Source organism: Mucilaginibacter sp. (assembly GCF_039925265.1).
In the GTDB taxonomy this organism is placed as follows: Bacteria; Bacteroidota; Bacteroidia; order Sphingobacteriales; family Sphingobacteriaceae; genus Mucilaginibacter.
Genome location: NZ_JBDSZG010000018.1, coordinates 288358 through 345443, shown reverse-complemented (window position 1 = coordinate 345443; position 57086 = coordinate 288358). Strand labels below are relative to the sequence as shown.

Annotated in this window: 60 protein-coding genes (2 of these 60 only partly in view); 32 read left to right on the top strand and 28 right to left on the bottom strand. The window is 45.2% G+C overall.

Annotated features, from left to right (window positions below):
- The 3 genes from ABIX36_RS10680 to ABIX36_RS10670 all read right to left on the bottom strand — a co-directional run.
- On the bottom strand, positions 1 to 676 hold the 5' portion of the coding sequence (locus ABIX36_RS10680; RefSeq protein WP_348082152.1) for an alanine dehydrogenase. The gene continues 551 nt to the left of window position 1, outside the view; the window shows 676 of its 1227 coding nt (coding positions 1–676); the start codon lies at positions 674 to 676; its stop codon lies beyond the left edge, outside the window.
- A gap of 51 nt (positions 677 to 727) precedes the next feature.
- Complete coding sequence (gene tsaE / locus ABIX36_RS10675) at positions 728 to 1144, bottom strand: tRNA (adenosine(37)-N6)-threonylcarbamoyltransferase complex ATPase subunit type 1 TsaE (protein WP_348082151.1); 417 nt, start codon at positions 1142 to 1144, stop codon at positions 728 to 730.
- Between the two features lie 122 nt (positions 1145 to 1266).
- A complete protein-coding gene (locus ABIX36_RS10670; protein WP_348082150.1) occupies positions 1267 to 2820 on the bottom strand; it encodes a bifunctional response regulator/alkaline phosphatase family protein in 1554 nt (517 codons plus the stop codon).
- Between the two features lie 139 nt (positions 2821 to 2959).
- Between ABIX36_RS10670 and ABIX36_RS10665 the strand changes: the two genes are divergently transcribed.
- The 8 genes from ABIX36_RS10665 to ABIX36_RS10630 all read left to right on the top strand — a co-directional run bounded on the left by ABIX36_RS10665 (position 2960) and on the right by ABIX36_RS10630 (position 9725).
- Positions 2960 to 4186 carry an HD domain-containing protein gene (locus ABIX36_RS10665; protein ID WP_348082149.1) on the top strand — a complete coding sequence of 409 codons (1227 nt, stop codon included), beginning with the start codon at positions 2960 to 2962 and terminating at the stop codon, positions 4184 to 4186.
- Positions 4187 to 4287: 101 nt separating this feature from the next.
- Entirely contained in the window at positions 4288 to 5328 is a 1041-nt protein-coding gene (gene lpxD, locus ABIX36_RS10660; RefSeq protein ID WP_348082148.1) for a UDP-3-O-(3-hydroxymyristoyl)glucosamine N-acyltransferase, read from the top strand.
- An 89-nt stretch (positions 5329 to 5417) separates the two neighbouring features.
- Entirely contained in the window at positions 5418 to 6815 is a 1398-nt protein-coding gene (locus tag ABIX36_RS10655) for a bifunctional UDP-3-O-[3-hydroxymyristoyl] N-acetylglucosamine deacetylase/3-hydroxyacyl-ACP dehydratase (protein WP_348082147.1), read from the top strand.
- Between the two features lie 4 nt (positions 6816 to 6819).
- On the top strand, positions 6820 to 7605 hold the full coding sequence (lpxA, locus tag ABIX36_RS10650) for an acyl-ACP--UDP-N-acetylglucosamine O-acyltransferase (protein ID WP_128533934.1): 786 nt from the start codon (positions 6820 to 6822) through the stop codon (positions 7603 to 7605).
- Between the two features lie 83 nt (positions 7606 to 7688).
- Positions 7689 to 8309 carry an ATP-binding cassette domain-containing protein gene (locus tag ABIX36_RS10645; RefSeq protein WP_348082146.1) on the top strand — a complete coding sequence of 207 codons (621 nt, stop codon included), beginning with the start codon at positions 7689 to 7691 and terminating at the stop codon, positions 8307 to 8309.
- Positions 8310 to 8453: 144 nt separating this feature from the next.
- Positions 8454 to 9017, top strand: a complete 564-nt coding sequence (gene efp / locus ABIX36_RS10640) for an elongation factor P (protein ID WP_348082145.1) — start codon at positions 8454 to 8456, stop codon at positions 9015 to 9017.
- A 94-nt stretch (positions 9018 to 9111) separates the two neighbouring features.
- Positions 9112 to 9396: a nucleotidyltransferase family protein gene (locus ABIX36_RS10635; protein WP_348082144.1), complete on the top strand. Its 285-nt coding sequence runs from the start codon at positions 9112 to 9114 to the stop codon at positions 9394 to 9396.
- Complete coding sequence (locus ABIX36_RS10630) at positions 9393 to 9725, top strand: DUF86 domain-containing protein (RefSeq protein WP_348082143.1); 333 nt, start codon at positions 9393 to 9395, stop codon at positions 9723 to 9725. The genes ABIX36_RS10635 and ABIX36_RS10630 overlap by 4 nt, the downstream gene beginning before the upstream one ends.
- Here ABIX36_RS10630 and ABIX36_RS10625 read toward each other — a convergent pair.
- From ABIX36_RS10625 to ABIX36_RS10610, 4 genes are all read right to left on the bottom strand, one after another.
- Positions 9720 to 11288: a M1 family metallopeptidase gene (locus ABIX36_RS10625; RefSeq protein WP_348082142.1), complete on the bottom strand. Its 1569-nt coding sequence runs from the start codon at positions 11286 to 11288 to the stop codon at positions 9720 to 9722. The two genes, ABIX36_RS10630 and ABIX36_RS10625, sit on opposite strands and share 6 nt — an antisense overlap.
- Before the next feature lie 177 nt (positions 11289 to 11465).
- Positions 11466 to 12233: an exodeoxyribonuclease III gene (locus tag ABIX36_RS10620; protein WP_128533939.1), complete on the bottom strand. Its 768-nt coding sequence runs from the start codon at positions 12231 to 12233 to the stop codon at positions 11466 to 11468.
- A 43-nt stretch (positions 12234 to 12276) separates the two neighbouring features.
- Entirely contained in the window at positions 12277 to 12987 is a 711-nt protein-coding gene (locus ABIX36_RS10615; RefSeq protein WP_348082141.1) for a peptidylprolyl isomerase, read from the bottom strand.
- Between the two features lie 121 nt (positions 12988 to 13108).
- On the bottom strand, positions 13109 to 13453 hold the full coding sequence (locus ABIX36_RS10610; RefSeq protein WP_348082140.1) for a hypothetical protein: 345 nt from the start codon (positions 13451 to 13453) through the stop codon (positions 13109 to 13111).
- Positions 13454 to 13592: 139 nt separating this feature from the next.
- Between ABIX36_RS10610 and ABIX36_RS10605 the strand changes: the two genes are divergently transcribed.
- Positions 13593 to 13925, top strand: coding sequence for a hypothetical protein (locus ABIX36_RS10605; protein WP_348082139.1), 333 nt, complete (start codon positions 13593 to 13595; stop codon positions 13923 to 13925).
- 59 nt (positions 13926 to 13984) lie between these two features.
- Positions 13985 to 16282, top strand: a complete 2298-nt coding sequence (locus tag ABIX36_RS10600) for a TonB-dependent receptor (RefSeq protein ID WP_348082138.1) — start codon at positions 13985 to 13987, stop codon at positions 16280 to 16282.
- Between the two features lie 185 nt (positions 16283 to 16467).
- Here ABIX36_RS10600 and ABIX36_RS10595 read toward each other — a convergent pair whose 3' ends face one another.
- From ABIX36_RS10595 to thrA, 5 genes are all read right to left on the bottom strand, one after another.
- Positions 16468 to 17073, bottom strand: coding sequence for an HAD family phosphatase (locus ABIX36_RS10595; RefSeq protein WP_348082137.1), 606 nt, complete (start codon positions 17071 to 17073; stop codon positions 16468 to 16470).
- Positions 17070 to 17450, bottom strand: a complete 381-nt coding sequence (locus ABIX36_RS10590; protein WP_128533945.1) for a hypothetical protein — start codon at positions 17448 to 17450, stop codon at positions 17070 to 17072. The genes ABIX36_RS10595 and ABIX36_RS10590 overlap by 4 nt, the downstream gene beginning before the upstream one ends.
- Before the next feature lie 2 nt (positions 17451 to 17452).
- Positions 17453 to 18763, bottom strand: coding sequence for a threonine synthase (gene thrC, locus ABIX36_RS10585; RefSeq protein ID WP_348082136.1), 1311 nt, complete (start codon positions 18761 to 18763; stop codon positions 17453 to 17455).
- Between the two features lie 117 nt (positions 18764 to 18880).
- Positions 18881 to 19867: a homoserine kinase gene (locus tag ABIX36_RS10580; protein ID WP_348082135.1), complete on the bottom strand. Its 987-nt coding sequence runs from the start codon at positions 19865 to 19867 to the stop codon at positions 18881 to 18883.
- 81 nt (positions 19868 to 19948) lie between these two features.
- Entirely contained in the window at positions 19949 to 22399 is a 2451-nt protein-coding gene (gene thrA, locus ABIX36_RS10575) for a bifunctional aspartate kinase/homoserine dehydrogenase I (RefSeq protein WP_348082134.1), read from the bottom strand.
- 248 nt (positions 22400 to 22647) lie between these two features.
- On the opposite strand from thrA, the gene rsgA reads away from it, so the two are divergent.
- The 4 genes from rsgA to ABIX36_RS10555 all read left to right on the top strand — a co-directional run bounded on the left by rsgA (position 22648) and on the right by ABIX36_RS10555 (position 25466).
- The gene (rsgA, locus tag ABIX36_RS10570; RefSeq protein WP_348082133.1) at positions 22648 to 23565 is read left to right on the top strand and encodes a ribosome small subunit-dependent GTPase A; all 918 of its coding nucleotides are present in this window, start codon (positions 22648 to 22650) and stop codon (positions 23563 to 23565) included.
- 105 nt (positions 23566 to 23670) lie between these two features.
- Complete coding sequence (gene dtd / locus ABIX36_RS10565) at positions 23671 to 24129, top strand: D-aminoacyl-tRNA deacylase (protein ID WP_348082132.1); 459 nt, start codon at positions 23671 to 23673, stop codon at positions 24127 to 24129.
- 9 nt (positions 24130 to 24138) lie between these two features.
- Positions 24139 to 24465: a nucleotide pyrophosphohydrolase gene (locus tag ABIX36_RS10560; protein WP_348082131.1), complete on the top strand. Its 327-nt coding sequence runs from the start codon at positions 24139 to 24141 to the stop codon at positions 24463 to 24465.
- A gap of 119 nt (positions 24466 to 24584) precedes the next feature.
- On the top strand, positions 24585 to 25466 hold the full coding sequence (locus ABIX36_RS10555) for a DUF4349 domain-containing protein (RefSeq protein ID WP_348082130.1): 882 nt from the start codon (positions 24585 to 24587) through the stop codon (positions 25464 to 25466).
- Here the strand turns inward: ABIX36_RS10555 and ABIX36_RS10550 are convergent.
- From ABIX36_RS10550 to ABIX36_RS10535, 4 genes are all read right to left on the bottom strand, one after another.
- The gene (locus tag ABIX36_RS10550) at positions 25463 to 26221 is read right to left on the bottom strand and encodes a 2-phosphosulfolactate phosphatase (protein ID WP_348082129.1); all 759 of its coding nucleotides are present in this window, start codon (positions 26219 to 26221) and stop codon (positions 25463 to 25465) included. The two genes, ABIX36_RS10555 and ABIX36_RS10550, sit on opposite strands and share 4 nt — an antisense overlap.
- 87 nt (positions 26222 to 26308) lie before the next feature.
- Complete coding sequence (gcvT, locus tag ABIX36_RS10545; protein WP_348082128.1) at positions 26309 to 27388, bottom strand: glycine cleavage system aminomethyltransferase GcvT; 1080 nt, start codon at positions 27386 to 27388, stop codon at positions 26309 to 26311.
- Between the two features lie 52 nt (positions 27389 to 27440).
- Positions 27441 to 28610 (bottom strand): glycosyltransferase family 4 protein, encoded by a 1170-nt coding sequence (locus ABIX36_RS10540; protein WP_348082127.1) that lies wholly within the window; start codon positions 28608 to 28610, stop codon positions 27441 to 27443.
- Between the two features lie 88 nt (positions 28611 to 28698).
- Entirely contained in the window at positions 28699 to 29322 is a 624-nt protein-coding gene (locus ABIX36_RS10535; protein ID WP_348082126.1) for a ribonuclease HII, read from the bottom strand.
- A gap of 115 nt (positions 29323 to 29437) precedes the next feature.
- Between ABIX36_RS10535 and ABIX36_RS10530 the strand changes: the two genes are divergently transcribed.
- A complete protein-coding gene (locus ABIX36_RS10530) occupies positions 29438 to 29902 on the top strand; it encodes a DUF4920 domain-containing protein (RefSeq protein WP_348082125.1) in 465 nt (154 codons plus the stop codon).
- Between the two features lie 114 nt (positions 29903 to 30016).
- Here ABIX36_RS10530 and ABIX36_RS10525 read toward each other — a convergent pair whose 3' ends face one another.
- The 4 genes from ABIX36_RS10525 to ABIX36_RS10510 all read right to left on the bottom strand — a co-directional run bounded on the left by ABIX36_RS10525 (position 30017) and on the right by ABIX36_RS10510 (position 35232).
- Complete coding sequence (locus ABIX36_RS10525; RefSeq protein WP_348082124.1) at positions 30017 to 30712, bottom strand: hypothetical protein; 696 nt, start codon at positions 30710 to 30712, stop codon at positions 30017 to 30019.
- Positions 30713 to 30804: 92 nt separating this feature from the next.
- Positions 30805 to 33621, bottom strand: coding sequence for a carbamoyl-phosphate synthase large subunit (gene carB / locus ABIX36_RS10520; RefSeq protein WP_348082123.1), 2817 nt, complete (start codon positions 33619 to 33621; stop codon positions 30805 to 30807).
- A gap of 252 nt (positions 33622 to 33873) precedes the next feature.
- Entirely contained in the window at positions 33874 to 34614 is a 741-nt protein-coding gene (locus ABIX36_RS10515) for a sterol desaturase family protein (protein WP_348082122.1), read from the bottom strand.
- A 48-nt stretch (positions 34615 to 34662) separates the two neighbouring features.
- Complete coding sequence (locus ABIX36_RS10510; RefSeq protein ID WP_348082121.1) at positions 34663 to 35232, bottom strand: Crp/Fnr family transcriptional regulator; 570 nt, start codon at positions 35230 to 35232, stop codon at positions 34663 to 34665.
- An 84-nt stretch (positions 35233 to 35316) separates the two neighbouring features.
- On the opposite strand from ABIX36_RS10510, the gene ABIX36_RS10505 reads away from it, so the two are divergent.
- Positions 35317 to 35841: a hypothetical protein gene (locus tag ABIX36_RS10505; protein ID WP_348082120.1), complete on the top strand. Its 525-nt coding sequence runs from the start codon at positions 35317 to 35319 to the stop codon at positions 35839 to 35841.
- A gap of 1 nt (position 35842) precedes the next feature.
- On the opposite strand, the gene ABIX36_RS10500 is transcribed toward ABIX36_RS10505, so the two are convergent.
- The 3 genes from ABIX36_RS10500 to panC all read right to left on the bottom strand — a co-directional run bounded on the left by ABIX36_RS10500 (position 35843) and on the right by panC (position 38211).
- On the bottom strand, positions 35843 to 36808 hold the full coding sequence (locus ABIX36_RS10500; RefSeq protein WP_348082119.1) for a TonB family protein: 966 nt from the start codon (positions 36806 to 36808) through the stop codon (positions 35843 to 35845).
- Between the two features lie 28 nt (positions 36809 to 36836).
- Complete coding sequence (panD, locus tag ABIX36_RS10495) at positions 36837 to 37187, bottom strand: aspartate 1-decarboxylase (protein WP_348082118.1); 351 nt, start codon at positions 37185 to 37187, stop codon at positions 36837 to 36839.
- Between the two features lie 193 nt (positions 37188 to 37380).
- Positions 37381 to 38211, bottom strand: a complete 831-nt coding sequence (gene panC / locus ABIX36_RS10490) for a pantoate--beta-alanine ligase (RefSeq protein ID WP_348082117.1) — start codon at positions 38209 to 38211, stop codon at positions 37381 to 37383.
- A gap of 153 nt (positions 38212 to 38364) precedes the next feature.
- On the opposite strand from panC, the gene ABIX36_RS10485 reads away from it, so the two are divergent.
- The 4 genes from ABIX36_RS10485 (at position 38365) to ABIX36_RS10470 (ending at position 43635) form a co-directional block, all read left to right on the top strand.
- Positions 38365 to 39189, top strand: a complete 825-nt coding sequence (locus ABIX36_RS10485; protein ID WP_348082168.1) for a glycogen/starch synthase — start codon at positions 38365 to 38367, stop codon at positions 39187 to 39189.
- Between the two features lie 15 nt (positions 39190 to 39204).
- Entirely contained in the window at positions 39205 to 40587 is a 1383-nt protein-coding gene (locus ABIX36_RS10480; RefSeq protein ID WP_348082116.1) for a DUF4270 domain-containing protein, read from the top strand.
- Between the two features lie 100 nt (positions 40588 to 40687).
- The gene (gene glmS, locus ABIX36_RS10475) at positions 40688 to 42523 is read left to right on the top strand and encodes a glutamine--fructose-6-phosphate transaminase (isomerizing) (RefSeq protein WP_348082115.1); all 1836 of its coding nucleotides are present in this window, start codon (positions 40688 to 40690) and stop codon (positions 42521 to 42523) included.
- 176 nt (positions 42524 to 42699) lie between these two features.
- Positions 42700 to 43635 (top strand): LysR substrate-binding domain-containing protein, encoded by a 936-nt coding sequence (locus ABIX36_RS10470; RefSeq protein ID WP_348082114.1) that lies wholly within the window; start codon positions 42700 to 42702, stop codon positions 43633 to 43635.
- A gap of 122 nt (positions 43636 to 43757) precedes the next feature.
- On the opposite strand, the gene ABIX36_RS10465 is transcribed toward ABIX36_RS10470, so the two are convergent.
- The 3 genes from ABIX36_RS10465 to ABIX36_RS10455 form a co-directional block, all read right to left on the bottom strand.
- Positions 43758 to 44168, bottom strand: coding sequence for an HIT family protein (locus ABIX36_RS10465; RefSeq protein WP_348082113.1), 411 nt, complete (start codon positions 44166 to 44168; stop codon positions 43758 to 43760).
- A gap of 75 nt (positions 44169 to 44243) precedes the next feature.
- Entirely contained in the window at positions 44244 to 44717 is a 474-nt protein-coding gene (gene greA / locus ABIX36_RS10460) for a transcription elongation factor GreA (protein ID WP_348082112.1), read from the bottom strand.
- Between the two features lie 246 nt (positions 44718 to 44963).
- A complete protein-coding gene (locus tag ABIX36_RS10455) occupies positions 44964 to 45902 on the bottom strand; it encodes an NAD(P)-dependent oxidoreductase (RefSeq protein ID WP_348082167.1) in 939 nt (312 codons plus the stop codon).
- Between the two features lie 227 nt (positions 45903 to 46129).
- Here ABIX36_RS10455 and ABIX36_RS10450 point away from each other — a divergent pair, with 227 nt between their 5' ends.
- Positions 46130 to 46693, top strand: a complete 564-nt coding sequence (locus ABIX36_RS10450; protein WP_348082111.1) for a hypothetical protein — start codon at positions 46130 to 46132, stop codon at positions 46691 to 46693.
- Here the strand turns inward: ABIX36_RS10450 and rsmA are convergent.
- A complete protein-coding gene (gene rsmA / locus ABIX36_RS10445) occupies positions 46690 to 47472 on the bottom strand; it encodes a 16S rRNA (adenine(1518)-N(6)/adenine(1519)-N(6))-dimethyltransferase RsmA (protein WP_348082110.1) in 783 nt (260 codons plus the stop codon). The genes ABIX36_RS10450 and rsmA overlap by 4 nt on opposite strands.
- Before the next feature lie 225 nt (positions 47473 to 47697).
- On the opposite strand from rsmA, the gene pdxA reads away from it, so the two are divergent.
- Both pdxA and ABIX36_RS10435 read left to right on the top strand, forming a co-directional pair.
- Complete coding sequence (gene pdxA / locus ABIX36_RS10440; RefSeq protein ID WP_348082109.1) at positions 47698 to 48753, top strand: 4-hydroxythreonine-4-phosphate dehydrogenase PdxA; 1056 nt, start codon at positions 47698 to 47700, stop codon at positions 48751 to 48753.
- A gap of 79 nt (positions 48754 to 48832) precedes the next feature.
- A complete protein-coding gene (locus tag ABIX36_RS10435; protein ID WP_348082108.1) occupies positions 48833 to 50017 on the top strand; it encodes a DUF5009 domain-containing protein in 1185 nt (394 codons plus the stop codon).
- Positions 50018 to 50071: 54 nt separating this feature from the next.
- Here the strand turns inward: ABIX36_RS10435 and ABIX36_RS10430 are convergent, their stop codons facing one another.
- On the bottom strand, positions 50072 to 50356 hold the full coding sequence (locus tag ABIX36_RS10430) for a hypothetical protein (RefSeq protein ID WP_348082107.1): 285 nt from the start codon (positions 50354 to 50356) through the stop codon (positions 50072 to 50074).
- 255 nt (positions 50357 to 50611) lie between these two features.
- Here ABIX36_RS10430 and ABIX36_RS10425 point away from each other — a divergent pair, with 255 nt between their 5' ends.
- From ABIX36_RS10425 to ABIX36_RS10385, 9 genes are all read left to right on the top strand, one after another.
- Positions 50612 to 51133: a DUF177 domain-containing protein gene (locus tag ABIX36_RS10425; protein WP_348082106.1), complete on the top strand. Its 522-nt coding sequence runs from the start codon at positions 50612 to 50614 to the stop codon at positions 51131 to 51133.
- 16 nt (positions 51134 to 51149) lie between these two features.
- Positions 51150 to 51341: a 50S ribosomal protein L32 gene (rpmF, locus tag ABIX36_RS10420; RefSeq protein ID WP_128533978.1), complete on the top strand. Its 192-nt coding sequence runs from the start codon at positions 51150 to 51152 to the stop codon at positions 51339 to 51341.
- A 14-nt stretch (positions 51342 to 51355) separates the two neighbouring features.
- Positions 51356 to 52294, top strand: coding sequence for a phosphate acyltransferase PlsX (gene plsX, locus ABIX36_RS10415; RefSeq protein WP_348082105.1), 939 nt, complete (start codon positions 51356 to 51358; stop codon positions 52292 to 52294).
- Between the two features lie 5 nt (positions 52295 to 52299).
- A complete protein-coding gene (locus ABIX36_RS10410; RefSeq protein ID WP_348082104.1) occupies positions 52300 to 53295 on the top strand; it encodes a beta-ketoacyl-ACP synthase III in 996 nt (331 codons plus the stop codon).
- 193 nt (positions 53296 to 53488) lie between these two features.
- Entirely contained in the window at positions 53489 to 53950 is a 462-nt protein-coding gene (gene accB, locus ABIX36_RS10405; protein ID WP_348082103.1) for an acetyl-CoA carboxylase biotin carboxyl carrier protein, read from the top strand.
- A 94-nt stretch (positions 53951 to 54044) separates the two neighbouring features.
- Positions 54045 to 55379, top strand: a complete 1335-nt coding sequence (accC, locus tag ABIX36_RS10400; protein WP_348082102.1) for an acetyl-CoA carboxylase biotin carboxylase subunit — start codon at positions 54045 to 54047, stop codon at positions 55377 to 55379.
- A gap of 74 nt (positions 55380 to 55453) precedes the next feature.
- Positions 55454 to 56317: a twin-arginine translocase subunit TatC gene (gene tatC / locus ABIX36_RS10395; protein ID WP_348082101.1), complete on the top strand. Its 864-nt coding sequence runs from the start codon at positions 55454 to 55456 to the stop codon at positions 56315 to 56317.
- A 274-nt stretch (positions 56318 to 56591) separates the two neighbouring features.
- Positions 56592 to 57026 carry an RpiB/LacA/LacB family sugar-phosphate isomerase gene (locus ABIX36_RS10390; RefSeq protein WP_348082100.1) on the top strand — a complete coding sequence of 145 codons (435 nt, stop codon included), beginning with the start codon at positions 56592 to 56594 and terminating at the stop codon, positions 57024 to 57026.
- A gap of 28 nt (positions 57027 to 57054) precedes the next feature.
- Positions 57055 to 57086 carry the start of a M28 family peptidase gene (locus ABIX36_RS10385; RefSeq protein WP_348082099.1) on the top strand. 1543 nt of this gene lie beyond the right edge of the window, so the window shows 32 of its 1575 coding nt (coding positions 1–32); the start codon lies at positions 57055 to 57057; the stop codon falls past the right edge of the window.

Here is a 57086-nt window from a genome sequence, read left to right as displayed (position 1 = left end):
CGGCCCCCAATGAGATGGCTGTACGGGCGGCATATTCGCCAACCGTGCCTGCGCCAAGTATCACAATTTCGGTTGGCGGTACGCCGGTTATACCACCAAGCATTAACCCTTTACCACCAAAAATATTACTCAGATATTCTGCCGCGATAAGGATGGATGTAGCGCCGACGATTTCGCTCATGGCACGCACAACGGTTAGGGTGCCACCCTCATCCTCAATGTTTTCAAAGCAAATGGCGGTTATTTTTTTTGCCATCAGCGCCTGCAGACATTCTGCTTTTAAGGTAGATACCTGTAACGCGGATATCAGCAACTGCCCCGGTTTCATCATGGCTATTTCTTCCATGGTAGGCGGCGCAATTTTAATAATGATATCGGCTTCGTAAATACGCTTGGTGTCGTACACTATTTGCGCGCCTTGTTCGCTGTAGTTATTATCAGAGAAGTTTGCCGCCTGGCCGGCGTTGCTTTCTAAAAGCACATCGTGCCCGTTATTTACGAGCAAGGCAACAGATAATGGCGTAAGCGGAATACGGTTTTCCTGGAAGGAAACCTCCTTGGGGATACCGATATAAAGTTTATTTTTCTTGCTTTTAACCTCAAGCATCGACTCCTGGGGCTGCATCATCGCCTGGCGGGCGACATCAGAAAATCCGCTATATTTTCCTGAACTCATTTTTTCTTATTTTCGGGATGTTGAAGATAAGAAAAACAACGGGTTTAAGCATCAAATGTTTTCCACAGTTATTTGGCGTATACCTTCTTCTGATACCGCTATGCGAATGCCGGTGTATTGATCCGGAATCAGCCCGGCAATTTTTTCTGGCCACTCTATAAAGCAATAATTATCCGAGAAAAAATATTCCTCGTAACCCATATCCAAAGCTTCGCCCTGCTCTTTCAACCGGTAAAAATCGAAGTGATAAACAGGGCTATTGGTGCCGGCATACTCGTTTACAATAGAAAATGTAGGACTGGTAACTTCGTCGGTTACGCCAAGCGCAGCACAAAGTGACTTAATGAGGGTGGTTTTGCCCGCGCCCATATCGCCATAAAACAAAAATATTTTATTGCTGCCGGCGTACTCCAATATGTCTGGTGCAGCACCTGCTAATTCTTCAAGTGTGTTGATGTGGATATCCATGAGGATTTATATATAAAAGCGTCATGGCGAGGAACGAAGCAATCTCTCGACATGCAATTTGTTGATGCAAAGTTCAGAGATTGCTTCGTTCCTCGCAATGACGCGTGGGGAATTCTTTTTTCCTATTTCGGCCCGTAAGTTACAATAGGGATGATCATTTCTTCTAAAGAGATACCGCCGTGCTGGAAGGTCTCATTATAAAAATTCACAAAGTGATTGTAATTATTAGGGTACACAAAGTAGCTGTCGCCTTTGGCAAATACAAAGCTGCTGCTTACGTGCAGTTTTGGCAGCATGGCATCGTGCGGGTTGCGGATGTGGAAAACCTCCTTGGCATTATAATTCAGGTTTTTACCTTGTTTATAACGCAGGTTGGTATTGGTGTTACGGTCGCCGATGATCTTGCTTGGGTTTTTTACTTTGATGGTACCGTGATCTGTTGTGATGATCACCCTTACTTGTTTTGATGCTAAAAACTTCAAAAGATCGAACAAGGGCGAATGTTCAAACCACGACAGGGTTAACGAACGATAAGCTGCGTCGTCACTTGCCAGCTCGCGGATCATCTGCATATCGGTGCGAGCGTGGCTCAGCATATCCACAAAGTTGTATACCACCACGTTCAGGTCGTTCTGCATCAGGTTATTAACCGATTCGTTCAGCGCCCGGCCTTCATCAATGTTTAATATTTTGTGGTAGGAGTGTTTGATCTCCCTGCGTAATGAACGCTTTAGCTGATCGGCAATAAAGTCAGCCTCATAAAGGTTTTTACCACCTTCATCCTCGTCGTTCTGCCACATTTGCGGGTAGCGTTTTTCCATATCCAAAGGCATTAAGCCCGAGAAGATGGCGTTACGCGCGTACTGCGTTGCGGTTGGCAGGATGCTGAAATAAGTGTCCTCCTCTTCCAAACGGAAGTACTCGGATATAATAGGGTTGATGATCTTAAACTGATCGTAGCGTAAATTATCTATCAATATGAAGAAAACAGGCCCGTTGCCATCCAGCTTAGGGAACACTTTCTTTTTAAATAACTGTGGCGATGAGGTTGGCGCGGTATCGGGATTTTTAACCCAATCGAGGTAGTTGCGTTCTACAAACTTGCAGAACTGTACGTTAGCCTCGGCCTTTTGCAGGGTAAGGATCTCGTGCATCCCGGCATCTTCCAGGGTTTCCAGTTCCAGTTCCCAATAGATGAGTTTTTTGTAAACATCCACCCATTCCTGGAAGCTGAGGTTATCGTTCAGGGTCATCCCAAGCGTGCGGAAATCCATCTGGTAGGCCATGGTGGTTTTCTCGGTTACCAGGCGCTTGTTCTCGGTAAGTTTTTTTATGGTAAGCTGTATCTGCTTCGGGTGTACAGGCTTTATCAGGTAGTCGTCTATCTTGGAGCCGATGGCATCTTCCATCAGGTATTCTTCCTCGTTCTTAGTGATCAGAACAATAGGCACATCGCTGCGGATGTTTTTTATTTGCTGTAAGGTTTCCAGGCCGGTTAAGCCGGGCATATTTTCGTCAAGGAAAACAAGATCGAAGTATTGTTTTTTAAATTCGTCTAAAGCATCGTGGCCGTTGGTTACGGTAGTAACTTTGTAGCCTTTTTCTGTTAAGAACATTATGTGCGGTTTCAACAAGTCGATCTCGTCGTCGGCCCATAATATGGAGGTATCCTGCATAATAAATTTATTTTTACTCCCTTATAACCCTGGGGTAGCATATTTTGTTGTAAAATTATACAAAGGTTTAACATATATTAACAATAGCATGGTGCTTGTTTTGTCATAATTCAACACTTTTGCATTCTATATAGCTACTTTGAACAAAAAGAAGATCATCAACGACCCGGTTTACGGGTTTATCAGCATACCATCCGAACTGGTGTTCGACCTCATCGAGCATCCCTACTTTCAGCGGCTAAGGTATATTAAACAATTGGGAATGACCCACTTGGTATACCCTGGCGCTTTGCACACCCGCTTTCATCATGCTATAGGTGCAATGCATTTAATGGGCACTGCAATGGAAACACTTTGCAATAAAGGCTGCACCATTAGTGCCGAAGAAAAGGAAGGGTTACTCATTGCCATTTTATTACACGATATTGGGCACGGGCCGTTCTCACACGCCCTGGAACATACTATTATAGAAGGTATAGACCATGAAGACATCTCCATTTTGCTAATGGATAAACTGAATGAACAATTCAACGGACAGCTTTCATTGGCCATCGCAATCTTTAAAGGCACTTACCACAAAAAATTCCTGCATCAACTGGTATCCAGCCAGTTGGATATGGACCGGATGGATTACCTTAACCGGGATAGTTTTTTCACTGGCGTATCCGAAGGCGTCATCAGTTCAGACCGCATTATTAAAATGCTGAGCGTGAAGGATGATAGTATTACGGTAGAAGAAAAAGGCATTTATTCGATAGAGAAATTCCTGATAGCACGCAGGCTGATGTACTGGCAGGTGTACTTGCACAAAACCGTAATAGCCGGCGAACAACTGCTTTGCAAGATCTTTAATCGCAGCCGCGAACTGGCTTTAAAGGGGCATAAATTCAACATCACCCCGGCATTGAACCATTTTTTGGAGAAGGTGATCTCTGAAGAAGATTTTAAAAGCCAGCCCCATCACCTGGAAGTTTTTGCCAAGCTTGACGATACCGATGTAATGGCTGCGGTAAAGGTTTGGGCAGACAGCGAGGATTTTGTTCTATCTACCCTGTGCAGTAACTTGATAGAGCGTAAATTATTCCATGTAGATATCACCTCCGAAAGGCCGGACGAAGATTTTATTGCAGAATTAAGACGCAGAGCGGCAGAGTTATATAATATTACTGAGGAAGAGGCATCGTATTTTGTATTTACCGATGCGATACGTAACAATGCTTATAACAAAGGCGATGGCAATATTCATATATTGATGAAGAATGGCGCGATAACAGATATTGCGCTCGCAAGCGATAACAGTAACCTGGAGGCCCTTACAAAAACAGTGAAAAAATACATACTTTGCTACAGCAAAGCGTTGGTATAATTCAGGCAGAAATGATGGCAGATTTAACATTGTGTTTACCTCAATTTAAAAGGACGCTTTGCAGCACTATAGAAAACATAAAATAAACCTAAATTTGCAGGATGCAATTTACCGCTAAGGACATAGCCTTTATGCTAAACGGAACGGTTGAAGGCGACCCGCTTGCGGCCGTTAGTCAGCTTTCTAAGATAGAGGAGGCGCAAAACGGTTCGTTATCATTTTTAGCTAACCCTAAGTATGAGCAGTATTTGTATACCACAAATGCATCAATCGTTATTGTTAATAACGACCAGCAATTAAGCGGCCCGGTAAGCGCCTCGCTGATACGGGTAGAGAATGCCTACAGTGCTTTCACCCTTTTGCTGGAACAATACAACACCCTAAAACTTCGTAAAGCGGGCATCGAGCAGCCATCTTTTATTCATCCCTCGGCCAAAATAGGAGAAAACGTTTACGTTGGCGCTTTCGCCTACATTAGCCAGGATGTAAAAATGGGGAATAACTGTAAAGTATATCCTAATTGCTACATTGCAGATAATGTTACCCTTGGCGATAATGTTACCTTGTTCCCAGGTGTTACCGTTTATTTTGATTGCGTGATAGGGGATAATGTTATTATCCACTCGGGCGCGGTGATTGGTAGCGATGGTTTCGGTTTTGCGCCTAAGCCGGATGGCACCTACAGCAAAATACCGCAAATAGGCAATGTTATTATTGAGGATGATGTGGAGATTGGCTCCAATACCACTATTGACAGGGCAACGATGGGCTCTACCATAATACATAAAGGTGCCAAGCTGGATAACCTGGTGCAGATAGCACACAATGTTGAAATAGGAGATAATACCGTTATTGCTGCCCAAACCGGCATTGCCGGCAGCACTAAACTGGAAAACAATGTAATGCTTGGTGGCCAGGTGGGTATAGTGGGGCATATCAGCATAGCAAAGGGTACCCAGGTGCAGGCGCAATCGGGCGTTAGTCGCCCAATAAAACAAGAGGGGCAAAAATGGGCCGGCTCACCGGCTTTGCCGTATGGCAGCAATATGCGGTCGAATGTAGTGGTTAGCCGTTTGCCCGAATTAGAAAGACGAGTTTTAGAATTAGAAAATATAATTAAAGAATTAAGGGACGTTCAATAGTACACTCGTTCATTGGTTTATTAGTCTTTAAAGCTTAATGAAAAACCCACCAATGAACTACTGAACAAATGAGCCAATGAACCACTAAGATGAATGTAAAACAAAGAACTATTAAAGAACCCGTTTCGGTTTCGGGTACAGGCCTGCACACGGGCGAATTTGTTACGCTTACCTTTAACCCTGCGCCGGAGAAACACGGCTACAAATTTCGCAGGGTAGATCTGCCCGGTCAGCCCATTATTGAGGCTGACTGCGATAACGTAACCGATACATCGCGCGGTACTACGCTTACCCAAAACGGCGCAAGTGTTAGTACAGTAGAGCATGTGCTTGCCGCCATGGTCGGCTTAGAGATAGATAACGTACTGATCGATATCAGCGGCCCCGAAATGCCGATAATGGATGGAAGTTCGATAAATTTCATTGATGCTATTGAGGCTATCGGCTTTACCGAGCAGGATGCCGACCGCGAGTATTACCATATTCCTTACAATATCCACTATACTGAGCCGGACCGCAAGGTAGAAATGGTTGCCATGCCTTTAGATACCGATTATAGGTTCACCTGTATGGTTGATTATAATTCGCAGGTATTGGGCAGCCAGCATGCAACAATATCTACCATAGCCGAGTTTAAAAAGGAAATAGCATCAAGCCGTACTTTTTGCTTTTTGCATGAGTTAGAGGCCCTGCTGAAACACGACCTGATCAAAGGCGGCGACTTAAACAACGCCATTGTTGTGGTTGATAAGGAAGTGGACGAAGAAGAACTTGCCCACTTAGCCAAATTATTTAACCGTAAAGATATCAGCGTTGCCCCACAGGGAATTCTGAACAATATCGAACTACGCCACCAGAACGAGCCGGCACGCCACAAGCTGCTGGATATGATAGGTGACCTGGCGTTGGTTGGTGTTCCGCTTAAAGGGCACATTATGGCTGCAAGGCCGGGCCACGCGGCAAACGTTGCCTTTGCTAAAAAGATAAAAACCCTCATTAAAAAAGAACGCAGCCGCAAACATATAAAGGTTTACGACCCTAACATGAAACCGGTATATGATACGGTACAGATCATGAACATTCTGCCGCATCGCCCGCCAATGCTGCTGATAGATAAGATTTTGGAACTGTCAAAAACGCACGTAGTAGGGTTAAAAGCCGTAACCATGAACGAGCCGTTCTTTATCGGCCACTTCCCTGGTGCACCGGTAATGCCGGGCGTTTTGCAGATAGAGGCCATGGCACAAACTGGCGGTATTTTGGTGCTGAACACTGTTCCCGATCCGGAAAATTGGCTGACGCTGTTCCTGAAAATAGAAAATGCAAGGTTTAAAGATAAGGTATTGCCCGGCGATACGTTAATATTCCGTTGCGACCTGGTTGCCCCTATCCGCCGTGGCATTGCGCAGATGAAGGGTATAGGCATGGTTGGCGAAAAAATTGTGGTAGAGGCCGAGCTAATGGCACAAATAGTAAAATATAAATAGAAGCATGATACAGCCTTTAGCGTACATACACCCCCAGGCCAAAATTGCCGATAACGTAGTTATCGAACCCTTTGTTACCATCCATAAGGATGTGGAAATTGGCGAAGGCACCTGGGTAGGTTCCAACTCGGTTATAATGGATGGCGCCCGTATCGGTAAAAACTGCCGTATTTTCCCGGGTGCCGTTGTATCTGCACCACCACAGGATTTGAAATATAAGGGCGAGCCCAGCACGGTTACCGTAGGCGACAACACTGTTATCCGCGAATGCGTAACCCTTAACCGCGGTACAGCGCTTGATAAAAATACCACCACCATTGGCAGTAATTGCCTGCTGATGGCCTACGTACACGTTGCGCACGATTGCGTTATTGGTGATAATGTGATCATCGCTAACGCAGTTCAACTGGCGGGACACATTAACGTTTACGACTATGCTTTCATCGGCGGAACGTCTGCCGTTCATCAGTTTGTAGAGATTGGCGCGCATAGCATGATCTCCGGGGGCTCTTTGGTTCGTAAAGATGTACCGCCATTCACTAAGGCGGGGCGCGAGCCGCTTTCTTATATCGGCATCAACTCGGTAGGCTTACGCCGCAGGGGATATTCGGCAACTACCATCAACGAGATCCAGGAAATTTACCGCATTATTTTCCTCAAAAAATACAATATCACCAAGGCCCTGGACATCATAGAAGCGGAGTTTAACCCAACCGTGGAGCGCGACGAGATCATCAACTTTGTGCAGAACTCGCAGCGCGGTATCATGAAGGGTTTTGGAAGTATCTAATAGCAGGTGGTTCATAGTTGATGGTTCATGGCAGTAAAAGAAAAAGCTTACCATGAACTATCAACTATCAACCACGAACCAAAATGAAAATCACCCTCCAAAATATCGGCCGCCGCTTTAACCGTGAATGGATCTTCAGGGGGGTTGACTATACTTTCGGGAATAAAGAAAGTTACGCGATATTAGGTTCCAACGGCTCGGGGAAATCAACCCTGTTGCAGGTATTGAATGGTAGCTTAGCGCCGTCTGCAGGGGTGCTTACTTATTCTTATGAGGGTAAAGCTGTAGAAGCCGAAAGCGCTTTTACTTACCTTAGCCTGGCAGCGCCTTATCTGGAGTTGATAGAAGAGTTCAGCCTTAACGAGATCATCGATTTTCATTTTAAATTTAAAAGCTATAAAACCGGCCTCGACAGGCAATCTGTAGTAGACCTTTTAAGCCTACCCGGCAGCCCCAATAAACTGATCAAATATTTTTCTTCGGGCATGAAACAGCGGTTGAAACTCGCGCTGGCTTTTTGTTCGGATACGCCTATGCTGATGCTGGACGAACCCACCTCCAACCTGGATAGCCAGGGCATCGATTGGTACCTAAGCCTTGTGGAGCGATACAGCGCCAACCGCCTTACCATCATTTGCAGTAACCAGGAACATGAATATAGCTTTTGTAAGAACCGGTTGAGCATAGCCGATTACAAATCGTAGGGGCGCGACACTTCGCGTCTGGATAAACATTTTACAACGCATTCATTACTGTGCAAAAGAAGACGCGTAGTATCTCGTCTCTACAACCCACCTATTTGCTTCTTTCCTGACAGATAATTATTTTTGCCCCAACTATAAATCGACATGGCAAAGGCATCTGAAATAAAAAATGGCAACATCCTGCGTTTTAACGGGGAGTTGGTACAGGTAGAAGATTTTTTACACCGCACCCCGGGCAACCTGCGTGCGTTTTACCAGGCTCGGATGCGCAATGTGAGGTCGGGCAAGTTGGTGGAGTATCGTTTCCGTACGGATGAAGAGGTGGACATCCGTCGCGTGGAAACCAGCGATTATCAATATTTATACGAAGATGGTGACGCGCTTGTGATAATGGACACTACTACCTACGACCAGCATAACGTGCCGAAAATGCTGTTTGGCAGCGCAGTTAAATTCCTGAAAGAAGGTACCAACGTAATTGTTGCCTTTGAAAGCGACGAACCAATAATGGGCTCTATTCCCGGTTCCGCCGAGCTCGAAATTACTTATACAGAACCCGCAGTAAAAGGCGATACATCAACCGGCGCGCAAAAAAACGCAACCGTTGAAACCGGCGCCGAGATCCGCGTTCCCTTGTTTATCAACATTGGCGATAAAGTAAAGGTTGATACCGCAAGCGGTACTTATGTGGAACGAGTGAAAGCGTAAAAAGCCCCCCTGCCCCGTGAAAGGGGGAGCAGAATATTATCTAAGCCTCCGATAGGGGGCTTTTTTGTTTGATGTTATTGTATTACTTTTGATTATGCAGGAAATAGATAAATATAAGCTTCTTATTCTACCTGTGCTAAGGCGCTATCTCATTAAACGCGCTGCAATTTTTGGGTCAATTGCTAAAGGAAATCACAATTCAAACAGCGATATCGACTTATTAATTGAAGGCGACTCCACATTTACCATGTTCAAGTTACTCTCTCTGGAGGAGGAAATCTCTCAAATAGTAAATCGAAAAGTCGATTTAGTGGAGTATGGTGCTATCAAATCATCAATGCGGAATGAAGTGCTTCAATCGGCTATTACTATTTTATGAGCCGGTCTGATAGTGTATACATAGAAGACATTCTCGAATCAATAACAATTATCGACAACTATATTGCTGAGAAAACAGAGTTTGATTTCATTACCGATATGATGATGCAGGACGCGGTTATCCGTCGGTTTGAAATTATAGGTGAAGCAGCAACAAAAATATCAGAGGCTGTAAAAACGGCTAACCCCAATGTGCAATGGCGATTGATGAAGGCGATGCGGAATAAGTTAATTCACGAATATTTTGGCGTATCGGCATCAACAATATACACCACAGTCAAATCCGACCTGCCGATTTTAAAAGAGCAGTTGAGTAAGATCAAGCTATAATCCCTCAATAGTCGCCAATAAATTAACATTCGGGTCGAAAACCAGATTGCCGGAATTGGCGGAAAACTTCATAGTCATTTCCCTTTCATTCACCCGGATTATTCCGGCTCGTCCGTCAATCGTAAATTCTAAGGGGAATTCATAAAGCGTATCCTGTTTCTGTGTTATGTTTAAGGTTATCGTTTTTGATGCTTTATCGAACGATTTCTCAATCATTAAGACGGGATGCCCGGCGGTATATAACCATTGTTTAAAAAACTGCTTTAAGTCCACTCCGCTGGCTTTTTCCATAATGGCGCATAGGTCGTTGGTATTGGCGTTTTTGTCTTTGTATTGGGCGTAATAACTTCGTATACCTTTCCAAAACAGCTCGTCGCCCAGTTTACGGCGCAGCATGTGCAACACCCAGCCACCTTTTTGGTAGCTGTTGGCATTGAGCAACTTCATGTAATCGCCATTGATGTTGGTATCAACAACGGGCGCGAGATGTGTTTTCTCTAACGAGAATATCGTTGCGGTATCGGCAAGTAACCGTTGTTTAAGTTTCTCCGGGCCATATTTGCTTTCGATGTAGAGGTTGGTCATGTAGGTGGCAAAACCTTCGCTGAGCCATAAGTTAGGCCAGCTTTTTTCGCTTGCCGCGTCGCCGAACCATTGGTGCGCGATCTCGTGAGCCATCAATTCTTCTATCGTGGGGCTTTTAACCGATTCCTCGAAATAGAAGATGCAACTGGCGTTCTCCATACCGCCAAATATGGTTTTTGATTGTACGTTGGCCAGCTTTTCATAAGCAAACGGCCCCACGTTTTTTATGAAGAAAGGCAGGATATCTTTAGCTACCGCATAGCTTTTAAAGCCGGTTTCCTTATCCTCCGGGAACACGTAAGTATAAATCGGGATGCCGTTAACATCGCCGGTATGGGCTATCGCAAAATCGGCAGCGCCAATCACCATTACTTTGGTGGAGATGGGGGCCTTCTCACGCCAGTGGGTAAGCTTTAATTTACGGGGGAGATTTTGTTCTTTCACTTTTAGTCCGTTAGCAACAACGCTGTAGTGGGCAGGGGCGGTAACAATAAACTCTACGGCTGCTTTATCGGCAGGATGGTCGGCGCAGGGCAGCCAGTTTTGAGCGCGGTTTGGCCAGTTATCGCCAAAAAAAGTGCGGTGTTTATAATTGTTGGTGGAAATGATAAGCCCATCAGCCGGTATGCCGCTGTACTTGACGGTGTAGCTGTGCAGGCTGCCCTTCTTAGCATTTGTTTTAATAATAACCGAGGTGCTGTCCTGCTTAAATTGCAATGGTTTGCCAAATTCAGTTACCGATGAAACCAGCATCCCTTTGCCGGTCGCTTTCTTTTTGATCAGGTCGAGGCTAATGGCATTTGCCGATTTTATGAATTTAAGCGTTACGACGGCATTGCCTTTTATGTTATTGTTGGCGTCGTTCAGCAAAAGGGCAAATTTATAATGCTGCACATCGATGATTGCCCCGGGTTGCTGAGCATAGCCAGATATGGTAAAGAATAGGCAGCTTAACAGTAAATAATTAATATTGCGCATACGGTGATTTTAGAGTAAAAAAGGGTTCGTTTTAAAGAGGGATGACATAAAAAAAGCACATTTTATGTTAACCCCATAAAAATATAACTGGGTTATTATGAATGCTTTATGAAATTTATTTTTGAATTATGTTAAGTTATGTTAACCCTAATGACACGCGCTTGCAGTAAAAACGCATCAAAACTCCAGCTCCAGCAACACCGGGCAATGGTCCGAGTGTTTTGCCTCCGGTAATATGGCTGCCCGTTTGATGTTACCCTCCAGTTCTTTACTCGCCATGGCGTAATCAATCCGCCAGCCCAAATTCTTGCCGCGGGCACCGGAGCGGAAACTCCACCAGGTGTAGTTGTGCGGTTCTTTATTTACATGCCTGAAGGTATCCACAAAGCCTGATTCAATAAAGTTTTCCATCCATTCGCGTTCCTCGGGTAAAAAGCCGGATGAGTTGGCGTTTGATTTTGGGTTATGGATGTCGATGGCGCGGTGGCATATATTGTAATCGCCACAGATAACTAATTTAGGGTGTTCTACTTTCAATAAGGTGAGGTACTTGCCAAACTCATCCAGGAAACGGTATTTAAAGATCTGCCGTTCATCGCCACTGGAGCCCGACGGAAAATACGCGCTCATGACCGATACCTCATCAAAATCGACCCGGATGCAACGCCCCTCCCTGTCGAAATCAGGGATGCCGCAGCCGTACTCCACATGGTTTGGCAATATCTTGCTGAAAATGGCTGTACCACTATACCCTTTCTTCTCCGCAGGGAACCAAAAATGCTGGTAGCCCAAATCATCTATTAGTCCCAGATCGGCGATAACATCGGGTGTAGCTTTAATTTCTTGTAAACAAACCACATCGGCATCGGTAGCCTGCAACCAGGCCAGCCAGTTTTTATTGATGGCAGAACGAATGCCGTTAACGTTGTAAGTGATTATTTTCATTTCGGATTTCGAATTTTCGATTTCGGATTAGTTCTAAGTGTGGTTATTTCGACGTTAACTCCAACAGTTTATCTAATTGCTTACACTCGCGCTTGCTCAACAATTCCACTATCATATCCACATTGGTAGTTGGGCGGTCGTGTGCATCTTTTTTAACAGCGGCAATGCGGTCAACCATGTCAAGGCCGGTTACTACTTCACCGTAAACAGTATAGTTTTGGTCGAGGTGAGGCACACCGCCAACGGTGGTATAAATATCGCGCTGCCATGCGGGGATCTTGCGGCCCTTGAGGCGGGTATTCTCCAGCGTATCTAAACGGCCGGGCGTAAAACGCTTGCCCTCCACAATGTAAAACTGGCAACCGCTCGATGCCTTTTTCGGGTTATCATCCCGCGCAGCGGCCAACACCCCACGTTTGTGAAAAAGGCTATCCCTAAATTCGGCAGGGATGGTATACTTTACATCGCCATTACCCAATTCTGCACCAGGCTTGGCTTTGCTGGTATCGCGCGAATCCGGGTCGCCCCCCTGTATCATAAAATTCTGTATCACCCTATGGAACAGGGTGCCGTTATAAAAGCCTTTTTTGGTGAGCTTTATAAAATTATCGCGATGCAGCGGCGTTTCGTTATACAGGCGAATAATGCAATCCCCATAGCTGGTGCGGATGCGCACGTACTGATTTTTTGGCGGTTTGGCAAAGGCTATGCTAACTGTAAGCAGGAGCAGCGTTATTGTAAACAGTTTCTTCATATTGGTTACTGGGAGCTATAGATGTTATAATAGTTGTAAGGGAAGCCGATGATTTAAAGATATGCCGTTCTTGTTAGTCTTCCAACCTTTACAACCTCTCTAACCCTTAAAACCTTTCCAACTAATACCCATTTTCTTCGAAATAAGTAATAATTAGCGATTTAATAAGCATTTCCTGTTCCAGTATGGCATAATTGGGGATGGTTTTCACCAGTTTCCAGTGCGGCCAGCCGTCCTGATCCTGCCCCTCCAGTTCGTAAAAGCCCATTTGGCTAAACAGCTTGCAGTTAGCAATATGCATCAGCTCCTCCTTTTGCCTTTTGTTGAATTTACGCGGGCCCTGCCCCAGTTCCTGTACGCCAATTAAAAACAACAGTACTTTAATGTCGGGTTTTTCGTTATCAAAGTCGGCGGCTATACGGTACTGTAATGCGGTAAATTTTAAATTGATCTCAGCAGGTTTCATATGGGCAAATATACGTACGCCGGCTTGTTTAAAAATGTAATGATTACGCGCTATTAACAATATTGTTACGAACCAGCCGTCGCGTTGGCAGATTATTAATTAGCTTTGCACCAACATTGCTAAAAGCTTACATATCGCTGTGAAAAAAAGCACTTACCATATTATCTATTCCTGGGCGTTGCTGCTTTGCTTTGTTACGGGCCAGTATATGGTGTATGCCCATCAGCACAACCAGGTAAAAAACATTCATGCTTCAGCAAATCACGATTGTAAGAGATCTTCGCATACCATTGTAAAAGAGAAATGCGAGATCTGCGATAGCATGCACCACAACGCCATGGAGCTTTCTGCCGGCGCTGAGTACCATGCTCCCTTGTTTATCACAAAGCATACCTTTAAATCATCTCAGTATGATTTTACCAGCATAGCCCTCATTTTAGCTGCCGGGCGTGCTCCTCCTATAGCTTCATAATAAGCCATTCTATTTAACGCCACTTGATGTGGTATTGTCACGAATTTTAATTATTTATTATGAAACTAAAACTCATTAGTTGTTTCCTGTTCCTGTTTATACAAATTACGGCGTTTGCCGATGTTAATATTATTAAGGGTAAAGTTGTAGATGCTAAAACCAACGAAACGCTTATCGGCGCCGTTGTAAGCATCCCCGATCTGCATGTTTCTGTGGCTACAAACGCCAACGGCGAGTTTACTTTCCGCTCGGTACCGGCGACCGGCAAATATGTGGTGCAGGTACAATACCTCAGCTATAAAACCATTACACAAACAGTAGATTTTTCCTCCCCAACACCATTGGTTTTTGCCATGCAGGCAAGTATAATGGAGCAGCACGAGGTGGTTATTACCGGTACCCCTATAACCGCCAGCAGCAGAAGCAACAGCACTTCGGCCAGCGTGGTGACCAAAGAACAATTGCAGGGCGCATCAACCAATTTAATTGATGCCTTATCCAGACAGGTGCCCGGTGTAAGCCAGATCACCACCAGCCAGGCTATTTCTAAACCGGTTATCCGTGGGTTAAGCTATAACCGTGTTGTTACGCTGAGCGATGGTGTAAAGCAGCAGGGTCAGCAATTTGGCGATGAGCACGGCATCGAAATAGACCAGTTTCAGGCGGAGCGTGTGGAGGTGTTACGCGGTGCGGCGTCTTTAATGTATGGCTCTGATGCCCTGGGTGGTGTTATTAATGTGATTGACCCGCCATCTCCTGCCGAAGGAAATATTAAGGGCGAGGTGTTAAGCAATTACTCTACCAATAGCGGCTTGGTGAACACCTCAGTGATGCTTAGCGGTAATGAGAATGGCTTTGTTTGGCGCGGCCGCGGTACTTACCAAAACGCCCACTCGTATAACACACCTGCGGGCTACTTTCAAAATAGCGGCTTTAACCAAACTGATTTTAACGGGATGCTGGGTGTAAACAAAGCCTGGGGATATTCGCACTTAAACTTCTCCTATTATAAAAACAACATCGGCTTTTTTGATGCGGAACCCGGCGATAACCTATACAGCAACTCAACCAGCCGTACGCTGGATTACCCGAAACAGGATATCCGCCATTATAAATTAGCGTTCAATAATAATTTTATATTGGGCAGCAACTCTTTAAAGCTCGATCTTGGTTTCCAAAAGAACCAACGACGCGAGCTGGAGGATAACCCAACCCCGGTATTGTTTTTTGATTTGAATACTTATTCGCTGGATGCTAAATATTACCTGCACGATTTTAACGGCTGGCGCCCGGTTTTCGGCATCAGCGCGAGCCTGGGGCATAGCGTTAACAAAGGCGTTGAGCTATTAGTGCCTGCTTATGACGAATACAGCACCGGCGCATTCGGCTACGTAAAAAAAACCTGGGAGAACAACACCTTTAGCGCGGGGTTGAGATTTGATTACATCCAGAACAAAGGCAAGCAGCAGTTTGTGGATGGCGATGAGATCTTTACCGGCTTTGATAATAAATTTTCCAACGTAAGCGGCGCATTCGGCTATACGCACATCTTTAACGATGTATTGAGCTTTAAAGCAAATGCCGGTACTGCCTTCCGCGCGCCAAACCCTGCAGAGTTGGGCTCGAATGGTGTGCATGAGGGAACCAACCGTTACGAAATAGGCGCGGGTAACCTATCGCCTGAGCGCAGCTACCAGGCAGATGCGACGCTGGAGTATGGTTCGGGTTTTGTAACGGGGAGTTTTGGTATTTACGAGAACTATATCCACAATTACATTTACGCATCAAATACCAACAACGAGCAAATTACAGTAACCGACGAGAGCACCGGGCTGCCGCGCAGCTACGATGCTTACCGTTACGGGCAAGTGAATGCCAACCTGTATGGGTTTGAAGGTAACTTAACCCTGCATCCGGTATCGTTCCTCCATTTCGAGAACACGTTTAGTTACACGCGCGCCCAAAACAGATCGTTCGACAGACCCTTGCCGTTGATACCGGCTGGTGTACTACATAACACTTTGCGTTTTGAGCCGAAGGTAAAAGGCATCAGTGATTTTTACCTTTCGGCCGGAATAGATAATTTTTTTAAGCAAACCAGGGTTGATGCCACGTTTGAAACACCGGCAGATGCATATACTTTGTTGAATGCAGGCATTGGCGCTACGTTTAAAATTGGCGCGCAGCCGCTTAAGGTGTATGTATCGGGCAATAACCTCACCAACAAACGCTACTACGATGCCCTTAGCCGTTTAAGGCCGGGCCGTTACAGCCAGGAGGACCCAACTTTTGGGGTGTACAACCCAGGGCGTAATATTACGTTTGGGTTTTACCTGCCATTCGGTACCAATAAATAGCCAAAACAACAATTAAAATAAGCAAAAGCCCTGCGGGATTATCCTGCAGGGCTTTGCTGTTTGTCTGAATCAGAATTTACCGAGTTAAAGAATTTTCAGAATTGGAGATACATTTGCTGTTCAATATAAAAAAGGGATACCCGGACTTTAAATGCTGTTCATTCTAAAATTCTGCAAATCCTGATTCAGATAATTTCCTTCGCTACCAGTTCTTCCCTCAATTTTTCTGCCGATGTAAAGTGGATACAGTTTATCCCCATCTTTTCTGCCGCGAGGATGTTGCGGTAGTTATCGTCGATAAACAGTGATTCTTGCCGGTTTACGTTATACCTGTCGAGCAAGATCTGGTAAAACTCCGGCGCTGGTTTGCGCATTTTTTCGGCACCAGATACCACGATGCCATCAAACCAGTTCAAAAATTCAAACTTTTGCTGCGCCATCGGAAAGGTCTCTGCCGACCAGTTAGTTAACGCGTAGATCTTGTATTTACCGCTTTCTTTCAATTCTTTAAATATCTCCACGGTGCCATCAAATGCATCGCCCAGCATCTCTATCCAACGGCCGTAAAAGGCGCGGATGTTTTCTTCGTGATGCGGGTGTTTATTAATGAGCCAATCGGTACCCTCCTGTAATGAGCGCCCGGCATCCTGTTCTTCGTTCCAGTCTGATGTGGTAACGTTGGTGAGGAAATCGCGCATTTGCTGTTCGTCGGCAAAAACAGTGCGGTACATGTAATCGGGGTTCCAGTCTATAAGTACTGCCCCAAGATCGAATATGATGGTGTTTATCACTTTTTCTCTTTCTTTTTCGCTGTCTTTTCAAAAATCTGCACATCGGTTACCACCGAATCTGCATTCAACTTAAACAATAACCCTTTAAAATAAGCAGTATCAATGCCGCTCATTTTAAGGGTGATGTCGTAATAAAAACTTCTGTCGGTATGGCTGTTGCGTTGGGGGTATCTCAGCAGCAATATAACCTGTTTGTAGGTAAGCCCCTTTAATTTATGTGTAGCCAGCAGGTCATCTACCATCATATACCTTTTAGGGAAGTCGATGCCGTCGCCATCGTTCCATGCGCGCCTATCAAAAGGGCGCTTGTTTTTACACCCTGCAATACCCAATATGGCAACAACACAAAAGATAAAAGCCCACCTGATGATACTCATGCTTAACTATTTGCCAGCAAATATCCTTTAAATTCGTCAAACCCGGTGCCTAAACTTACCGCTTTGCTGTCTTTTTCTTCCAGTTCCTTTACCTGCTCGGGTATGGTTATCTCATGAGCTATCTGCTCCGTAAATACATCCGGGAATTTGCATGGATGCGCGGTTGATAAAAACACCCCGGTGGTATCATCGGCCTTGTTTTCCTGCTGATATGCTTTTAAGGCTTTCCAGGCAATAGCTGTATGCGGACAAGCGACATAATTATAGGCATCGAATATCTCTTGTATAGCGGTTAAGGTATCCTCATCGGTGTAGGTATAGCCTGTGATGAGTGCGTTTAATTGGTCCGGGTGTTCCTTAAACAGATCTGCAATACGCACCCAGTTGCTTGGGTTGCCTACATCCATGGCATTAGACAAGGTAGCCACAGAAGGTTTTGGCTGATAAACGCCGGTTTTTAAAAACTCGGGCACGGTATCGTTCGCGTTTGTTGCCGCTATAAATTGTTCAACAGGTAAGCCCATCTTCCAGGCCAATAATCCGGCACCTATGTTACCAAAGTTGCCACTTGGTACGGCAAAAACCACCTTGCTGTTACCACGCTTTAATAACTGCGCATAAGCGTTGAAGTAGTAGAACGTTTGCGGGATAAGCCGGGCTATATTAATAGAGTTGGCAGATGTTAAACGGAATTTGGCGTTCAGTTCAGCATCGGTAAAGGCTTGCTTAACCAATGCCTGGCAATCGTCGAATGTGCCGTCAATTTCCAGCGCACGGATGTTTTGCCCGTTGGTGGTTAACTGTAGTTCCTGTATATCGCTTACCTTACCTTTAGGGTAAAGGATGGTAACGCGGGTGTTCGGTACACCTAAAAAGCCAAGTGCAACGGCACCGCCGGTATCGCCAGATGTGGCTACCAGTACATCCAATTGTTTTTCGCCATCCTCTAAAAAATAGCTCATAATGCGGCTCATAAAGCGCGCGCCAAAATCTTTAAAAGCCAGCGATGGGCCATGGAAAAGTTCCAGCACGTTTATCTTTTCTTCCAGCTTTACAACCGGAGCGTAAAAGTTAATGGCGTCCTTAATAAGCGCCTTCAGGTCGTTAGCCGGGATATCGTCGCCTAAAAGGTTTTTAGCCACGTGGTAGGCTATCTCGGGTAAAGTGTATTGGTCGAGGTTGTGGATAAATTTATCGCCGAGGTGCGGGATCTCAACGGGCATATAAAGCCCTTTATCCTGTGGCATGCTGTTAAAAACGGCCTCTTTAAAGCCAACTCGTAGTTCTGTATTGTTTGTACTGTAGAATTTCATTTTGGTTGTCTGAATCAGAATTTACAGAATTTTAAAATTTTCAAAATGTGTGAGGGCGCTGTATCGACTTATAGGATTCTGTAAATTCAATAATCCTGTAAATTCTGATTCAGATAATTACCCTAAAACCCTCGGCCCCTTATCATTGATGGTTGATACGTAGCCGTTAGAGCCTATTTTAATGTTTGTTAAATGTTTTTGTAATTTCTGCGTGATACGTTTGGCGGTTTCCTCATCCCGGGTGAAAGCAAAAACCGATGGGCCCGAACCGGATATGCCGAAGCTTACCGCGCCCATTTCCATGGCCATTTCGCGCATGATGTAAAAATCGGGGATCAGCATACTGCGTACCGGCTCTACCAATACATCCTTCATGCTGCGGCCTATCAGGTCAATATCCTGCATAAACAGCCCGCTTACCAATCCAGCTATATTACCCCACTGGGTAACGGCATCCTTCATAAAGATCTTGTTCCGGATGATCTGCCTGGCTTCGCGGGTAGGTACATCCACATCCGGGAAAACGATGGCACACCATAAACCCGCCGGGTGCGGCAAGCGCACCACATCAAGAGGTTCGTAGCTGCGGATCAGCACAAAGCCGCCCAGCAAAGCCGGTGCAACATTATCCGCATGGCCATGCCCGCAAGCCATTTCTTCACCCTTCATCGCGAAAGGTAAAAGCGTAGCCGCGTCGGTATCATCGCCCAATAAGGTTTTAATAGCGAATAAGCCCGCAACCGTACTGGCCGAACTGGAACCCAACCCGCTGCCGATGGGCATTTTTTTGTGCAATTCTATATCTAAGCCAATATCGGTGCGGCCTACGCTTTGCAGGTAATGCTGCACGCTTACGCTTACGGTGTTTTTGGCCGGATTAAGCGGCAGGCGGCCATCGTCGCCGGTAATTTTGCTGATGGTGATGCCGGGTTTACCCGTCAGGCGCATAATTACCTCGTCGCCAGGCTCGTTTACGGCGAAGCCCAGCACATCGAAACCGCAAACCACATTGGCTACAGTAGCGGGCGCAAAAACGTGGATGCTATCCAGCTGCTTTTTTGGCGCTACCGCCGGTTGCTTTAAATCTTGAATATCGTTACTCATAACTGTATTTATCGATAAGAACTCTCTGTCGAATTGAGAGGAGAATTCTTTGTCTTGTCTCTTGATTCTTTACTCTTGTTTCTAATTCGCGCCCACATTTATCAGGTCTGCAAATACACCGGCGGCGGTTACTTCGGCACCAGCGCCGGGGCCTTTTACTACCAGCGGGCGGTCCTTGTACCTGTCGGTTGTAAATGATATAATGTTATCACTGCCGCTAAGCATATAGAAAGGGTGGTTCTCATCAACCATTTGCAGGGTGATGGATGCCTTGCCGTTTTCCAGCTTGCCTATGTAGCGCAGCACTTTTTTATCTCTTTCTGCTGTGTCTTTTAAGTTTGCAAAGAAAGCATCTTCGCTTTTTAATGCGGCATAAAAATCTTCAACAGTTTGTGCATCAAGGCAGGTTTGCGGCAAAATGTTGTCTATCTGCACATCGGCTGCTTCCATTTCGTAACCTGCATCGCGGGCCAGGATCAGCATTTTGCGCATAAAATCCTTACCGCTTAGATCGTCGCGCGGGTCTGGTTCGGTGTAGCCTTTTTCTTGCGCCTCTTTTACCACATCATGAAAGTTGGCATCGCCTTTAAAATAATTAAAGATGAAAGAGATGGTGCCCGAAAGGATAGCCTCGATGCGCTGTACCCTGTCACCACTACTCATCAGGTCCTTCAACGTGCGAATGATGGGTAGGCCGGCGCCCACATTGGTTTCGTAAAAGAAGTCAACCCCGTGTCTGCGGGCAGTGTCCCTAAAGGTTTTGTACTGACTGTAACTTGCCGAGTTCCCTATTTTATTGCAGGTGACAACCGAAATGTTCGATTTAAAAACTTCTTCGTAGAAACCTATTGGGGCGGGGTTGGCGGTGTTATCAATAAAAACACAGTTGGGCAGGTTCATCTCCTTCATGTGGTGGATAAAGGTTTTCAGATCGGCCACGTGGTGCGATTGCGCCAATTCATCCTCCCAGCTGTCAAGAGGCAGTCCGTCAGCATTGAACACCATTTTACGGGTGTTGCTGATACCGGCTATTTTAACCTGGATGCCGTTATTTTTTTGAAGGAAATCGCGGTGGGCATTCAATTGATTAAATAAGGTTTTGCCGATGTTGCCGGTACCCAGGCAAAATGCATGGAGCGTTTTAGTAAGTTGGATAAAAAAGGCATCGTGCACCGCGTTGAGGGCTTTTGCCAGGTCGGTCGCGGAAATGATCACCGAGATATTATACTCTGATGATCCCTGCGCTATCGCCCTTACGTTGATACCGTTACGGCCAAGCGCGTGGAATAATTTTCCGCTTACGCCGGGTGTTTGTTTCATGTTTTCACCAACGATAGCCAATATTGCCTGCCCTTTTTCTACAACAAGCGGCTCAAGTTTATTAGCCAGCAGCTCCAGTTCAAATTCCTGCTCTATCAAAAATTTAGCTTTTTCCACGTCGTTTGGCTGCACAGCGAAGGTGATGCTGTGTTCTGATGACGACTGGGTGATCAATATGATATTGATCTGCTCCCTCGCCAGCAACGAAAATAAACGACCGCTAAAGCCCGACTTGCCTACCATGCCACTACCTTCCAGGCTTAAGATACTGATGTTATTGATGGACGAAATCCCTTTTATAGGAAGGCTGGAAGATTTGCAATCGTGACGGATAACGGTACCTGCAAATTCCGGCTCGAAGGTGTTTTTGATCACGATAGGTATCTTTTTCAAAAACGCCGGGATCATGGTTGGCGGATATATCACCTTGGCACCGAAGTAAGAAAGCTCCATCGCTTCGGTGTAAGTAAGCTCCTCTAAGGAGAACGCTTTTTTCACCATCCGCGGGTCGGCAGTCATCATGCCGTTTACGTCGGTCCATATTTGAATTTCCTGCGCGTTGAGTGCCGATCCAAATATAGCTGCGGTGTAATCGCTGCCGCCACGGCCAAGCGTGGTTATCTGCCCTGCGTCGTTGCCCGCAATAAAGCCGGTTACAATAAGCAGTTTATCGCTGTGGTCTTTATAAAAAGTTTGGATCAGCAGATCGGTCAATTCCGGGTTAACGCGGGCATTGCCAAATGCACTATCCGTTTTTATCAATTCGGATGCATCCACAAACATCGCGTCCGGGAAATGTTGCGCAGCGATTTTGCTGATCATCATTGCCGAGCAGCGTTCGCCATAGCTCAGGATAGTATCGCGGGTTTTGGCGGTAAGTTCCCTGAGGGTAAGTACGCCTTGTAATAATTCCTCTAACTGGTTAAAGTGAATTTTTAGGCGGGTATAGGCAGGGTTTTGGTTTTGGATATCCAACAGCGCCTTTACCACCTCAAAGTGACGGCGTTCCAATTCGGCCAGCTCGGCGGTAAATTCTTTGCCCTCCGCTGCCCCCTCTGCCATGGATATAAGCAGGTTGGTAATGCCACTCATGGCCGATAGTACAACCACCGGCTTGCTGCCGTTTTTGTTCTCTTCCTTTAAAATATCCAGCAGGGTTTTGATGCTGCTTACCGACCCTACAGAGGTTCCTCCGAATTTTAGTACTTTCATTATTGCGATAAAAAATAAAAAAGCCTTCCTCTTTGCGGAGGAAGGCTTTCATTTGGTTTGTCTTTATGTTTTACACCATACGATTATCTTCCTCCAAGTTTTATCCCGGTGGTAATAATAGTTGTAATTGTGGTGTTGTTAGTTGTCATATATAATGTCGGTAAAGTAAGTAGATTATTTTCTAATAAACAAATGCCTAAGCGATTTTATTTTTAATTGCCTGTTTATCTTTCCTAAATTGCGGCCGTATGCAGGGGCTCGTAACAAAATCAACCGGAAGCTGGTACCAGGTGAAAACCGGCGACCAGACTATAGATTGCCGTATAAAAGGAAAATTCCGTACTAAGGGTATCACCACTACTAACCCATTGGCGGTTGGCGACGTGGTAGATTTTGAGATGGAGCCCGAGCAGGAAACCGGTGTAATAACCAACCTGCAACAGCGCAAAAACTATATCATCCGCAAATCCATCAACCTTTCCAAACAAGCGCAGATCATCGCCGCAAACCTGGATCTGGCCCTGCTGATAGTAACGCTGGCATCGCCCCGCACCTCGCTTGGCTTTATCGATCGCTTTCTGGTGACTGCCGAAGCATACGGCATAAACGCCTGTTTAATATTTAATAAACTCGACCTTTTTAGCGATGAGGGACTGGAAATACTGGCGGAGTATCAATCCGTTTACGAGAACATCGGCTACAAATGCTATTCGGTTTCGGCATTGGAGGGAACGCATATAGATACCGTTCAGGAGTTGCTAAAAGACAAGGTTACCTTGTTCTCGGGACACTCGGGTGTGGGTAAATCAAGTTTGATTAACCGCCTGCTGCCGGACCTTGACCTGCGCACTCACATGATATCCGACTGGAGCGATAAAGGGATGCACACCACCACCTTTGCCGAAATGTTTGAACTGCCCCAGGGCGGCTACATTATTGATACCCCCGGCATTCGGGAATTGGGTGTTATCGACATAGAAAAACAGGAGCTTGGCCACTTTTTTCCCGAAATGCGCGAGCTGATGAACCAGTGCCGTTTTAACAACTGCCGGCACATTAACGAGCCTGGCTGCGCGGTGCTTGCCGCTATTGAAGAAGGCGATATTGCATTATCTCGATATGATAGTTACCTGAGCATTTATAATGGGAACGATACGCGGGCTTAGGTTACAGAGTCAAGAGATTAGAGCCAAGATACAAGACAAAGAATAAAATAATTATTAAACATAAGTCTTGATTCTTGTATCTCGACTTCTGATTCTATTTAAAATATGCGCGCAGTACTACAACGGGTTACACAAGCAAGCTGCACGGTTGATGGCAACATTACCGGCCAGATTGGCTTGGGATTTTTAGTTTTGGTTGGTATTGAAGATGCCGATACGGAGGAAGATTTGCAATGGCTGGCGCAAAAAATAGTGGGTATGCGTGTTTTCGGGGACGAGAATGGCCTGATGAATAAAGCCCTTGCTGATGTTGGTGGCGACATTTTGCTGATATCGCAGTTCACCCTGTTTGCTCAAACTAAAAAAGGTAACCGACCGTCGTTTATAAAAGCGGCACGGCCTGATAAAGCCATCCCGATGTATGAGAAAATGATAACCGTGCTGGAAACCCTCACCGGCAAAAGAATTGCCACCGGTATTTTTGGTGCCGATATGAAGATAAACCTGCTGAACGATGGCCCGGTGACAATTGTGATGGATACGAAGGATAAAGAGAACCACTAAACCATGGCTATGACGATAGACGAGGCTCAACAAGCCGTAGATAACTGGATAAAAACCACCGGCATCCGCTATTTTAACGAGCTGACCAACACCGCTATTTTGATGGAGGAGGTTGGCGAGGTGGCCCGTATAATGGCGAGGCAATACGGCGAACAATCCTATAAAAAGTCGGACACGGAAGTTAACCTGGCCGATGAAATGGCGGATGTGCTTTTTGTTTTGATATGCCTGGCTAACCAAACCGGTATTAATTTAACCGAAGCACTGGAGAAAAACATGGTAAAAAAGAGTATCCGCGATGCCGACAGGCATCGGAATAATGAGAAGTTGAAGTAGCATAAGTCGATATAAAAATCTACATATTTGAATTAAACAGAATTATATTCTGTTTAATTCAAATAAACGCAATATAATAATGTTTTTTTCGTTTTGAAAGTAAACCAAACCACATTATTATGAAAAAGTTATTTGCTATTTTCCTGTTAGCGTCAACTATGTTAACAGCTTGCCACACCGAAGGCCCATCAGAAAAACTCCAACTATCAGAGATCGTATTGCCGCCACCGGCTGTTGAGGAAAAGGCGATGTCGGTGTCTGCCCCCCTTGCCCCGGCAGTAAACTCAACAGGGAATACAGAAGAACAATCAAAAGATATCGGTAAGAAAATAGTAAAAGAAGGGCAGGTGAATTTCGAATGTCGGAACATCTCTAAAACACGCACCGCCCTTTATAACTCTTTGGCTAAATTGGGTGGATATATCGCGGTGGAAAGGCAAAATGACGAAGGGGATTCTACCCGCAAAGTATATTTTATGCAAGTGAGGGTACCAGCTGATAATTTTGAACGGTTTTTAAGCTCGGTACCCGAAACAGCAGAACGCATCGATTCCAAAAACATCCATATGCGGGATGCGACTTCGGAGTACATCGACTTGAACGCACAGCTCATAAACAAAAAAGCGCTGGAAGCACGCTATTTGGAATTGTTAAAGAAGGGCACTAAAATAAAAGACCTTTTGGAAATAGAAAATAAAATCGCCGAGATAAGAACTGACATAGAATCGACTCAGGGCAATTTGAATTACCTGAGTATGCAGGTTGCTTATAGTGCGCTTGATATTACATTTTATGTTGATCCTCCTGTAAAGATCAACGTCCGTACTTTTGCTTACCGAATTGTTACCGCGTTATCAGACGGGACCAATGCTCTTGGGTCATTCTTTATTGGGCTTTTATCTATGTGGCCTTTATGGATATTGTCAATCCCCGGCTATTTTGTGATTAAAACCTGGAAACAAAAAACAGCAAAAAAGTTAACAGAACAAGAGATAGCTTAAACCAATTTCACCAACCTATCGCCATCCAAAACCGGTATGGCGGTAGTGAGGTCTACCTGCAGGCAGAAGGCAATGTCTTTTTCGATGCCCAGCTTTTTCATGCGTTCGCCGTGGGAGGTTTTATCGAGATATTTGGCAACATCGGCCTTCCCTACCTGGAAAAGATCGTTTGCGGCGATGGCGGGGTCGTCCAATACGTATCCGCTGGTTTTTAGCTGCTCAATAATGGCCCCGGCAAACAGCGTATCCTCCAGATTAAAATTATTCTTCCAGCCGGCGCAAACCAGCAGGATGTTTTCGTTTTGCATTTTTAGCCAGTTGCAAAGCGCCGTAAGGTTGAGGAACGAACCAATAACAACACGTTTTGCGCTGCGGGATAAATGCAGGGCGTGTGTACCATTGGTAGTGGTAAGCACCACCGTTTTGCCCGATACTTTTTCGGGCGTGTAGGAGAATGGCGAATTGCCAAAATCAAAGCCACCAACCACTTCACCATTGCGTTCGGCAGCCAGCAGGTAATCTAAACTCTTTTCGCGGTAAGCGGCGCATTCTTCCACCTCCGATACCGGGATAATTGCTTCTGCACCATTCTGGATACCATAGCAAATAGAAGAGGTCGCGCGGAAGATATCGATCACTACTACGATGTAATCTTCTACTTTATAAAGCGGGATAAGCGCGGGAGAAAGGCAAACGTCGAGCCCCCTAACCCCCTGAAGGGGGAACTTTTGATTATTGATTTCGGCAGACTGCATTTATATTTTTTTACTCCCCCTTTAGGGGGCCGGGGGGCTAAACTTCAGTTCCCCCTTCAGGGGGTTAGGGGGCTTGAGCTATGTAGGTTATTTATAAAACGGCGGTTTAACCACCTTTGCTTTTACTTTATTATCGCGGATGCTGATAAATATTTCCGAACCTTCTTTGGCAAATTCATTTTTTACGTAGCCCAGGCCGATAGCTTTTTGCAGGGACGGCGATTGTGTGCCCGATGTTACACGGCCAATGTTGTTGCCGTCGGCATCTACAATGGCGTAATCGTGGCGGGGGATCCCGCGGTCTATCATTTCAAAACCAACCAGCTTTTGGCTTACCCCTGCTGCTTTTTGCTGTTGCAAAGCATCAGAATTGGTAAACTCCTTGCTGAATTTGGTTACCCAGCCTAAGCCGGCTTCCAATGGGGACGTCGTGTCGTCGATATCGTTTCCGTATAAACAAAAGCCCATTTCCAAACGCAGGGTATCGCGCGCTGCCAGGCCTATAGGTTTTATACCAAATGGTTCGCCGGCTTTAAATACCGCATCCCAAATAAATTCGGCGTGCTCGTTATCAAAATAGATCTCGAAACCGCCAGCGCCTGTATAGCCCGTTGCGGAAACCACTACATTGTTAATGCCGGCAAATGTGCCTTTTTTGAAAGTGTAGTACTCCATCGAAGCCAGGTCGAGATCCGTTAGGCTTTGCAGCGCTTCGGCAGCTTTTGGCCCCTGGATGGCTAAGAGCGAGGTGCGGTCGCTGATATCTTTCATTTCTACGCCGTCGGTATTGAATTTAGAGATCCAGTTCCAGTCTTTCTCGATGTTAGACGCGTTCACCACCAACATATAGGTTTTCTCGTCTATGCGGTAAACCAGCAGATCATCTACAATGCCGCCGTCTTCGTTGGGCAGACAGGAGTATTGCACCTTGCCATCATATAATTTGGAGGCATCGTTACTGGTAACCTTTTGTATCAGGGCCAGCGCGTTTTCGCCTTTCAAAATAAATTCGCCCATGTGGCTTACATCAAACACGCCAACGCCCTTGCGTACGGTTTCGTGTTCGGCATTGATGCCGGTATATTGAACCGGCATATTGTAGCCCGCAAAGGGTACCATTTTAGCGCCGAGTGTGGTGTGTACTCCTGTTAATGCAGTGTTTTTCATGCTTAATTGTTATCGGGGCAAAAGTAGTAAAATAGCTTTAATTGCCCGCTGTTTAGATGATGGACCGGTAAAAGTCTACCAGGCTTTCGGTAACCTTATTTATATCGTGCTGCTCTTCCATTAATTTGCGCGCGTTTTGCCCAATAGTACGGCAATATTCTTCATCCAGCACGCATTTTAATACGGCGTTGTAAAACTCATCGGCATTATTGGCAATGAGAATGCTCTCGCCATGCATAAAGTTGATTCCCTCCGCGCCGATGGTGGTAGATATGATACACTTTTGCATCGCCATCCCCTCTACAATTTTAACCCGCATACCCCCACCCGAAAGTAAAGGCACTATCATGATGGATTTGCTGTTGATAAATTCCAGCGCATCATCTACTTCGCCTTGTATAAACACTTTTCCGGGCACCTCGTATTCGTCAAATTCCTCGGGAATGTTGTTACCGGCCACGTAGAATTTCACCTTCAGTTCGCCATCAACAATATCTTTATGAAAGTTATTCATGAACCATTCTATACCCTCTCGGTTGGGGAGCCAATCCAGCGAGCCTAAAAAGAACAGGCTGGGGCACTCGGTTTTCTCCGGGGCGGGGCTATACATGGCCAGGTCTACACCGATGGGCAAAACCCGCATGGGGATTTTGGTGCCGAAGGACAGCATCGAAGTTTTATCCTGACCGGTAAATACGGCTATCCCGTCAAACTTGTTCAGCAATTCCAGTTCGTAGGTTTTTACGCGGCGCGCAAGCAGGTTGAGGTACCATTTCTTAATGGGGTCGCCTTTTTGCTGCGCCAGCCTGCGCCATACCTGGTGCTCAATATTATGCGCACGGTAAACGATGCGGGTTTTTGAACTTTTGCGGATAGCGGCGAGATAAGGAACTACAAAAAGCCCTTCCAGCTGTATAATGTCGTACTCGTTATCCTTTAAGTTTTGAACCAGCAGCTTTTCAAACCCGGCATCATAATACTTATCAATATTATAAGAGTTTTTAGTGAAGATGTTGCTCACAAACTCTATCCACGAAATGCGGGTATCAATATCATACTCGGTATAAGTTATTTTTCGGAGCAGCTCGTCGGGCTCCAGAATCTTGTCGGTATGCTTTTTCACGTTGAGGCTGATGAGCGAAACTTCATGGCCGTGATTGATCAAACCTTTTATGGTATTGCCTACCACAATAGGGTAGCCTCCATTCTGTGGAAATGGCACACGGTGGGTTAAGATCAGGATCCTCAAAGCGAGTAATAATTGGTTCTTTCAAAGTTATCAAACCTTGTACGGTTTGGCAAAGTAATAGCTAAAAAATAGTAAGCTGTGGGCTGGTAACTTTAAAAGTTTTACGATGATATGGCGTATGTCCCAGTTCAAGTACGGTTTTGCGGTGGCTAATGGTGGGATAGCCTTTATTGCTGTGCCAGTTATACTCGGGATGCTCCGCAGCAATTTGCTTCATATAATCATCCCGGTAGGTTTTGGCGAGGATAGATGCCGCCGCAATGCTAAAGTATTTACCATCGCCTTCAATGATGCAGGCATGCGGCATAGTGCCATATTTATTAAAGCGGTTGCCATCGATAATTAAAAATTGCGGGGTAAGGTGCAGTTTGGCGATAGCGCGGTGCATGGCCAAAAAAGAAGCGTTGAGGATGTTGATCTCGTCTATCTCGAAATTATCGCACCAGGCAACGGCGTGCGCTATAGCTTTCTGTTCTATCTCAATCCGGAGCTGATAGCGTACTTCTTCGTTAAGTTGCTTGGAGTCGTTTAGCAAATGGTGATCGAAATCATCGGGCAAAATAACAGCAGCGGCAAACACCGGGCCGGCAAGACAGCCGCGACCGGCCTCGTCGCAACCGGCTTCGATAAATTCAAACTGGTACCGGGACAGTAACGTCCTCTTCTCTTGTTCTTTCGCTTTCAATTTACAAATATCCTAAATAGCCGTACGTGCGGCAATGCCTGTGGAAAAATAAACCTTGCATTGGCTAAGTCGTCAAACTTACAACGATAACGAATGTTAAAGCACTATGCGGATAATGAAAGGCATATTTTTTTTGCTGATGGCTTTTGCCGGCCAACAGTGCTTATCGCAAAAGCCGCCTCCATTGCCGCATGGTATGGTGTTCGGCATAAAACCCACAGATATTGCACCAACAGCCGCTTCGCAAATAGAAGCATCCATGGCGAAGAAAACGCGCGTAACAACCGCTATTGTAGGCCGGGTTATCCGGGTAACTAAATCAAAAGGCGGCTGGTTTGAAATGGATGCCGGCAAGGGTAAAATAATTAACGCGCATTTTAAGAATTATGGGATCAACCTCCCGAAAGCTTTGCGCGGGCGGATTGTAATTATAGAAGGTGTTGCCCAGAAACAATTTATAGCAGATGATATGCAGTACTTTGCAGGAGATACGGTGGTGGGGGCCAGGCAGCATAAGATAAATGTAAGGCCTACGCAGCGATTAACTTTTGAAGTGAGGGGATTAATGGTGGATGAATAGGGTTTGTCATCCTATACAAACATAGCTTGACAATTGGGTTTTAGCTGTATCAGGGCAAAAAAATAGCGATGGGTTGAAAAGCCATCGCTATTTTTTATAAAACGTTTTGCTTGCCTATGCAAACTTCGCTTCCTTGGTCAAAACCGACAGTTCTAAATGGAACGATTCTGCAAATAATTCTTTTACTTTTTGCACTATTTCTGCACGGTTTACGGTAGAGGCATCGCGACGGCATTTCAAATAATGTTCGCGTGCTATCTTTTCAGCCAGATCGCCAATCGTTTTTACTTTAAGCTCTTTGCCAAAACGGCCGGCAAGCCTTAAGCCGGCTATAGAAACAATTAAACCAAGGGTAGCTACGGTGCTGTTTATCCAAAATAAAGCGACGGACCCAACAAGCAGCAGTCCGAACATCCAAACTACCCAGGGTTTAGGCTGCAGCAGGTTCATGTGAAAACCCATCTCCGCTTCAATATCTGCAACCACTTCAATACGATTATCGCGGGGAAACAGCTCGCAAAGTTTGGTTTGGGGTTTTACCAGGTATTTTTCTGTTGGGTTTTTAGCGTTGATGGCGCTACGCAGTTTGTAAAAAGCCTGCTGCGTAGTGCAGCTATCTGCCTGCGCGTGTTTAACCTTTGCTACCACTACATCGCATAACGCGCCAAAGGTTTTTGCCTCTTTTAAATCGTTATCCGCGAAGGCGATATCAAACGATTTTTCTATCTTAAGCAATACATCGCCAATATCTTCGGCGTCGAAGTTGTTTAAATTAAGGCCAGGGGTGGCGCTTTTTATGTTAAGTTTCAATACGATCGAACTAAATTAAACCATTGTTTACAACAGCAATTGCGGCTGCAATAAACCTATAAAAATTCAAATTCCAAAAAGTGGAGTGAAATTTATTTACTCAGGTACATTGATTTTTCTTTATACAAATGCCTGAAATACGGGTCCTGCAGATTAGGGATAAACCTGATCGCTTCACCTGTCGATTTCATTTCGGGGCCTAATTCTTTGTTCACTTCGGGGAATTTATCGAAAGAGAATATTGGCTCTTTGATGGCATAGCCCCATAGCTTGCGCTCTATGGTGAAGTCTTTCAGTTTGTTAACTTCCAGCATCACTTTAGCCGCAATGTTGATATAAGGAACATCATAAGCTTTGGCGATGAAAGGCACTGTGCGCGATGCGCGCGGGTTGGCCTCTATCACGTATACCGTATCGTTCTTCACCGCAAACTGGATGTTGAGTAAGCCACGCACGTTAAGCGCGCGCGCAATTTTCTCGGTGTATTCTTCCATCTGGCTGATCACGCTGTCGCTCAGGTCGAATGGTGGCAATACAGCAAATGAATCGCCCGAGTGGATCCCCGCAGGCTCTATGTGCTCCATCATACCAATGATGTGTACATCGTCGCCGTCGTGGATAGAATCTGATTCTGTTTCAGATGCACGATCCAGGAAGTGGTCGATCAGTACGCGGTTGCCCGGCAAGTTTTTCAGCAGGTTCACTACCGCTTTCTCCAGGTCCTCATCGTTTATTACAATACTCATGCCCTGGCCGCCTAATACATAACTTGGGCGCACCAATACCGGATAACCCACTTCGTGTGCTACAACCAATGCTTCTTCGGCACTTTCTGCTACGCCGTATTTGGGGTAAGGGATACCAAGCTCTTTCAGCAAATCGCTAAAACGGCCACGATCTTCGGCGATGTCCATATTATCGAACGAAGTGCCGATAATTTTGATGCCGTGCTCGTGCAGTTTTTCGGCCATCTTTAAAGCGGTTTGGCCGCCAAGCTGTACAATAACACCATGTGGTTTTTCCAGCTCGATGATCTCGCGAACATGCTCCCAATAAACCGGCTCAAAGTAAAGCTTATCGGCCATGTTAAAGTCGGTAGAAACCGTTTCCGGGTTACAGTTGATCATAATAGCCTCGAAACCGCTTTCTTTAGCGGCAAGCAAGCCATGTACACAGCTGTAATCAAATTCGATACCCTGGCCAATACGGTTAGGGCCCGATCCTAATACGATGATCTTCTTTTTATCTGATACGATGGATTCGTTCTCTCCCTCGTAAGTTGAGTAGTAGTATGGTGTTTTGGCGGCAAACTCAGCAGCGCAGGTATCCACCATTTTGTAAACGCGGCGTATGTTTAATGCTTTGCGGCGCTGGTAAACATCTTCTTCGGTAACGTTGCCTAAAATGTAGGCTATCTGTGTATCCGAGAATCCTTTTTGTTTAAGCGTGAAGAAGAAATCTTCGGGGATGTTGTTTAATGAATAGCGGCGAAGCTCGTTCTCCATATTCACCACTTCCTGTATCTGGTTCAGGAACCAGCGGTCAATTTTAGTTGCCTTGCGGATAGACTCTACCGGTACACCCAGGCTCATGGCATCGTAGATGTGGAAAAGCCTGTCCCAACTTGGTTTTTCCAGGCTGTGCATAATTTCTTCGAGGTTGCGGCTTTGGCGGCCGTCGGCACCTAAGCCGGCACGACCGATTTCCAAACTCTGGCAAGCCTTCTGTAGCGCTTCTATAAAGCTGCGGCCAATACCCATTACCTCGCCTACCGATTTCATGGTCAAACCAAGCTCGCGGTTAGCGCCTTTAAATTTATCAAAGTTCCAGCGGGGGATCTTTACAATAACATAATCCAACGTTGGCTCAAAGTATGCCGAGGTTGTTTTGGTGATCTGGTTCTCTATTTCATCCAGGTTGTAACCAATGGCCAGCTTTGCAGCAATTTTAGCTATTGGGTAACCGGTTGCTTTTGATGCTAATGCCGACGAGCGCGATACACGCGGGTTGATCTCGATGGCGATGATAGATTCATCGGCCGGGTTTACCGAGAACTGTACGTTACAGCCACCTGCGAAATTACCAATGGCGCGCATCATTTTGATGGCTTGGTTGCGCATCGATTGGTAGCAGCGGTCGCTCAATGTCATGGCAGGTGCCACGGTAATCGAGTCGCCGGTGTGGATCCCCATAGGGTCGAAGTTCTCAATGGAGCAAATGATGATTACATTGTCGTTACCATCGCGCAATAGCTCCAGCTCGTATTCTTTCCAGCCTAAAACAGCTTGCTCCACCAATACCTCGTGGGTTGGTGAAGCCTGCAGGCCGCGGCTTAAAGCGGCGTCAAATTCTTCTTTTTTGTGTACAAAGCCAGCACCTTTACCACCCAGCGTATAGCTTGGGCGTATCACCAGCGGGAAACCAATTTCCTGCGCAGCTTCTTTACCTTCGAGGAATGAGTTGGCAATTTTTGAGGTTGCAACGCCAACGCCAATATCAACCATTAACTGGCGGAAGGCTTCGCGGTTCTCGGTTTTTTCAATCGCGGCTATATCAACACCTACAATTTTAACACCGTATTTTTTCCAGATGCCTTGCTCGTCAGCCTCAATACAAAGGTTAAGCGCGGTTTGGCCGCCCATGGTAGGCAGTACGGCATCAATTTTTTGTTCGATAAGAATTTTCTCGATGCTCTCGCAGGTAAGCGGCAACAGGTAAACATGATCGCCAATAACCTTATCCGTCATGATGGTGGCGGGGTTGCTGTTGATGATGGATACGGTAATGCCTTCTTCTTTTAGCGAAAGGGCAGCTTGCGAGCCGGCGTAATCAAATTCGCACGCCTGGCCAATAATAATAGGGCCAGAGCCGATGATCAGGACGGATTTGATGGAGGTATCTTTGGGCATAGGGCTTTTTTTAATTAAAAAGTTCTAAGATAAGAAGTCAAAGTATATCAGTATGATAACGATTTTTCCTATGCACTGAAGGCGAAATTCCCGACCTCAGTGTCGGGGTGCAAAGATACGCTTTGTTGAAACATTTTAAGCTTTTTTTTAGAATTAATGATTTAGTGTGTTTTGTACATTTAACAAGGCGTTAAATTGTGCTGTAAAGCAATCAATTAAAACCGGCAGGCGCACCCGTAATAAGCGCGTGTATTATTCTTTATGCACGTCCTTAAACTTTAGCATTTCGGCCAGGCGCAGTTCTTTTTCAGTATCAAAACCGCAGGATGTGGTAAACTCTTTTGGATTAGAATAGGTGCCAAAAAGCATATCCCACCAAACAATATCGCCGTAATTATTGGTGTGTTTTTCATATTCGTGATGGATGCGATGCATCTCCGGGCGTTGAAAAATGTAGCCTATCCACTTGGGCGTTTTTATATTGGTGTGGTAAAAAAACTCTCCCAAAGCCGTGCATAAGGTGTAAATGGCACCGGCTGCAGGGTTTAAACCTAATAAAGTATAAACCAATAGGCTGCCGATTACCGAGTTGACGAACATTTCCAGCGGGTGTTTGTAAAACGAGGTGATCACCTCTATACGCTGTGCGCTATGATGGATCTGGTGGAAACGTGTCCACAAAAAATCGCTCTCGTGGCGCCACCTGTGCCACCAGTAAAAAATGAAGGTGGCAATAAAGTAAGCGATAACGCCACCCAGCCAGTCGGGCATGTGATTGGATAAATGAAATGCCGAATAGCCCGACAGCCATTTTTCCCAACTGTAGCCGGCCAACACTACAATGAGCAATTGGGCAAAATTTATTGCCAATACACGGATGGCCCAGGTGGGTACTTCCGGCAGTTTCCATCCTGGGATGGTTTTTTCTATCACAAAACAGATAGCGAACGCGGTTAAAATGATGAGTAGCATAATGATTTGTTCTTTTACCAAATCTCGCTACGTTTTGCCCCTATAAGTTTTGACTAAAGTCAAAATCGGTTAGTGCCTTGCGCGGATTCTGCTCAATGTTTCCTGCTTGATACTGAGATAGCTGGCAATTTGCCCTAAAGATGCTTTTTGGAGGATGCCAGGGTAAGCAGATAAAAGTCTTTCATAGCGCTGGGTTGCGGTTAGGGTTTGCAGGTTAATGGCCCGCTCTTCGCTTTTAATGTAATATTGCTCGGTAATGAGGCGGCCAGTAAGGTTAAGCTCCGGGAAGTTCTTATACAGCAATTGCAACTGGTCCCAGTTGATGGACTGTAGCACGCTATCTTCCAGCACCTGTATGTTTTCAAACGATGGCTTCCGCGAGAAAAAGCTGTAAACCGATACAATAATATCACCCTCGCGCATAAACCAGCTGGTATATTCACTTTCTCCCTTGTGATAGTAAGCCCTAACAAACCCTTTTTTGATGAAATAAATGCGTTGCGATACGCTGCCGGCCTTTAGGATAAGGCTTTTACGGGCAACGGTTTCCTCTACCAGGTATCCGCGCAACGCCTCCTGTAGTTGTGGCGACAGTATGCTAATACTATTGAGAGTTTGAATGAGGCCGGTAGTTTCCAAAATATTTTTTTGCTGCAATTTAACATATCGAAACTAAATTGAAATTATAACGTACTATTACATATTAAACTACCCCCGGCCATCATGAAAAAACACATATTTATTTTTGCAGCATCCGCGCTGTTTTTTGTAAGCTGCGGCACTGTGCAATCAATAATCAAATCAAGCTTTCCGTATACCGCCACGCTGGTTATACCCGCATCATCTGCAACAGGAACAACATTAACGGCTACAAGCCAAGGGAATAGCTTCGACCAAAATTTTGCAAAAAATGGGAACAATGGCGCACAAGTAAGCGATGTGCATATTGTATCGGCAAAAATGGTTGCAACCATCCCCTCCGATTTTAATATAGGCAACCTGGTATCGGCAAAAATATATATGGCAAAAGCCAACGGAGATGGTGAGGTGCTGGTTGCTTCGCGTACGGATATTGGCTCAAACAGCGGCAACAACATTGTATTGGATATTGATAACACCCACTTTTTAGACGAATTGGTGCGTGAAAAAAGCGTGCGCATAAAAATGGTTTACCAGTTGCGGAACAAAATAAGCCTTGATGCCAGCTTGCGGGTGGTGCTTGGGATCACAGCAGATCCAACTAAGTAATTTATCCGTCCTGCAGTAAAAAGTTTATCGGTACAGCGTAAGTTACCCTTATCGGCTTGCCAAAGCGTGTTCCGGGGATCCACAAAGGTGAGTTTTTTATTACCCGGGAGGCTTCTTTGTCCAGCCCCGGGCTCACAGATTTCTGTACCCTGACGTCGGTAACCCTGCCGTCCTTTTCAACAACAAACTGCAAAATAACAACGCCGTATATTCCGTTTTTTCGCTCAAGATCAGGGTATATGATGTTCTTGCCCAGGTAGTTGCCAAAAGCCCTGTTTCCGCCGTTAAACTTGGGGCTCGTCATCCTGGTGCCCGCATAAGTGAATTTGGCTCCCGCGCTGTCTATCATAGCGCCCGCTATCAAATTGCCTTCTTTGTAGGTTTCGGTAAAGGTAACCTTAAGGTTTTTATCGGTGCCGTTCCAAATGCTGTCGCGTAAACCATTCTTCACACGGCCCTCCTCGTCTATATATTTAAATTTTGAGTCGAAGCCTTTATAGTAACCCCGCCCATCCACCACAAGCTTGTTGCCAAGCGAATCTGAATTAGCCGTAATTAAATAATTTTCAGCAAAAATGTTGTCTGTTTTTACGCTGTCGGGATATTTTAAAATTCGGTATACGGTGCCGTTTGGGTAAAATTCGTAAGCGGCGCCAACGGTTCCTTTGTCCGATTGCTGGTAGAGGCTTGCCCGTTTGCCGTTTTCAAAAAAACGCACAACTTGGCCTAAATACCTCGGCGGATCGATCTTGGTGGACTTCCCTATCGTTTTTTTAACCCCGTTCTTGTAAAACTCAATAACGTTATAAAGCACCGAGCCGGAATCCGGCAGGGTTACCACCCGGATAAAGTCGGCACTATCCTTAGCGGTTACGTACTTGCCGTTATTTTTAAGAAAGTATACATTTTGCTGGGCGCGACCAAAGAGTGTCGCGAAAACGAGGAGAAAAGAAAAAACTAATTTCATTGATCAGCAGGGTTTGGGCCCTGCTAATTTATTTAATTAATTTGTTATTGGCGTCTGGAAAAATAAGGATGGGCTCATAATTTCGGGCTTCTTCGGCCTCCATGTACGCATAGCTCATGATGATAATGATATCGCCTACCTGGGCAAGCCTTGCGGTTGCGCCGTTAAGGCATACAGTACCGCTACCGCGTTCGCCCTTTATTACGTATGTTTCAAAGCGGGCACCGTTGTTGTTGTTAACTATCTGTACCTTTTCGTTGGGGATAATATTGGCGGCCTCTATCAGGTCTTCATCAATGGTAATGCTGCCTACGTAATTCAGTTCGGCCTGGGTTACCTTAACACGGTGAAGTTTCGATTTTAAAATCTCAATAATCATAATTACATGTCACCTATCAATAATCCTACCGCTTATTTATTGCAATGAAGCAGCGGCTTTAAAATGACGGTGCAAAGATACGAGTATTTTTTTGTTCACAGGTAGTTGCCAATAGGTCATCGTTTGCAGATGCTATGTGCTGTAATTATGGCAGATGTTGCCGACTGTCACAAACATGGTCATCAGTCATTAACTACCTGATCACCACGTTATCTATCAGGCGGGTTTTGCCTACCCGCGCCGCGGTAAGTGCCACAATTGAGATTGAGTTTTCGTTGGCCGGTAGCAGTGTTTTCCCATCGGCTATTTCAATATACTCAGGGTCAACACCGGGTTCGCTTTGCAGCATGGCCATGGCATCCTGTTCTAATTGAAAGATGTTCTTAATATCAAAGTTGGTTTTAAGCCAGTTTAAAGTTTTAGAGAGGATGAGGGAATGTTGCCGGTCATCGGCAGTTAAATGAATATTTCGCGAACTCATAGCCAATCCATCAACTTCGCGCTCTATGGGGCACATCACCATTTTTACCGGAATGTCTAAAATCTCCACCATCCTACTTACTACCATAAACTGCTGGTAATCCTTTTGCCCCAAATACAGGGTGGTTGGTTTCACAATATCGAGGAGTTTATAAACCACTTGCGTTACACCCTGGTAATGCCCCGGGCGAAACTCTCCCTCCAGCAAAAACTCCAGTTGGCCTATATTTAAATGCCAATGCTCATTATCATCATAAATTTCTGATACCGGCGGATTGAACAAAATATCGCATCCTGCGGCTTCCAGTTTACTAATATCGGCGGCAATTGGGCGCGGATAATTCTGTAGGTCCTTCGGGTCATTAAACTGTGTAGGGTTCACAAAAATGCTGCAAACAACCACATGGTTGGTGGCTTTGGCTTGTTCTATTAAGGAAATGTGGCCGCGGTGCAAGGCGCCCATGGTGGGTACAAAGCCAATAGTTTTACCATTTAAACGGGTTAAATATTGCTGAATTTCGCTTCGGGTGCTGAATATCTTCAATGGATTATTGGCTGGAAAAATTTGCTAAAGGTGGGCAATAGATTAAAAATTACCAAATAGGCTTGCATTATTGGTTGCCAGTTGATATAATAATGCTTATATTTGCAGACTCAAATTTTTTGACTTCTTACATTTTAAAATTCTGATTTAGTGATGGGTAAATCTAAGCTTTTGTTCATAACTCATGAAATGTCTCCTTTCCTCGAACTCACAAAAATTGCCGAAATAACACGCCAGCTTCCGCAAGCAATGCAGGAAAAAGGCTACGAGATCCGCATTTTAATGCCGCGTTTCGGGAATATCAACGAGCGCAGGAACCGTTTACATGAAGTTATTCGTTTATCAGGGATGAACATCATTATCAACGATAATGATAACCCGCTGATCATAAAAGTTGCATCTATCCCGGCGGCGCGCATGCAGGTTTACTTTTTAGATAACGAAGAGTACTTTCAGCGTAAGCATGTATTTGCAGATAAAGACGGTAAATTTTATGCCGACAATGACGAGCGTACGATCTTCTTTTGCAAAGGCGCGTTAGAAACGGTTAAGAAATTAGGCTGGGCTCCTGATGTTATCCATTGCCACGGCTGGATGAGCGCTTTAGTACCTGCGTATTTAAAAACCACTTACAAAGACGACCCTACCTTTAAAAACTCAAAAGTAGTTTACTCTATTTACGAAAATGAGTTTACCGAGAAGATGGATGCCGATTTTGCACGTAAAGCCGTTATGGGCGATATGACAGAAGCGCATACCGAAGTTTACAAAGAGGGTACCAATTCTGCCATGTATGCCGGTGCTATCCAATACAGCGATGGCATTGTACTGGCCAGCGAGAACATTAATGCAGATGTGTTAAATAATGTTAAAAACAGCAATAAATCGGTATTGGATTACGTTTCCACTGCAGATTACGAAAATTATTACAATTTTTACGACGAAATCACCAGCGACGAATTGGTGCATGTTGCATAAGCTTTAAAACTATATATGAAATTTTACAAATTAGGCTTATTAACCCTGTTAATAAGTCTTTTTATTTTGAGTAGCTGTAAAAACCAGGACGGCATAGGTTTAGGTATTGATGCCGGCAACCAGCTTAACGGTACATTATTAGCCGACACTAACATCACCGTAACCAATACTTTAGAAGATTCCGTAGCTACTTCGGCTCTTTTCAGAACCCCGCTTTCTTATTTTAAGGACCCTGAGTTTGGCATAACCGAATCTAATATTGCTGCACAGCTTACTTTACCCGGCGGTGCCGCTTACACCTTGCCCACCGGCACAATCACCATAGACTCGGCTGTATTGGTGCTGCCTTATGCGGCAAGCGGTTTTTACGGAGATTCGCTTACTTCGAAATTTAAGATAGATGTTCACCAGCTGAACGAGAAGTATGTTGGTACAACTTATTATAACAACAGGCAATGGGATTACAACCCCGCACTGTTAGGCACCAAAACTTTTACAGCCCGCTCGCACGACACCCTTCGCATAACAGAAATTGTGGATGGTGCGCCGGATACGATCAGAAAGGTTTCGCCGCAGGTGCGTATTCCAATTAGCCAGGCTTTTCTTAACACGTATTTTTTCAATGCGCCTGCTACCAACCGTTCTTCTACATTGGCGTTTCAAAATGCAGTGAAGGGCATTTATTTAACATTGGATAAAGCCGGTACTACAGGCCCCGGTGGCAACCTCATGTTTTCACTGGACTCTACCAGGATAGATATTTATTTTAGAGCAGAATCCACCACCACCGATACGGTTAAGATCTCATTGCCAATAGCCTCTGGTAATCATATGGCGTCAGTTAAGCACACCTATAGCGCCAAAGTACAGGCCGCTTTAAATAAAACATCAACAGATGGGCTTATTTATTTGCAAGGCCTTGCCGGCTTACGTGCCAAAATTGAATTTCCCAATATTAAAAACACATTTGCAGCTGTGGGTGGCGATGTAATTATTAACCGCGCCGAATTGGTTATTAAACCGGCACCGGGTACAACTGTGCCGTATGCAGCATTAAGCAGGCTTACCATGTACCAGCTCGATCTGGCCAAGCAGCGGATCAGAATACAGGACGCATCAACCAGTGACCCGAGAGGGGTTAACGGCCCATCATTCTTTAGTGGTTTTTACAACAAGGCAAACGGCGAATACCACTTTTTGGTGACCGCTTATATCCAGGATCTGATTAGAGGCAAAACGGTAGATTATGGTACTTACATAGCGGCGGTAGACCCTACGATTGCTACGTTGATCAACATTAACCCGACAGCAACCTATGCTGAGCGTACCATAACGCCGGGTAAAAACTCTCCCAACCGCATCAAGCTCAATATTATCTACACCAAGATAAATCAATAGCCCTGCGCAACTTATCGGCAAAATCAATGTTTATTACTTAACAAACATTGATTTTGCTGCATTAAGGCTATTTTTGCAGCCATACTCTAAACTTTAATATATGTGCGGTATAGTTGGCTATATAGGTTACCGGGATGCATATCCCATTATTATAAAAGGTTTACACCGACTGGAGTACCGCGGCTATGACAGCGCCGGTATAGCTCTGGCAGATAAAGGCCTTAAGGTTTATAAAAAGGCCGGCAAGGTTAGCGATCTGGAGAACTTTGTAAAAGGCCTCTCCCTTACCGCTACGGCAGGCATGGGCCACACCCGCTGGGCCACGCACGGCGCACCAAGCGACCGTAATTCGCACCCCCACTCATCCGGCGACCGCAAGCTTACCATCATCCATAACGGAATTATTGAGAACTATGTAGTTCTTAAAGAGGCGCTGACGGCTAAGGGGCACACCTTTAAAAGCGACACCGATACCGAAGTGTTGATCCACCTGGTGGAGGATATCCAAAAAACTACCGGCCTTGATCTGCAGGAATCTGTTCGCCTTGCGCTCAATCGTGTTGTTGGTGCATACGCTATTGTAATTATGAGTGCCGATAGCCCCGATGAGCTGATAGCCGCCCGTAAAGGCAGTCCCATGGTAATTGGCGTTGGCAAAGGCGAGTACTTTATTGCTTCTGACGCTACGCCGATAGTAGAGTACACCAAAAACGTTATTTATCTAAATGATAACGAGATCGCCTACATTAAGCGGGATGATCTGTTGATCAAGAACATCGACAATACGGTGCAAACGCCATACATACAAGAACTTTCATTAAAGCTGGAGATGCTTGAAAAAGGCGGCTATGACCACTTTATGATGAAGGAGATCTACGAGCAGCCGCGGTCCATCCGCGATTGCCTGCGTGGCCGGATCTACCCTACCAAAGGGCTGGTGCAGTTGGGCGGTATTAAAGAGTATGTGGAAAAGCTAAAGAATATCGACCGCATCATTATCGTTGCCTGCGGTACATCATGGCACGCGGGCCTCGTAGGCGAATATCTGATAGAGGAATACGCCCGGGTACCGGTAGAGGTTGAATATGCATCGGAATTTAGGTACCGCAATCCCATTATCACTTCAAAGGACCTGGTGATAGCCATTTCGCAATCAGGCGAAACGGCTGATACAATGGCCGCGATTGAGTTGGCCAAAGAGAGAGGTGCAACTATATTTGGTATTTGCAATGTGGTTGGCGCTTCCATACCAAGGCTTACCCATGCCGGGGTTTATACCCACGCAGGGCCGGAAATAGGCGTTGCGTCTACAAAGGCATTTACCGCGCAGGTTACCGTGTTAACTTTAATTGCCTTTTACATAGCGCAGCAAAGAGGCACCATTACCCAGGGTAAGTTGGTGGAACATCTTACCGAACTGAACGAGATACCCGATTTGGTTACGCGCACCCTAAAAACCAACGACCAGGTAAAACTTATTGCCGAGCGTTTTAAGGATTCGCCAAATTGCCTGTTTCTTGGGCGTGGCAGTTCATTCCCGGTTGCGCTGGAGGGCGCTTTAAAGCTTAAGGAGATCTCTTACATTCACGCCGAAGGCTACCCGGCCGCCGAGATGAAACACGGCCCAATAGCCCTGATAGATGCCGATATGCCGGTGATATTTATCGCCACGCAAAACTCGTCGTACGAAAAGGTAGTAAGTAATATACAGGAAGTAAAGGCGCGCGGCGGCCATGTTATAGCCATCGTATCCGAAGGGGATACCGATGTTAAAGAAATGGCCGAATATGTGATAGAGATACCCCAAACCGGCGAAGCTTTTGTGCCGCTGCTGGCTACCATACCTTTGCAGTTGCTTGCTTACCACATAGCCGTACTCCGCGGCTGTAATGTAGATCAGCCAAGAAATTTGGCAAAATCGGTTACGGTAGAATAGTTTTTAGATGTGAGATAAGATATTTATCATCACCAAATAGATAGAGCGCCGGCGCAATGCCGGCGTTTTTGTTGGAGGATTTTATCTCAAATCTCATATCTAACATCTCAAATCTTTTTAGCTCCATAGAATAAAACAATGTTTTTTATATTCGCATAGTTTATATCTATCAAACAATGACCATCACCCAACTGGAATATATTATAGCCGTTGATACTTACCGAAGCTTTGTAGGCGCCGCCGAAAAATGCTTTGTAACCCAGCCTACGCTAAGTATGCAGGTGCAAAAACTGGAGGATACCTTGGGTGTAAAACTGTTCGACAGGAGCAAACAACCCGTTATCCCTACAGAGATTGGCAGCGAGATCATCGCCCAGGCGCGGGTGCTGCTTGCCGAGAGCGAAAAAATAAAAGAGATCATCAGCGACAGGCAAAAAGAGCTTTCCGGGGAGTTGAGGGTGGGCATTATTCCTACCGTTGCGCCATATATACTGCCAAAGATCATACAGGGTTTTGTGGAGAAATATCCCGGCGTGAAGCTCATCGTTTGGGAGCAAACAACCGAACAAATCATCCAGCAATTAAAAATGAGCACGCTGGATTGCGGCATACTGTCCACCCCGCTGCATGAAAGCAGCCTTACCGAGGTGCCCGTGTTTTACGAGAATTTTGTGGCTTATGTATCAAAAAACAGTAAACTCTCCAAAAAGAAAAACATTGTACCCGATGATATTGATATGGAAGAGATCTGGGTGTTGAACGAAGGACACTGCATGCGGGAGCAAGTGCTGAACATTTGCCAGCGCCGCAAGGCCACCAAAGGCTACCAGCATTTTGAATACAATACCGGCAGTGTAGAAACCCTGAAACGCATGGTGGATATGAACAACGGCGCCACCATTCTCCCCGAACTGGCTCTGGCCGATTTGAACGAAAAGCAGTTGGATAAAGTACGCTATTTTAAAAGCCCCGAGCCCGCCCGCGAAGTAAGCATAGTAATGCACCGCAACTTTTTAAAGCGGCGGATGATAGAGGCCCTCAAAAACGAGATACTAAATTTTGTGCCTAAACGGCTGAAGAGTAAGAAGAAGAAAGAGATAATGGATATCTAAGGGGCGCATTAGCAAACCCCTATCGTCATGTTGATTTGTTTCAACCCCCCACATGCAAGGTCTTGAATTTGCTTAACCACCTGTCCCGTGGGGTGCCGAAATAACGGCATGACGGATAGATGTTACTCCTCGCTTGTAACCACCTTCAAAGCCTCGCGGATCTTCTCCGCTGTTGCAGCCAATTCTTCCTGGCTTGGCGATAATTTGGGGCGGGCAAAATTCATATCATCCACACGGTTCATGGGTATTAAGTGGATGTGTGCATGAGGTACCTCCAGCCCGATAACTGCTACGCCTACCTTTTTGCAAGGGATAGCTTTCTTTACACCAATGGCTACAATTTTAGTGAAGATCTGCAGCTCGTTGTAAGTAATATCATCCAGATCAAAAATATAATCTACTTCTTTTTTAGGGATAACCAGCACATGCCCTTCTGCCAGCGGACTAACATCTAAAAACGCCAAAAAATCATCGGTTTCGGCAACCTTATGGGCTGGTATTTCGCCTGCTATTATTCTTGAAAAGATGTTCATTTGTAGTTGTAGGTTGTGGGTGTAAAGTTTTGAGTTTTGAATGGCCAGTGCCCACTCAAAACCCTTAACTCAAAACTAACGGGATACTTCCAGTATCTCAAATTCAATTTTACCTGCGGGTACGGTTATCTCAATAGTTTCGCCTACTTTTTTGCCTAAAAGGCCCTTAGCAATTGGCGATGCTACTGATATTTTACCGGTTTTCATATCCGCTTCGCTTTCAGATACCAGCTGGTAGCTCATGGTAGCGCCGTTCTTCAGGTTCTTTATTTTTACGATAGATAATGCCAGCACCTTAGATGCATCCAGTTTAGACTCATCCAGTAAACGGGCATTTGCCAGCGTTTCAGACATCTGGGATATCTTGGCTTCGTGCAAGCCCTGTGCTTCTTTGGCGGCATCGTATTCCGCGTTTTCAGACAGGTCGCCTTTATCGCGGGCTTCGGCAATTTGTTTTGATATATCAGACCTGCCGGTAGTTTTTAACCGTTGTAATTCTTCTTTTAATTTTTCTAAACCTTCTTTGGTGTAGTAAGAAACATCTGCCATTGTACAGTATTTAATAAATTATTTACATTGAGCGCCAAAAAAAACCGCCCTACTATTTCTAACAAAATAGAAGAGCGTGGTGGCCTTAAAAACAAACAAGACTACGTCGGCCGGGCCTGCATAGTCTTGTTTAGTGTAAAACGAAGATAAGATAATTAAGTTTTAATATCCAAATTTTTGTTTTGAGGGGTCAACGATTGAAAATGATTTTTTTGATTTCACCGACAAGAAACTACTCACCACTTTCTATTCAGTACTCACCGGCAACGCCAATAGCTTTGCCGCCATTACTTCGCTTATTTTGCGGTAGCTGTCAAATGTCCAACCGGCAACGTGGGCGCTCAGGATAACTTTACCGGATAGGCGCAACTCATCAAACCAGGCTTGCTCTCCCAATGCTGGAAATTTTTCAACTTCCAGCACATCCAGCCCGGCACCTATTATTTTATTTTGTTTGATGGCGTTTAAAACGGCGCTTGTTTTTACAACCTTACCACGGGCGGTATTAATTAAAAAGATAGGCTTTTTAAAGTGAAACAAAAACTCATCATCCACCATGCCATTGGTTTCGCGGGTGAGCGGAATGTGCAGGCTCAGCACATCGGCGTGTTTTACAATTTCCTCCATACTTACCTCGCGGGCGTATTTATCGCTAAAGCCGGTTTTGTATTTATCATAGGCCAATACACCCACCTGGAAACCCGACAGCTTGCGTGCAAAGCTTTGCCCCATGTTGCCATAACCTATGATGCCAATGGTTTTACCCTTTAATTCGTGCCCGCGGTTTGCCTCTCGCTGCCAACTGCCGGCGCGGATCTGTGCATCGGCAATGTTTATGTTGTTCATCAGCGATAGCAATAAGCCGATAGCATGTTCGCCTACCGCATCGGAGTTTCCCTCTGGCGCGTTAATAAGAGCGATGTTGCGTTCGATTGCGTAAGCCTCATCTATATTATCCATCCCGGCCCCTGCGCGGCAAATGAAACGCAGCTTTGGTGCCTGGTCTATCACCGCCTTATCTACCCGGAACTTGGAACGGATAACCAAACCATCGTACTGGTTCAGTATACTGATGGCTTCATCGGTTTTGATGGTTGGCTGGTAATCGCAGCTGTAACCCGCAACTTTGGCACGTTCAATAAATATAGGGTGGATATCGTCAACGATGAGGATGTTGTTTTTCAATGCTTTGATGTTATAACGGGCAAAATTACAAATTTCGCCGGTGTTTGTCTGAACTCGAATTTTTGGAACTAACGAATTTAAACCAATCACCACAAATTCTTTCAATTCTAAAAATTCGTTTAATTCGAGTTCAGACAAAAGCATCCCCTGCCATACCTGCCGCCTTTTTAAAACTGGCACGTAAATAGCACATACTTATATGCGGATACTTTAAGCCGCATCAAAAAATGAAACTACCATTTAAACAAGCACGCATAGATATAAAACAGTACGCCGAAAAACTATCGCACGATGGCTTTAAACAGATCTTTGACCATATAGACCAGTTCAACATCAAAAAAGGGGTGGATAAAATGGGGCTGGATAAATTCATTAATCAATGCGCCTACCTCGCGGCAGGTTCCGGCGCCATATCCGGCAGCGGCGGTATTATCACCATGGTAGTAGGTATGCCGGTAGATTTTGTGAACCTCATTACCCAGCAATTTAGGGTTACAATGGCCATTATGTACTACAGCAGGGGTAATTATAGGATCACCTTCGAAGAATTTATGGGCCTGGTAGCAGCCTCGTTTAAAATAGAAGCCGGCGTAGCCATGACTAAAACCGTTATGGAAAGCGTTGCCGAAAAGTTATTGCTTGCCTTTGGCGTACGTACTGCAGAACGTTTGATACCGGTTGTCGGCGCTGTAATTGGTGGCACGGCAAACTACCTGTTTGTAAAACGCATGGCCGATTCGGTAAAGAAATCGCAAGGGATCGTTGGGCCGGTGGAGATTAAAGTTTACTAAGCTTTATTCGCCGTTATCTCATTCGTCAGCTTCACAAAATCTTCCACACTTAAACGCTCGGCTCTCAGGTCGAGCGTTTTATTTTCGGTCATTTTTTCTTTGTTGATAAGGGACGATAGGGCGTTTCGCAAGGTTTTTCTGCGCTGATTAAAGCCGGCTTTCACCACCTGCCAAAAGAGTTTTTCATCACAACCCAGGGTTTCGGTTTCGTTGCGGGTTAATCGTATAACGGCAGATAATACCTTTGGCGGGGGGTTAAAAACGCCTGCTTTCACCGTGAATAAATATTCAACCGTATAATAAGCTTGCAGAAATACACTCAGGATACCATATTCTTTACTGCCCGGTTTGCTGGCGCAGCGCTCGGCCACTTCTTTCTGGAACATACCTACCACTTCCACCACCTGCTTGCGGTTATCCAAAATTTTGAAAAGTATTTGGGAGGAGATGTTGTAAGGGAAATTGCCAATCACAGCCATTTGCGGTTGAAAAATTGCCAGGAAATCCAGCTCCAGGAAATCGGCATTGATCAGATGAGCACCTAAGGCCGGGTACTTCTTTTGAAGGAACGTGTACGATTCGGTATCGATATCTATCAAAAAAACCTCGTATTCGGCCTTCTGCAACAAAAAATCCGACAGGATACCCATGCCCGGGCCAACCTCCAGCACCTGTTTGTATTTATCAGCAGGGCGCAGGCTCTCCACAATTTTTTGCGCTATATTTTTATCAGTAAGAAAGTGTTGGCCTAAATGTTTTTTTGCTCTTACTAATGTCATTATGCAAGTATATTTAAGCAAATTAAGGCATATTTGCGCTTTATTAAGGAATTATAAACTTAAAATCTTTTTATTTGCAAATAAGCAGGAAGCGTAAGGCTCAAAGCTTAAAGCAATTACATTAACCGGTTAAGCCTTTCTGCCTATTAATAGTTTCGCGATAAAATCTGTGAAATCTAATTAATCTGTAGATCGTCAAAAGATAATCGGTGTAATCACAAAACTATGAGCGATAAACCTAAAATAGGCATAAGTATTGGCGATGTTAACGGTATTGGATTAGAGATAATCATCAAAACCCTGGCCGATGCAAAAATATATGATTACTGCACCCCCATTATTTACGGGCATACTAAGGTAGCATCCTTCCACCGTCGCGCCACGCAGATCAGCGAGTTGAATTTTAATGTAATAGGCGATGCATCGCAAGCAATTGCAAAGCGCGCCAACATGATCAACTGCTGGGAAGAAGACGTACGCATTGAACCAGGTACGGTTACTGCAGATGGCGGTAAATATGCTTACCTCTCCCTGCAACGCGCCACAGATGATCTGCTGAGCGGCATGATAGAGGGCCTGGTTACCGCGCCTATTAATAAAGACAATATCCAGAGCGAAGACTTTAACTTTCCGGGCCATACCGAGTACTTGCAATCGCGCGATAACGCGGATGAATCGCTGATGTTTTTGGTGAGCGAGACCCTGCGCGTTGGCGTGGTTACCGGCCATATCCCGGTATCAAAGATCTCGGAAAGCATTACTACCGAAAAAATTATTGCCAAACTAAAGCTGATGCACAGCAGCCTTCGCGATGATTTTTGGATCCGCAAACCAAAGATCGCTGTACTGGGCCTTAACCCCCACGCCAGCGATAACGGCCTGATAGGGTCCGAAGAGAAAGACGTAATTATACCGGCAATAGAAGAAGCCCGTGCGCATGATGTTTTGGCTTTTGGGCCATACTCTGCCGATGGCTTTTTTGCCAACGGTACGTACCTGCAGTTTGATGCTGTGCTGGCCATGTATCACGATCAGGGGCTGATCCCTTTTAAGCAGATAGCGTTTGAAACAGGTGTTAATTACACCGCAGGGTTGAGTTTTGTACGCACCTCGCCCGACCATGGTACCGCGTATGATATCGCAGGTAAAAACATGGCTTCGGAGATCTCTTTCCGCGAGGCGCTGTTCACTGCTCTGCACATTATCAAGCACCGCCGCGAAACTGCCGAGTTAAACGAAAACCCACTTTTATTTAGTAAGCTAAGCCGCGACAGGGACTAAAGGCAACTTTTGAGATACTGTTTTAAACAAATTACCGTTTACTTAAAACATTTATCTCTAAAATACATTTCCCTGTTTAATGAGTAATTTAATTAACCGCATCAGGTCAATTGATGCGTTTCGTGCGGTTACCATGTTCCTGATGATCTTCGTGAATGATCTTGACGGCGTACCCAATACGCCCGAATGGCTCAAACATGCAGCTGTAGATGCCGATGGATTAGGATTAGCCGATACGATATTTCCCGCGTTTTTATTTATTGTAGGCCTGGCCATACCGTATGCTTTTGCGCACCGTTCAAAAAAGGAGGATGCAAAGATCCCGATGCGCATTATCACGCGCTCATTCGCGCTCATATTTATTGGTTTTTTCCATGCCAATATGGAAACCTACGACGAGTTGAACGCTATTTTGCCACGCCCTGTTTGGGATAGCCTGGCCACCTTTAGTTTCTTTTTTATCTTTTTAGATTACAGCACAACCACATCTAAGCTTAAGCGCTATTTATGCCAGGGTTTTGGAGTGGCCCTGTTGATAACTGTTTGCGCCGTTTACAAAAGCTCCGACCCGGGGCACGCATGGCTGCATTTAACCTGGTGGGGTATCCTGGGGTTAATTGGCTGGTCGTATCTTATTTGCGCGTTCATTTACCATTATTCTGATGGGGCGCTATGGGTGCAGGTAGCGGCCTGGCTTTTCTTTATGTTTTTTAATATCGATTACCATTTTGGCTTGCTCAACTTTTTGGCACCGGTGCAACGCTACGTATGGATATCGGGCAATGGCGCTATGCAGGCATTTACCATGGCGGGCATTTTTGTTTCGGTGCTTTACATACGGCTTACGCAGAACGGCGAACTGAAAATGCTTTGGGTAGCTATGTTTTTGATCGCTATTATTTTGTTTAACCTCGGCTTTATTGTTAGATATTTTAGCGGCGGCATCTCCAAAATGCGCGATACCCCTTCCTGGGTGCTTATTTGTACCGGCATCAGCCTTATTGTATACGCCGTATTTGTTTTTGTGGTAGATACCTGCAAAAAGTACCATTGGTTTAAGGTGATAGAACCCGCAGGCACCAACACATTTACCTGCTACCTGCTGCCCTATTTATTTTACCCCATGTATCAAATGAGCAATTTTAACTATCCCCAATACTTTGATCAGGGCACCGGCGGACTCATCCGTTCGCTGCTGTTCGCGCTGGTAATTGTTTGGTTGAGCGGGCTGCTCCAGCGGATAAATATCAAACTGAAGATATAATTGGTGAGTGGTTGCGCTTCTGCTATGAACCATCACCTATGAACTATGAACCCATTATATTTTATGTATCCAGGGGCAGCAATGGTAAAATGCTTTCCTCAGCGTGTCTTTTGGGATGCCGGTGGCGGGCAGTTCGCCGGGGTACGTTTTTTCAAACACTTTTACCATGCAATCGCAAAGTTGGGCTTTTTGCTGTTTGGTACCTGCGGCGCCCGGCAGGTTTAGTTTAAGCCGGCTGGTTATGGTATCCTTTACGGTTTGCTTGTATTCGGGGCTCCAGCCGCTGCAGGATGCTAACGTTAAAATCACAGAAAGAAAGAGTAGGGTTCTTTTCATCATTAAAAATTTGAAGCTAAAATAAATAAAAAATGCGTTGTTGTGCTATCATGGCCAAAGCTGTAAGCAGGCTTTAGATAGCCGAATTTTTGGTTGTCAAATTCATCGTTTTTTGCCCCTTTTTGTGCCTTTTTGCTTTGTTGTTTATCTTCGTTTCGTGTTTTCTCAAAGCCTATGTTTATAACCTCGTTTCTATTTAAAAAAAACAGTTTCCAGTTTTAGGAATTTTACCTACATTTGCGGGCTAATTGTTGCTCATTGAAATCGCTAAGGACATACGCAATCCCTTTCACCGGCTTAAAGCTGGGTAAACACCTTTTTGAATATGAAATAGGTGAGGATTTTTTTAAAGAGTTTGAATATTCTCTGGTAAAAAAGGCCACCCTGCATTGCAAGGTTGAGCTGGAAAAGCAGGAAACCATGCTTATCCTTAACTTTAATATCACCGGAACGGTTACGGCCACCTGTGATAAATGCCTGTCGGAATATCAGCAGCCGATAGCTATTGAGGAGCAGCAGATAGCCCGTTTCAGCGAAGAAGAAATGGGAGAGGATGATGAAATTATTACCCTCGGTAAGAACGATCACGAGATTGATATTGCCGGGTTGATATATGAATATGTTACCGTTGCCATGCCATTTGTTGCATTATGCAGCAACCAGGGCGACGGAAAGCAGTGTGACGAGGAAATGCTTGAAAGCTTGAATAAGCTATCGGTAAATGACGAACAAACAGAGAAAATAGACCCAAGATGGGACGCTCTGAAAAAATTAAAGTAAATTAAACAACAGGATCATGCCACATCCAAAAAGGAAAATTTCGAAATCGAGAAGAGATAAACGTCGTACGCACGATAAAGCGTTAGCGCCAACCTTAACTACTTGCCAAACTACCGGCGCTGTACATTTGCCACACCGTGCTTACACTGTTGATGGTAACGTTTACTTCAACGGTAAAATTCTTATTGAGAAAGCAGTAGCAGTATAAGTTAATTTTCTGAAATGAAGATTGGCTTAGATATAATGGGCGGCGATTACGCCCCCAAGGCGGCCGTTTTAGGAGCGATAGAAGCGTGTAAAACGCTCTCTGCCGGCCAAAAACTGGTGCTTATTGGCGATAGAGATATCGCGGTTACTATTCTTCAGGAAAACAACTTCAGCCCCGATAACTTTGAGTTTGTACACACAACCGAAGTTATCAGCATGGGCGAACACCCTACCAAGGCTATCGTACAAAAGCCCGATTCCAGCATTGCTGTGGGCTTTAAAATGCTGAAGGAAAATAGCATACAAGCTTTTTCATCTGCAGGTAATACCGGTGCTATGCTGGTAGGGGCTATGTTTAGCGTAAAAACCATACCTGGTGTTATACGCCCGGCTATGACAACCATTGTACCCAAACTTAAAGGCGGTTTGGGTATTATTTTGGATGTAGGCGCCAACGCCGATTGCAAGCCCGATGTGCTTGTACAATTTGGTGTGTTGGGCAGCCTGCTTGCCGAATCGGTTTACAACATTCCAAATCCCCGCATCGCCCTGATGAACATTGGTGAGGAGGAAGAAAAAGGCAATTTGCTTGCCCAGGCCACATACCCTTTAATGCGCGATTCGAAGTTGTTTAACTTTGTGGGCAATATAGAGGGGCGCGACCTATTTGAGGATAACAACGATGTAGTAGTTTGCGACGGTTTCACAGGCAATGTGATCCTGAAGCTGGCCGAATCGTTCTACGTTATCACTTTAAAGAAAAGATTGAAAGACGAGTTTTTCGACCGCTTTAATTACGAGCAATACGGTGGCAGCCCTATCCTTGGGGTAAACGCACCGGTTGTGGTGGGCCATGGTATCTCCAGCCCCGAAGCCATCAAAAACATGGTGCTTTTATCAAAAAACATGATCGAGACCAACCTCATCGATAAAATTAAACAGGCTTTTCAGTAAAAAATATGAGTAAGATCCATGCCGCTATTACCGCAGTAAATGGTTACGTGCCCGATTATATCCTCACCAACCATGAACTGGAAACGATGGTGGAAACCAACGACGAGTGGATAATGAGCCGTACCGGTATCAAGGAACGCAGAATATTGAAAGGCGAAGGAATGGGCACATCTGAAATGGCCGTACCGGCTGTTGAGGGTCTGCTAAAAAAACGCGGCATAAGCGCAGAGGAAATCGACCTGATTATTTTTTGTACTGTAACGCCGGACCTTACCTTCCCCGCAACCGCAAACATACTGGCTCATAAAATCGGCGCGAAGAACGCATGGGGGTATGACCTTCAGGCAGCATGCTCGGGCTTTTTGTTTGGACTGGCTACCGGTGCACAGTTTATAGAGAGTGGCAAGCATACCAAAGTGTTAGTTGTGGGCGGCGATAAAATGTCGTCGATCATTAATTATGAAGACCGTGCTACCTGTATCATATTTGGCGATGGCTGCGGTTGCGCCTTACTTGAGCCTAATGATGAAGGTTTGGGCATCATGGATTCTATTTTGAAGACAGATGGTTCGGGAGCGCAGCTCCTTTATCAAAAAGCCGGCGGCTCCGTTCGCCCGGCGTCGCACGAAACTGTTGATAATAAAGAGCACTACGCATACCAGGAAGGCCAGGCAGTATTTAAATTCGCCGTTACTAACATGGCCGATGTTGCCGCCGAGGTTATGGAACGCAACAGCCTTACTGCCGATGATATTGCATGGCTGGTGCCGCACCAGGCAAACAAGCGTATTATTGATGCTACCGCTAACCGTACAGGTATAAGCGCTGATAAGGTTATCATCAATATAGAGCGTTACGGCAATACCACCAATGGGACTATCCCACTGTGCTTATGGGAGTGGGAAAGCAAATTTAAAAAAGGAGATAACCTGATACTGGCTGCTTTTGGCGGTGGGTTTACCTGGGGTTCTATCTATTTAAAATGGGCCTATAACTCGTAAATGTGCAAATGTGAGGATTTCAGATGTGCAGATGATGATTTGCACGGATCAATCAAACATCTGCCCAACAATTAATGTTACTTAACTTATAATAAAACGCCGGGGAGCTAATTTTGCATGTTTGTGTATTGCACATCTGCACATTAACGTATACCTTAGCTTATAAACTTATCCAAAACCAATTACCTCCAACATGGATATTAAACAAATTCAGGATCTTATACGCTTTGTTTCCAAATCGGGTGTAAACGAAGTTTCCATCGAACAAAAAGATTTCAAGATTACGATCAAAACCAACGAGGCAGCACCGGCAGTTTATCATGCTGCCCTGCCTGCGGCACCAGTTGCAGCAGCGGCCCCCGCCCCGGTTGCACCAGCACCTGAGCCGGTTGTAGCCGTAGCCGATACAAGCAACTACATCACCATAAAATCGCCGATGATAGGTACGTTCTACCGTTCGGCATCGCCGGAGAAACCACTGTTTGTAAACGTGGGCGACGAGATAAGCAGTGGCAGCGTGCTTTGCATTATTGAGGCAATGAAGCTTTTTAACGAAATAGAATCGGAAGTATCGGGCCGTATTGTGAAAATATTGGTTGATAACGCTTCGCCGGTAGAATACGACCAGCCTTTGTTTTTGGTTGAACCTAAGTAAATGTGCAAATATGCAGATGTGCGAATGTGCAAATTATGCACATTGGTAAACATCATCTGCACATCTGCACATCTATAATTTGCACATCAAAACTATGTTTAAGAAAATATTAATAGCCAACCGTGGCGAGATTGCCCTGCGAATTATTCGTACCTGTAAGGAAATGGGCATCAAAACCATAGCGGTTTATTCCACTGCCGATAGGGATAGCCTCCACGTACGTTTTGCCGATGAGGCCGTATGTATTGGCCCCCCTGCAAGCCGCGATTCGTACCTCAATATCCCCAATATAATTTCTGCTGCCGAATTAACCAATGCCGATGCTATCCATCCGGGCTATGGTTTCTTGTCGGAAAACGCGAAGTTCTCTGCTATTTGTGCCGAATATGGTATCAAATTTATCGGCGCCACTGCCGATCAGATCAACAGAATGGGCGATAAAGCTTCGGCTAAAGAAACCATGAAAAAAGCCGGTGTTCCCATTGTTCCGGGTTCCGAAGGCTTACTTTCCGATATTAAAACAGGCATCGTGATAGCCAATAAAATTGGCTACCCGGTTATACTAAAAGCAACCGCCGGTGGTGGTGGCCGTGGTATGCGTATTGTTTGGAAAGACGAAGAATTTGAAAATGCCTGGGATAGCGCACGTGCCGAATCAGGAGCAGCCTTTGGTAACGATGGCCTGTACCTGGAAAAATACGTACAGGATCCACGCCATATTGAGATACAGGTAGTGGGCGACCAGTACGGCAAAGTTTGCCATTTATCTGAACGTGACTGCTCTATCCAACGCCGCCACCAGAAATTGGTGGAAGAAGCGCCATCTCCTTTTATGACAGATAAACTGCGTAAAAAAATGGGCGAGGCTGCTATTAAAGGTGCAAAGGCAGTAAAATACGAAGGTGCCGGTACTGTAGAGTTTTTGGTTGATAAAGACCGCAACTTCTACTTTATGGAAATGAACACCCGGATACAGGTAGAACACCCGGTTACTGAAGAGGTAATTAATTTCGACCTGATAAAAGAACAAATAAAAGTTGCCGCAGGTATCCCAATCTCGGGTAAAAACTACGAGCCAACCATGTGCGCCATTGAGTGCCGCATTAACGCCGAAGACCCTGCCAACAACTTCCGCCCTTCACCGGGTAAAATAACCAACTTCCACTCTCCCGGAGGCCATGGTGTACGTGTAGATACGCATGTGTACAGCGGCTATACCATTCCGCCTAACTACGATTCGATGATAGCCAAAGTAATATGCATGGCGCAAACACGCGATGAGGCATTGGCAACCATGGAGCGCGCGCTAAGCGAGTTTGTTATAGAAGGTATAAAAACCACCATCCCATTCCATTTAAAATTACTTAAGGATCCCAACTTTAGGGCGGGTAATTTTACTACCAAGTTTATGGAGACCTTTGAATATTAATAAATAAAAACTTTCCGGGTAACATATAACGTAAATAGCATTCCGGCGTTAATGGAGTGATATTTAAAACAACAATGAGCGATAACAAACTGATAAAGGCCATAAAAGAAAAAGGCCAAACCATGGAAGCCGAAATGTCTTTTTTTGACCATTTGGAGGCTTTGCGCTGGCACCTTATCCGCGCAGCTATTGCTATTGTTGTTTTCACCATCGGCGCGTTTTATTTTTACGATTTTATTTTCGATACCGTTATCCTCGGCCCCAGCCGCACCGATTTTTGGACTTACCGCATGCTTTGCAAACTGGGCGACCTGTTAGGCAAGCCTGGCTTTTGTATCGATAAAATAAATATCAAGCTGATAAATACCGAGATGGCCGGGCAATTCACCCTGCAAATAAACTCGTGTTTGTTAATTGGCGTAATGCTGGGCTTCCCTTATTTATTGTATGAGGTATGGTTGTTTGTAAAACCGGCCCTGCACGAGAAAGAACGTAAAGCGGCTACGGGCTTTGTGTTTTATGCTACCTTCCTGTTTGTCCTTGGCATAATGTTTGGATATTATGTGATAACGCCGGAGTCTATTAATTTTTTATCCGGGTTTAAGGTTAGCGAAAAAATTGAGAATTATTTCGATATAGATTCGTACCTGTCATCGGTAGCCACCTTAACCCTTGCCACAGGCATCGTGTTTCAACTACCAATATTGGTATACATCCTATCCAGCCTCGGTATTTTAACACCCCAATTTATGCGTAGCGGCAGGCGGTATGCAGTAGTTGCCATTTTGGTGATAGCTGCCGTTATTACCCCAACGCCCGATATGATGACCATGACCATTGTGAGTATCCCGCTCTTTGTTTTATATGAAGTGGGTATTGTGGTAGCTGGCGTGGTTGAAAAACGCAAACTTAAACGCGCAGCAGAATTGGATTTGTAAGCCTCTCCACTAAGCGGGAATATTAAAAGCTTTGCCCTCTCTTTTCAAAAAGAGAGGGCTTTTTTGTCACCGCCGCCGCTCTAAATAAACCTTTAGCCTTCAAGTTCGAAATTGAAAATTCGAATTTCGACATTCCCCTTTTGTCACCGCCACCACTAAAATTGAGAAACCAATAAACCCTCGGCCTGAAAATTCGAAATTCGATACTCCCCCTCCCTTCCTTCCTATCAAAAAATTTACGTAAGCCCTTGTATAAAAATTATACATTTGAATAATGAAAACAGGGTTAAAAATTGCCATTGGTGCAGACCATGCCGGCTTCGACTATAAGCAAGCCATTTTGGGCATGTTTAATGATATTGAGTTTAAGGATTTCGGCACCGATTCGGCCGATTCGGCAGACTACCCTGATTTTGCACACGCTGTAGCATCAGCCGTAGAAGGCGGCGGTTTCGATTTCGGTATCCTGCTTTGCGGCAGCGCCAACGGCGTAGCCATGACGGCAAACAAGCACCAGAATATCCGCGCTGCTATTTGCTGGAAGGAAGAGGTTGCCATCCCCGCCCGCACCCACAATGATGCCAACGTACTGTGCATCCCCGCCCGCCACGTTACAATCGACGAGGCAAAAGCCATAATAGAACGATTTTTAAGCGAAGAATTTGAAGGCGGCCGCCACGCGAGGCGCGTTGGCAAAATAGGCTGCTAATACATTAACCATAGATAAATTAGAATAGATGAAGAAAGTATCACTTTTATTAACCGCCCT

Coding starts and splice junctions, on each gene's coding strand:
- ABIX36_RS10465 (WP_348082113.1), bottom strand. CDS start 44,168: ATGAACATCTTTTCAAGAATAATAGCAGGCGAAATACCAGCCCATAAG.
- ABIX36_RS10435 (WP_348082108.1), top strand. CDS start 48,833: ATGAGTAATTTAATTAACCGCATCAGGTCAATTGATGCGTTTCGTGCG.
- accC (WP_348082102.1), top strand. CDS start 54,045: ATGTTTAAGAAAATATTAATAGCCAACCGTGGCGAGATTGCCCTGCGA.
- glmS (WP_348082115.1), top strand. CDS start 40,688: ATGTGCGGTATAGTTGGCTATATAGGTTACCGGGATGCATATCCCATT.
- ABIX36_RS10470 (WP_348082114.1), top strand. CDS start 42,700: ATGACCATCACCCAACTGGAATATATTATAGCCGTTGATACTTACCGA.
- panD (WP_348082118.1), bottom strand. CDS start 37,187: ATGATTATTGAGATTTTAAAATCGAAACTTCACCGTGTTAAGGTAACC.
- ABIX36_RS10390 (WP_348082100.1), top strand. CDS start 56,592: ATGAAAACAGGGTTAAAAATTGCCATTGGTGCAGACCATGCCGGCTTC.
- ABIX36_RS10670 (WP_348082150.1), bottom strand. CDS start 2,820: ATGCAGGATACCTCCATATTATGGGCCGACGACGAGATCGACTTGTTG.
- rpmF (WP_128533978.1), top strand. CDS start 51,150: ATGCCACATCCAAAAAGGAAAATTTCGAAATCGAGAAGAGATAAACGT.
- accB (WP_348082103.1), top strand. CDS start 53,489: ATGGATATTAAACAAATTCAGGATCTTATACGCTTTGTTTCCAAATCG.
- lpxD (WP_348082148.1), top strand. CDS start 4,288: ATGCAATTTACCGCTAAGGACATAGCCTTTATGCTAAACGGAACGGTT.
- ABIX36_RS10610 (WP_348082140.1), bottom strand. CDS start 13,453: ATGAAACCTGCTGAGATCAATTTAAAATTTACCGCATTACAGTACCGT.
- efp (WP_348082145.1), top strand. CDS start 8,454: ATGGCAAAGGCATCTGAAATAAAAAATGGCAACATCCTGCGTTTTAAC.
- tatC (WP_348082101.1), top strand. CDS start 55,454: ATGAGCGATAACAAACTGATAAAGGCCATAAAAGAAAAAGGCCAAACC.
- ABIX36_RS10560 (WP_348082131.1), top strand. CDS start 24,139: ATGACGATAGACGAGGCTCAACAAGCCGTAGATAACTGGATAAAAACC.
- ABIX36_RS10630 (WP_348082143.1), top strand. CDS start 9,393: ATGAGCCGGTCTGATAGTGTATACATAGAAGACATTCTCGAATCAATA.
- ABIX36_RS10625 (WP_348082142.1), bottom strand. CDS start 11,288: ATGCGCAATATTAATTATTTACTGTTAAGCTGCCTATTCTTTACCATA.
- ABIX36_RS10550 (WP_348082129.1), bottom strand. CDS start 26,221: ATGCAGTCTGCCGAAATCAATAATCAAAAGTTCCCCCTTCAGGGGGTT.
- ABIX36_RS10480 (WP_348082116.1), top strand. CDS start 39,205: ATGAAATTTTACAAATTAGGCTTATTAACCCTGTTAATAAGTCTTTTT.
- plsX (WP_348082105.1), top strand. CDS start 51,356: ATGAAGATTGGCTTAGATATAATGGGCGGCGATTACGCCCCCAAGGCG.
- carB (WP_348082123.1), bottom strand. CDS start 33,621: ATGCCCAAAGATACCTCCATCAAATCCGTCCTGATCATCGGCTCTGGC.
- ABIX36_RS10530 (WP_348082125.1), top strand. CDS start 29,438: ATGAAAGGCATATTTTTTTTGCTGATGGCTTTTGCCGGCCAACAGTGC.
- ABIX36_RS10635 (WP_348082144.1), top strand. CDS start 9,112: ATGCAGGAAATAGATAAATATAAGCTTCTTATTCTACCTGTGCTAAGG.
- ABIX36_RS10410 (WP_348082104.1), top strand. CDS start 52,300: ATGAGTAAGATCCATGCCGCTATTACCGCAGTAAATGGTTACGTGCCC.
- ABIX36_RS10505 (WP_348082120.1), top strand. CDS start 35,317: ATGAAAAAACACATATTTATTTTTGCAGCATCCGCGCTGTTTTTTGTA.
- gcvT (WP_348082128.1), bottom strand. CDS start 27,388: ATGAAAAACACTGCATTAACAGGAGTACACACCACACTCGGCGCTAAA.
- thrC (WP_348082136.1), bottom strand. CDS start 18,763: ATGAAATTCTACAGTACAAACAATACAGAACTACGAGTTGGCTTTAAA.
- ABIX36_RS10555 (WP_348082130.1), top strand. CDS start 24,585: ATGAAAAAGTTATTTGCTATTTTCCTGTTAGCGTCAACTATGTTAACA.
- thrA (WP_348082134.1), bottom strand. CDS start 22,399: ATGAAAGTACTAAAATTCGGAGGAACCTCTGTAGGGTCGGTAAGCAGC.
- ABIX36_RS10485 (WP_348082168.1), top strand. CDS start 38,365: ATGGGTAAATCTAAGCTTTTGTTCATAACTCATGAAATGTCTCCTTTC.
- ABIX36_RS10500 (WP_348082119.1), bottom strand. CDS start 36,808: ATGAAATTAGTTTTTTCTTTTCTCCTCGTTTTCGCGACACTCTTTGGT.
- rsgA (WP_348082133.1), top strand. CDS start 22,648: ATGCAGGGGCTCGTAACAAAATCAACCGGAAGCTGGTACCAGGTGAAA.
- ABIX36_RS10450 (WP_348082111.1), top strand. CDS start 46,130: ATGAAACTACCATTTAAACAAGCACGCATAGATATAAAACAGTACGCC.
- greA (WP_348082112.1), bottom strand. CDS start 44,717: ATGGCAGATGTTTCTTACTACACCAAAGAAGGTTTAGAAAAATTAAAA.
- ABIX36_RS10645 (WP_348082146.1), top strand. CDS start 7,689: ATGAAAATCACCCTCCAAAATATCGGCCGCCGCTTTAACCGTGAATGG.
- rsmA (WP_348082110.1), bottom strand. CDS start 47,472: ATGACATTAGTAAGAGCAAAAAAACATTTAGGCCAACACTTTCTTACT.
- ABIX36_RS10655 (WP_348082147.1), top strand. CDS start 5,418: ATGAATGTAAAACAAAGAACTATTAAAGAACCCGTTTCGGTTTCGGGT.
- ABIX36_RS10430 (WP_348082107.1), bottom strand. CDS start 50,356: ATGATGAAAAGAACCCTACTCTTTCTTTCTGTGATTTTAACGTTAGCA.
- pdxA (WP_348082109.1), top strand. CDS start 47,698: ATGAGCGATAAACCTAAAATAGGCATAAGTATTGGCGATGTTAACGGT.
- ABIX36_RS10590 (WP_128533945.1), bottom strand. CDS start 17,450: ATGAGTATCATCAGGTGGGCTTTTATCTTTTGTGTTGTTGCCATATTG.
- tsaE (WP_348082151.1), bottom strand. CDS start 1,144: ATGGATATCCACATCAACACACTTGAAGAATTAGCAGGTGCTGCACCA.
- ABIX36_RS10580 (WP_348082135.1), bottom strand. CDS start 19,867: ATGAGTAACGATATTCAAGATTTAAAGCAACCGGCGGTAGCGCCAAAA.
- lpxA (WP_128533934.1), top strand. CDS start 6,820: ATGATACAGCCTTTAGCGTACATACACCCCCAGGCCAAAATTGCCGAT.
- ABIX36_RS10600 (WP_348082138.1), top strand. CDS start 13,985: ATGAAACTAAAACTCATTAGTTGTTTCCTGTTCCTGTTTATACAAATT.
- ABIX36_RS10620 (WP_128533939.1), bottom strand. CDS start 12,233: ATGAAAATAATCACTTACAACGTTAACGGCATTCGTTCTGCCATCAAT.
- ABIX36_RS10615 (WP_348082141.1), bottom strand. CDS start 12,987: ATGAAGAAACTGTTTACAATAACGCTGCTCCTGCTTACAGTTAGCATA.
- dtd (WP_348082132.1), top strand. CDS start 23,671: ATGCGCGCAGTACTACAACGGGTTACACAAGCAAGCTGCACGGTTGAT.